Origin of the sequence: Bartonella sp. AA126HLJHH (genome assembly GCF_042197425.1) — a bacterium.
In the GTDB taxonomy this organism is placed as follows: Bacteria; Pseudomonadota; Alphaproteobacteria; order Rhizobiales; family Rhizobiaceae; genus Bartonella.
Genome location: NZ_JBHIRU010000007.1, coordinates 1 through 57671, shown reverse-complemented (window position 1 = coordinate 57671; position 57671 = coordinate 1). Strand labels below are relative to the sequence as shown.

Sequence of the window (57671 nt, the reverse complement as noted above, 5' to 3'; positions counted from 1 at the left end):
GCTTGCAACTATTTGAGTATAAACTCTGCTTTTTATATGCATTTTTAGCCATCAGTGTCCGTCTTTTCACGCTATCTTGAATCTCAACTTCACTCCCAGCTTAAAAAACGAAATTTTCTATCAGATCCGATCTGTAAATAATTTGTCTCCTTATTGAGTAAGTTCCCCCCTTCAGGGCATATCACAACTCTAAAGAATAATATTTCATGAAGCTTATGATAAATCTATTGAACACCATCTTTACCCTTATGAAAGAATAAACCAGCAGCATCACACACTTTTTCAGCCCCAAATGTTGCCAACAAACCTTTAGCACTTGAGATAATTCATAAGAGGCATTTTTACGTCTTTCTTCAACAGTTTTTATCCACACGGCTCTCCCCGCTTGTACCATGCAAGAAGATGGTTTTAATTAATTCAACCGAGAACAGATTTGGAATAAGAGAAGCTTACGTTATTCGAGATCCTTATTCAACATAAAATAATTAAATTATTTTTATAAATCAAAATGTTATTCAGAAAAACATTCATCACACACTCGAGAACAAAAAACACCTCATACGTAAAGTTTTATATGCGCTCCACCGCTCAACATGATAATATCACAACACAATTAAGATAAAAAAATAACAAGGAAAACCCTTGTAAACTCAGAAAAGAGAGGAGAAAAATAAAAAGGTGTGGAAGGCGCTCAATTCCTCACAAATCCGGCAAAACCGTCCTAGCAAAACTGCCTCACAACTTAACTAATGTTATAATATTCTCAAATCAAAAGCAATTTTTTAAAATAGTTTGAGAAAAACATTTGAGTATGAAACGATAATAATTACATTCAGAATGTTTTTCTCTTTATTAAAACAGAGAAAAGTAATTTCCAAACAAATGTTTCCTCCCAATTTTTCCGAAATTAGCCGCAACACTTAAAGACGATCTTAGTGTGATGAAACATTTATTTGTGATAAAGGCAAAAAAACACCCCAAAGATAGATTTAATCTCATATTTTAAATACATGTAACCAAAACATTAAAAAATTAGCAGTAACACGTAACAACTCATTGGGAGGCAATACTATCTACAATTAAAAGCACTTTTGGGCTGAACAAATGACAGTATAGCATACGTTTACACAAAGAGTACTGATCGTAAACAACTAATTCTTGAAGCCATAAAAAGACTCTCTAAAAGTTAGAGAGAGCCTAAAAACGCAATAGAATCAAGAACTAAACAATTCCTTATTTATTGAACTGTATGTTTTTAATTAATGCCAAACATAAGTTCCATATATGCTTGTCTGGCATGTTGGCAATTTTTAGATTTCTCCATAGAAGATTGATCCAGCTTTTCACATTTTTTTGCCCACTCTTCAAGTAATATTTTATCTTTCTTAAATTCCGCTACGCTGTAGTTTTTTTCGCAACCAGCAACGACAAGTCCAGTACAAACCAGCAATGCTGTAATAATGGCTTTATTCATCAATAAATTCCCCTTTTTCAAATTTACAAAGTTTAGGACACAATTTAGGGCCTTAAAAAAAGTTCTACATATGCTTGTCGAAGGTTTTTACAATTTTGAGAGGATTTGAGCGGTGAATCATCGTTCTCACATTTCTTTGCCCATTCCTCGTATAATTTTTCATTTGTTTTAAATTCTTTTACACTATAAGTTTTTTTCACAACCAGTAACAGCAAGTCCAGTACAAAGCAGCAATGCTGTAATAATGACTTTATTCATAATTTAATTCCCTTCCTTTTTATCTTCAGTTTTTTCTTGGTCGTCCTTTCCAGAGCCAAAAATTCCCCATTTTTTACGAGTTTCTAATTCAGCTTGTTCTGCGTTTTTACAATTTTTTGAATCAAAACTTCCTGCAATAAAACATTTCTCTAACCACTGATTGAGTAATTTGGGATCTTTCTTAAATTCCGCTACGCTGTAAGTTTTTTCGCAACCAGCAACGAAAAGTCCAGTACAAACCAGCAATGCTATAATAATGGCTTTATTCATCAATAAATTCCCCTTTTTCAAATTTACAAAGTTTAGGACACAATTTAGCACCCGATTAAAATTGTACATTCGGTTCATTGTGCATTTTCAAAAATTTTAAAATCCACTTCTGTACGCGAATATTTTATTAACAATATCTTTGGGTTCACATCCCCTCCTATATTGTGACCTTGCGTCTACTTTCCTTTGCAAATACGTACACTTCCAACGCAAACATGTTAAATCATGAAAACTGCCTTTCATTTATCAGACTTGCATTTGTAACATTATCTGCACGGCAGCTCTTTGTATTTGAAGTGTTAAAACTTCAGCAAAAATTCTGATATCTTGACATTCTCAAAAAGCTTTTTAATCATTTCTTTTCCTTCAAGAACCTCTTGGTAACGAGAAGCAGCACGATATCTTACCCCAAATTCGTCATGCCTATACCCATTGCAAATTCTCTGCAAACGAAAGAATACAGCTTTTAGTCAACTAATTGCGCTCTTATCATTTCTAAACCACCGGAAAAGAAAGAAAGCTTTAAGTCCCCCTGCACTTTTTAAAAGCCAATAGAAATGCTAAAAAAGCAATCTTATACATTCCAATTGAAGAAAAAAGCCTATTGCCTTGCGTACCATTACAGCTGGCATTAACTATTTAAGACTATAAAATCATATAAATGTAAGAAATATTGTCTATAATATGCTCAATGACTTCTTTTGTTTATTAGGAAAAATTATAGCGCGTCAATATCAGTAAATTTTACTTATTTTTATCCCCCCCTTTATAAACATGAATATAATTTAATAAAACGGATTGCTGAATAACAGAAAAAAATAATCAACGCTACTCTTAATTACATTATTGACGCATGTATTAAGTACAATAAACAAAAATAACCTGATGTTAAAATCATTATCAAGATAATTTTTATGGAAGAATAAACTTATCTACTCATCTAGCGGATAAGATCACAAGTAGTATGATGATTATCACATTTATAGGGAAAAGTTTGAAACGGAGAATTTTTCGCAAACTCATAGCTCTTTCATGCGATGATACAGAACCTTATGAAAAACAACTTGAATGAAGCAACCATCGTGAAAAAAGAAGAGCACTTTTATTATTAACTTCGTATAAAAACAATCGATGTCATCTCTAGAAAAAGCACTCAAACCAATGAAATTATCGTATCATTTTTTACACTTTTCCGTATTTTTGTGAAAGCAATTCGCGGACCTCATCAGCTATTTTAGTTCCACGACTTGCACAACTGACCTTAATCAACCGATGCAAACTTTCTGGTATATCAATCGTGAGGCGCTTCATACCTCCACTCATGCTCCCTTTGTGGCTTCCTATCCATGCATCCGCTGTTAAAGGAATTGATTTATTGGTTGGTTTTGTGCCAATTTTAATTTTTTTACTCATCGTGCTAACTCCTTGATTTCCGCTGCAACCGCTTCAATCTCTGCCGCTGCGGGTCCTTGCTTATCAACTTCATAAACGGCCTTCCCCTGTGCTGCTGCTTCTGCAAAAATCACGCGCTGCGCAACACTAGAAGAAAGAACATGCACAGGGTATATGCCAAGAGCTTCGTTCACATCGCGCCCTATCGCTGTATTGACGATTTTACGATTAATAACAAAAGCAGATTTGAGATTCTCTTTATAAACGCGTGCTTCATCAATCAGCTTTACAATTCCATCCGCTGCCCAAATATCATAGGGACTAGGCAAAACAGGGATAAGCACCAAATCCGAAGCCATAAGAGCACTACGAGCAAGATCCGTCACACGCGGAGGACCATCGATAATAATATGATCATAACCATGACCAATCTGTGTAATCTCTTTGTGAACCGTTGCACGCGGTAAACCAATAACTGAAAACAAAGGAGCATCTTCACGTACAGCAGCCCAATCCAATGCGCTTCCCTGTGGGTCAACATCAATAAGCAATACCCGTGTACCAGTACGTGCAAAACTGGCAGCAAGATTAACACTCAACGTCGTTTTTCCGACACCTCCCTTTTGATTCAAAAGTCCAATGATCATCCATTACGCCTTTCAGTATTATCGTTTTTACGATTATACTGAAAGTAATAAAAGAAACAAGCATCCAATACGTGCAAAATAACCATTTCTCCCATTTTCAGGATAAATAACAATAGCCCGCAATTTTTTATAATATTCTTTAACATGAGCAAAACATTATGAAGATGATATTCTTGAAAATAACAAAATAAATTTAAAAGAGGCATGCTCTTCTTCCCCCCCCACCCTAAAACGAAGATTCTTAAATCCATGTCGATCTGTAAACAATGCGCTGTAAATGATCCAGCTTCTTATTTTGCACCGGCCTTTTGGGATTCTCCCTTCATGCAATCCACTTAATGCAACTCTACAAACAAGCTCCACTCTGAATATACAACAAACTATAAGGAGAATTCATTGTTTTGCACGTTGAATGAGAGAGCCGAAATCAGGAAGATTCTCTCATTTCATGCCTCTTATATTAAATTAATCAAAATCATATCTCTTGTACGTACAAGCAGGGCTGGCGTGTGGGTAAAAACTGTACAAGAAAGGATTTAAAATGCTTCTTATGCAGAATCTCAAGTACCAAGAACTATTACAATATTGGAGGTTGGCAAATATAACAATGGTACCGACTTCCTTCTTCATAAGCGTAAAAAGGGTGGTGATCCATGAATTTTATACTCTTTGACGCTCGACAGAGTAAAATGGGCTTAAGAGAAATAAGGGTACCTCTAGCAAACGCGTAAACAAACAACACAATGAAATGTCTATGCTGAGTAAACACTATAGATTATCCATAAAGACCAAACATCCGTCTTTCATAAGATCGCATAACGAACATGTTGCGGAGTGAGATATTTTGCATCTTACAGCTCATTTTTCCCAAATAGATCTTCTCGACAAAAAGAATATTTTTGTTAAGATGCCACTGAAAAACTTACCTTCATTATGTTCTTTCTATATACCAGACCAGAGGGTATCGTGAAGATCGTGCAATTGGGAATAAACAAAAATGAATTTACAACAAATTGAACCTGATATTTTTATCAGCGCCCAAATTAGCATAGAAAATATCAAAACATTGGCACAAGCTGGTTTTAAAACAATTATCTGTAACCGCCCCGATCACGAAGAGCTCCATCAACCTGACTTTTCTAGCATTAAAACGGTCGCAAATGAATATGGCATAAAAGCCTATCACATTCCCATTTCTCCTCCAACTATAGAAAAGTCAGCTGTTGAAGCCATGCAAACAATTTTAAAAACAGCCTCTCTGCCTCTTCTTGCCTATTGTCATCACGGATCACGCTCGCTGCATCTTTATCGTTTAGCGCGTCTTTAAACAGAGGGTTCGCACATTTCCTCCGCACCTTAAAAGACGAAAATTCTTAAATACGCATCGATTTGTAAAAAACAATCTGTCAATAATCTTTGTCTTGCGCCTTTCCCTTGGCTTGCCACTTCATAAAACTCTACAAGCAAGCTTTGCTCCTCAATATACAACAAGCATGCACACCCGAAGCCATAAAAATGCATGAAAATTCATATGATGATCAAAGAAAATTATTTTCACCTCACTTTTTATCACTGCTCCACCTTCTTTTTCTCTTCCTTTACCAATACGAACTCATTCGTACGCCACAGACACCTAAAATGACAGTAAAACCACTAAGAAAACCCCATATTCCGAATAAAAGGCATGCAGAGTATTTTATAAAAAAAGCCGTAAGCCATAATCTATGGTTAACTACAACATATTGATTTATAACAATTAATTATTTTGCACGTTGAATGATAAATCCTAATACCGTAAGATTCTCTCAAGCCTATTTATAGTGAAGCAATCAAAAGCGTGTTTCTTGCATGTCACAAGCAGGAAGTGTTCGTGTGAAATAAAACGAGTTAAGAAAAAACTCTCATAAGCGCTCTCAAATAGCCTAGACTGTACAACACTAAAGGCTTGTCAATATAACGGATGGTGTCGGATTGCTCTTTTATTAGGCATAAAGATGATAGCCCTCAACGAAGCTTTCAAGATACCATTCATGAATGTCATCATGAAAATGAATATGGGAAGCGTTGAAAGATATTTCTTTAAAAGAAGTGCATAAATTAGCAACACAAGGATATTCCAGCATTTTATTTTACCTGTAGGGCGTGATATCCTATTCAAAGAACAAGAACAACCTGAAACTGTTATTTTCATGATTTAAGAGATATTGCTCTGGACCCTTTTGAAAGTGGCAAACCCGAATGTAAAAAAGACTGTCATCTGGACTGATTTTCTCCTTTATAACTTCATATTTTTCCCCAATAAGGCTGTAAACCGGTTTCAGAGATTACGCAAATGGATAATGCAATAGGGCTCTCCTCATCTAGCATACAAAAGCTGTAACAGCAGAGAGAGCATTAAAGCGCTTTAATCTTCGTCTCAAACATACTGCTCGCGTTGAGGAACACTAAAGCAAAAGTTTTATGAGAAAAACAATACGATACAGTCACGAATAGAGCGAACATAGATTGGAAAAATGTCCCAACTTTTATCCAATATTTCTATCAAAAAACAACAAAACATTATTGGCTTTGTGTTTTCATATCCTTACAAGACTGTCTTTCCTTTTCATTATAGGCTTTACATTTGTGAAGGACAAAAGAGATATATGGATAGTTCTTAGCTTGAGAATCTAAAAGATTGAAGTGTTACGACAACAAAATTGTGCCTTTATCCATCAAAAGCATTAGAAATTTTGAAACAATACACCTGCTTTCTTGCAATGATTTCTTTTTATCTGCAATCAATCGCACAGTCTCCTTAATATGCATTCCCCATCACAATATACAAGAGAAAGGAGACTTAAAGCATCTTCCAGCAGCTTCATTCTCTTTTACGTGATTGGTTAGCACAAAAACTGCTGCTAACCACTGATCTTCTTCACGAGACTTGACAAATAAACCTTTTTTAAAAATATTCATTACATAATACAAAATATCACATGCGTAAGGTTACACGAACCAACTCTCATCATAAACGATGATACGGCATAAATGACATAATAAAAAAAATTAGAAAGAAGAAACAATAAACTTTTAAAATAAAAAAAGTCATCAATTAAATTTTATCAAACTATAAGCTTAAAATCGCAAGAAATTTTAAAAACAGCCTTTCTCCCTCTTCACGTCTATTATTGCTAAATAGGCTGGTTGCTTATTCTTTACTGCATCTTTTATGACGAGTTTTAACGGATCAGAAAGAAACAAGCAGTAAAGTTTTGAATGACAACAAAAACCATAAAGTTAACTTTGAAAAAAATGATGCCAAAATCAGATCTTCAGATATTCGATTCTCCCTCTCAACAACGGAAAAAACATATATTCCACGATGTTTTGGAATATATCTTTGTGATTATAATCACTTTAAGTGCTATTTTTACGGCTCTTCTCTCTTTTTCAGATCAGTTTAGGACATATTTTTAAAAGTAAGCAGCCTATCCAACGTTGATAATGGTTGTACTGTCTTTAAAATTTCTTTTGCTTTCTTTTCATCACGATGCATTTGCGCAATCAAAGGTTCAAGTCCATCAAATTTTTCTTGTCCTCGCAAAAACTGGAAAAAAGAAACGGTACAGCTTTCCCCATAAAGGTCGTCGTTAAAGTCAAACAAATAGGTTTCCAAAAGGGGCGCCCCATCCTTAACAACCGTTGGACGACAACCAAAGCTTGCAACACCATCATACAAAACACCGTTCGCACGACGCAAACGTACCGCATAAACACCATGAGCCAAACGAACTTGGGGAGGCAACATTTGATTAGCGGTAGGAAATCCCAAAAGACGTCCAAGTTTTTCACCTTGAATAATATTGGAGCGTATCCGATAGTGATACCCTAACAAATGGGCTGCTTTGTCCACTTCCCCTTGTGAGAGAAGTTGCCGAATAAAACTCGAGGAAATGATCAAAGATTGTGACTCTTGAGGACGAGAAACGCAAGAAACTTGCACAACCTCAAATCCATATTTCTCTCCCCTTTGGCAAAGAAGATGTACATTTCCGCTTTTCTGATGACCAAATTGAAAATTTTCGCCTGTCACCACAACTGAAACATCAAAAACTTCCTTTAAAAACGACTTAATAAATTCGTCCGCTGAAAGAGCGGCAAACTGTGCATCAAAGGGCTGTTCAATCACGCCGTCAAAACCAAGGGTTTTAAAAATTTCAGCTTTTTCAGCTGCCTCTGTCAAACGATAGACAGGAGCTGAATGTTGAAAAAAACTTCTTGGATGGGGTTCAAAAGTTAAAACAACAGATGATTTCTTTTTTATACGCGCGAAATCAAGTGCTTTTTGCAACACCACCTGATGCCCACAATGAACACCATCAAAATTTCCAAGTGCCAACACTGCTCCCCGCCAAGCCGAGGGAAACATATGAATTCCCTGAAGACGCAAAAAATTAGTCATTACTGAAGTGCCCACATGATTGCTTGTGGTTTATAACCATGATGTTCAAGAAAAGAATGCAAAGCTTGCTTATCAACCACACCCTTTTGCGTATAATCATAATGATGAATCCCCCCCATAATATAAAGGGCATCAAGACCAAAGTGAGCCGCCCCCTTAATATCCGTTAAAAGACCATCACCAATAGCTAAAACTTGACTTTTTTCTACTGTTCCCCGTAGTTTTTGAAGTTTTTCAAAGGCACATTCATAAATAGGCGCGTGAGGTTTTCCAGCAATGCGCACTTCCCCCCCTAATTGTTGATAAAGACGAGCCAATGCACCAGCGCACCAAAATTCTTTATTTCCATAATGGACAATCACATCTGGGTTCGCACAAATAAAAGGTAAATTCCGCGACCGTATACGACGAAACATCTCCTCATAAGCAGAGGGTTCTTCGTCAAAATCTTCAAGAAAACCGCTACAGACGACAACAGAAGCCTCCCATTCTTCAACAAATTCACACTCTAACCCTTCAAACAGCACCAAATCACGTTGTGAACCAATGAAAAAAACTTTACGTGGAGCAGTCTGAATGAGATCGCGCGTTACATCCCCTGAAGTGATAATGGCATCATAATAGTCGCTATGAACATTCATGCTTTGTAATTGAGCAGCAACATCTTCCCGTAGCCGAGGAGAATTGGTTAATAAAATGACAGTTTTTCCCATTTGTCGGATTTTATACAACGCCTTCAACGCTGGTTCAAATGCATGTACACCGTTATGCACAACACCCCACACATCACAAAAAACAGCATCATAATGCGCTATAATAGTCTCAATATGGGTAAGTTCATTCATGGTGCACCTATCTCTATTTGTCATTTAAAGCTGTCTTTTACTTCAAAAATACTTACCGAAAGATAATACTTGTGTCATCTGCTTTCTCAAACCATATCCCAACTTTTTATCGTCTATAGAGATCATAAGAAATGATAAAATAACTAAGTTATCATTAAGTTGTGCAAAATTCTAAAATGCTTGATAGCAAAAGCTTATCATTCCCCAATGCTATTTTTCTCATAAAAATTTTAATTCTAACAACAACGACGTTGATAGAGTTTTTTATCTAAAATACTCAAATTCTTCACTGAGAAAATAAACGTATCCCCCTCTTAAAAACATGCATCATGAGAAAGCCCAATATATTTTCTCATTTCAAATCCGTTTATATTGAATCAATCAAAACCTATTGACTTACACATTATAAACGGAGAGCGTACAGATAAAAACACGTGAAGAAAGAAAAAATAGCTCTTATGCTCCCTTTCAAAAGCAAAAACTGTCGTAATATTTTGAACTGGCCGAGAGTATATGTCGTCCGAGCATCTTTTTTTCAGTAAAGATAGCAATATAGCTTTTATCCCATTCATAGAGGCTTTTACGCTATATACTTTACGAAGCGCCATTGTAAAATAGGCGCTAATATTGAGAAATATCTTCCAAAACAAACATGTGAATATACAACAATCAGATCTATAATGTTTTGAGTTTATTTTGCATGAGGGCTCTTTACTCATAAAAGCTTTCCCCTATCATCATGATATCTCAGACGCATCAAAACAAGTCATTTTGATTATTGGTTAAGGACAGCACCGTAAGCGGTGACTTGAGCTTAAAAACCAAGCTTTACCTTCGTAAAATGCATATCTGATGTCATGAGTTGAGTAAGCAAACCTTAAAACTTTGAAAGGCAAACAACCTCCTATTTAAAAAAATCTATCCGTCTCAAGAAAAACTATTTTTATTGCCAATCTCCTAAAATTACTTTATGAATCGAAAAATGTTTTGATCGCATACGCAACGATCAAAAGGGGTCTTGAAAACCCGAAACCCTAGCGTAAAAATAAACCCACTATGTGGGTATCCCGGAATTCCGGGAGATTTTGCTATGTCCAGGTGCTCCAAGCACTAAAAGCAAAATGCTGACTAGGGTTCAGTGTTTTCAAGCTCCCGGAATACCAATGCGAGGGCGCTCGCACCTGGAGGGGGAAAATGCAAGCTCAAAATCTTAATATTGATCTTTTTGTAGACAAAAAAGTTCGCTTTAGGCGAAAAGTGCTAAAAATGTCTCAAAAAACATTAGGGCATCATTTAGGTGTCACTTTTCAACAAATCCAGAAATATGAAAAAGGCTTAAATCGCGTGAGCGCAGAACGTTTAAAGGAAATTTCCGATATTTTGAATGTTCCACTTGCCTTTTTTTACACTGATATCATCAAAAAAGACAACGCCCCGTACCATTATGATGAAATCGCCTCGAGCAAAGAGGAATATTTGCTTTTAAAAAGTTTTAGAGTCCTCACATCTGTCAAGCAGAAAGCGATTTTAAACTTAATTTGTGATCAAAATTAAAACGCTTTAAAAGCATAGCTATAAAGTGCTACACACCCTATTCTTGTCTTTCTCCCCACACCCCAAAAGGATGCCCCCCTCCTCAAACCGGTTGATAAACGATCCGCCTTTTCAAAAATAGCTCCTTCTCAGCTTCCCATTTCATATGGTTCCTTTCACAAAATTATATAAACAAGCCCTCCCTTGAATATTCATCACACTCTCTTATCAAAACACCCCATGTATAAAGTTTTATGTCTTATATCACCACACCCGCAAACAATAGCGTTTTACAGCACAACAGAATAAGTATTTATCTGTATTTAAAGAGTGGCCCCCTTTTCGCTATGGACGCTCTATTTATTTTAAATGATGTACATTTAATATACCTGCTATTAAAGACTTAGTATCTGTTATAGAGTCTTAAAGGCATATTTTCCCTCTAAAATCTCAATGCTACACCAACTCTATCATAAGGCAAAACATTGATTTATAAAGACAATTTATTATTTTACATGTTGAATGAGAATCCAGAATATCGTAAGATTCTTTCATTTCAGACTTGTTCCATGTTGAATCAACCAAAACTATATCTCTTGCAGGTTACAAGTGGGAAGAGGCGTATGGATAAAAACTATTAAGTAAGAATTAAAAATGCCTCAAACGAACCGTCTCAATTACCAAGAGCTGTAAGCAACACCCACAAGCTGACAAACTGTGTGATGGTGCAAGGCTTGCTCCGTTATGAAGCGTAAAGATGGGGGGCTCAATGGATTTACCCTTATACCCTTTACGAACAGCGTCGCAAAATAAGCTTGGATACCTTGAGAGATATTTCTATAAGACAATGCTATCCAGTTCTCTCATGATTATAATCCTCAATCTGATAAAGTTGAAACAAACAATAGGATTGCGAATATGATTTGGGGAGCTCATCTGAAAGATGAAAAATGATAAAAAAATTCCGCTATAACAATTGAAGAAGCGAGCATTCGTTGAGCCGTAACTTCTTTATTTTAGAATTTTTATATCACACTTTACTGTTGAGATGCATGACCACGGTCTGTAACATCAAGCTTTACGAGAAAACCATTTCAGTATCTGCTTGTAAGACATTTTGACAGTTTTTAGATTCCTTAACAAATTGTCCTGAAAGAAAACACTTCGTTCCCCATTCTTCTCTTAATTTTGCATCTTTTTTTAAATCTTCTACGCTATAGTTTTTTTTCACACCCCAAAACGAATAATAGAGTCATGCATAATAAAATAATTTTTTTTCATTTTATCCCTCTTTAAATACCTTATCTGTTAATATCATCTCCCCAAATGAGGGTTGAATTTCTGTATGAGAATACAGCCTCACTATCACTTGCTTACTTTCAAAGTGAATACTCTGAGTAAAATAACGCAAAGAAGAGCTCACAATAGCTATCGTATGAGTTTGACATTAAAACGCAATAAGAAGGGAAAGGGCAAAAACTGAACACAAATGACGAAATCAGAAGACGCATTAATGCTTTTGTCCAACTGATTTCAAATAGTTACATTGCAATAGGCATCGCCCCTAGCCCTATAGAAAGCCTATGAGCATTATAATACTTAAATCTCACGATCAATGGACTATGCAGCCATAACAAAAAAGTATGAGCTCTTTTTACCTATTTGTATGTTGATTATTGTTCCTCCATCGAGGCCTAAATAGAAACGTTTTGTGATATATAGAAAACAATCAGCAATGCAAATCATTTTACGAAGATTTCTTCGTGTAGAGTCTATTTGAAATCCATCCATCATTTGGAAGTCTGAATTTAAAAGCAGATAATTATGAAAGCTTTTCAAGGAATGCAACAGATTGATCACTTTTAAAGAAGTAAAAAACGTGATCCAATCCTGAAGACAAAATTCTGATGAAAAAACTTTTGTTATGAATTCTTTTAAGGCATTGTGAAAGATTTTATCCATTATATCAAACGTTACACCATTTTTGGGTCTGTTTATTTTTTACTTTTATCAACACCGCTCTAGAAATCCGTTTCTTGAGCGTTTTTTATCGCCTCACTTCTCCTTCAAACACAAATACTCAAAAATGCTTTGCCACCAACAATGACATTTTCCTGCTTTTATAAAACACATAAGTAAAAATAGAGAAGCGATTTTGAAAGCAACCCTACCTTGAAAAGGGAATTACCATCCATTTACTTCCTAAACGAAAATAATCTCACCGTTTATTCAAATTTGCTCTACGATTTGGTACAATTTTATTGATAAAGTTTTCTCTATAAAAATTTAAGTAAATATGTTCGTTAAAACCAATCATGGACTAGCAAAGGGGTTATAGGATCCATTATCTCGCCGCCATTTTAAAGGTTCAGTGAAATCACTCGACCAAAGACCAATCTTGTTGCCACGTGCTTTTTCTTCCGCATGATGATACTGGGATGGAATAGGATTTTTCCCCTCTTTTGAGAGTACCAACATACCTTCTTTAAGACCTTCCTCAGCTAAATCAACCCCTTGAACAAAACATTGCGCATAATAAACACCATTGTGCATCAAAGCCTGTTTACAGGATAAATCCTGCCCAAGTGTTTTGGTGACAAGCCAAGCCGTTGTAACCGCACCACAGGGCCATTCTTGATCATTTAATCTTGCTTTTTGACGGGGTGCACATGTGTCCACACCATAAAGATGAATATCACGGGAGATATGTGAGCGCCAAGATTGTGCAGCAGGCGTCAGTAATTTAAATGTAGCCCCACTTGTAACAGAAGCCTTACCATGAAAAACAACAGCATTATTTGCAACATCATTTAATGAAACACTCTTCTGCAAATCGAGAGCTGGTTCATTTTTTTCTAATTGCTGTTTGGTGATAGATCTACCCAACTTTTTTTCTTCTCGATAGAGATCGACAATATCTTGGATATCTTGCGTCTCAAATGTTTTAAGAATGCTGAAATCCATTTTATCTTTATATTGGCTTAATCCCCACACCGTAGCCCCCATAATGTAAATAATAACAATCAATTTAAATAGCATCTCTTAACACGCTCGCTCAAAAAATTCGTTTTTTTCCTATCATGTCAGATTATTGATCAGCAATCCCCTTGTTTTTAAAGAAAAAATCCAAATATAAGTGTTGCAGATTAACTACATTTTGTAAAGAATGATATTCTTTCTTTCATTATTTTAATATTGTTATTTTTACCAATATACACAACTTAAAATTGCCATTTTCATGTAACACAATCTCAATTTGAAAAGACTTCTGTCTCTTTACGAAGAAGAGCTTGAGAGTGAACAGATCCACGATCAAGGCTTTTAAAACAAACAAACGAGAAGAATTAAACTGTCATCAAATGACAGCACTTTCCAGTTTGTTAGAGGCAATGGAATGTCGACATATGAACAAATATTATTTGTTAAAGAGAGGTAAAATGACAGATAATAGATTCCAAAACATCATTTTTATCGTGACCATGCTGCTTTTTACCGCATTGCTTGTATCAGATCCTTCTTATGCTGCTTCTACTGCTGGTGGAGGTGGTTTCGGGAAGCTCGATGGTGTTTTAGGCAACATTGTCGCAATGATGACGGGTCCAACGGCAAGACTCATTGCTATTATATGTGTTGCTGCTGTGGGGATTGGTTGGATGTACGGCTTTATTGATTTACGCAAAGCAGCTTACTGTGTTCTGGGGATTGCTATTGTTTTTGGTGCTCCCACTCTCGTCGGTAAATTAGCGGGCACAACATAAATGAATGAAGATACTCTTTTCCTTGCCTGTACGCGCCCGGCCATGTTTGCTGGTGTTACAATGGAAGCGATGGCGCTCAATGTCATGGCGACATCCATTCTTTTCATTTTGACCAGTGATTTTACCATGTTTGGTCTTGGGATTGGGATGCACTTTATTTTGCGAGAAGTGACAAAGTACGATCACAATCAATTTCGCGTATTGTTTGCATGGCTCAATACCCGAGGAAAACAAAAAAACCTCAACCGATGGGGAGGAGGTTCTACCTCCCCTTTACGCCTTATCCGCACCTATAAGGAACTAAGCTGAAGGAACGAAATTGGTGAAACAGATGTCAATAATGAAACGGGAAACTTTGCCTGAAGAATATATCCCCTATATACGCTACATCAACCAACATGTCGTTGCTTTAAATTCACGATGTTTAATGGTTGTGATGGCTGTTGAGGGTATAAATTTTGACACTGCGGATATTGATCAATTAAATTCTTTACACAACCAATTAAACACCCTTTTAAAAAATATCGCAGACGAACGGCTTGCTTTATATTCTCACATCATCCGCCGCCGTGAAACGATATACCCAGAAGGTCATTTTCTTTCATCTTTTGCAACAACATTAGATGAAAAATATAAAAAGAAAATGGTTTCGCAAGAACTGTATAGAAATGATCTATTTATTTCACTGCTTTGGAATCCGGCCGCGGATAAAACAGAAAAGCTGGTTTCATTTTTTCAGCGCTTGAGCAAAGCCAAGAAAACACAATCTGAGCCCGATGAGGAAGCTATTCGTAAACTCGAAGAGTTAAGTCAAGATCTTATGCAAGGTTTGGAAGAATATGAAGTTCGTCTGCTATCCATCTATGAACATGAAGGACTTTTATTTGCCGAACAAAGTGAATTTCTCCACCAGCTAGTGGGGGGAAGACGTGAGCGTATTCCTCTCACATTTGGAACTATTGCTTCAACAATTTACTCGGATCGTGTTATTTTTGGGAAAGAAATTATCGAAATTCGCCATGAAAGCAATGAACGCTTTGTGGGCATGTTTGGATGGAAAGAGTATCCTTCTAAAACACGCCCAGGTATGACTGATGGTCTGCTTACGGTGCCATTTGAATTCATCTTAACACAATCCTTTGTCTTTAAAAGTAAGGCAGCCGCCAGTGCGATTATGAGCCGCAAACAAAATCAAATGATCAATGCAGCTGACCGTGCTAGCTCACAAATCGATGCACTGGATGAAGCGCTAGATGATTTAGAATCAAACCGTTTTGTTTTGGGAGAACACCACATTTCTTTAGCTGTTTTTGCTGATCATCCTAAAATATTGTCTGAAAACTTATCAAAAGCACGTTCCCATTTAACCAATGGAGGAGCCGTGATTGCCAGAGAAGATTTAGGATTGGAAGCAGCATGGTGGGCACAGCTTCCTGGAAACTTTAGCTATCGTGCACGTTCAGGCGCCATTACCAGCAGAAATTTTGCCGCTTTATCGCCCTTCCATTCTTTCCCTGTTGGAAAACTGAACGATAATGTTTGGGGAGCTGCTGTCGCATTGCTAAAAACACAGGCTGGTTCACCTTACTATTTTAATTTTCATTATGGCGATCTTGGAAACACATTTGTTTGTGGTCCATCAGGATCTGGTAAAACAGTGATTGTTAATTTTCTTCTTGCACAATTACAAAAACACAATCCAACAATGGTTTTTTTTGATAAAGATCAAGGAGCAGAGATTTTTGTACGGGCTGGAGGAGGGAAATACAAACCTTTAAAAAATGGGCAGCCCACGGGTATTGCTCCCTTAAAGGGCATGGAATACACCGAAAAAAATAAAATCTTTCTTCGTAATTGGATCTTAAAGCTGGTGACTGCTGAAGGGCAAATCGTAACAGAAGAAGAGCGACAAGATATCGCCAAAGCCATTGATTCCTTAGAAAACTTACCCCCAACCCAGCGCTCTCTTGGTGCCCTTCAACTGTTTTTTGACAACACATCCAAAGAAGGAATTGCCATACGGCTGCAACGCTGGATTAGAGGCAATGATTTAGGATGGGTTTTTGATAATGACCAAGATGATCTCAATTTAAATGCGCAGTTCATTGGATATGACATGACCGATTTCTTAGATAATGAAGAAATTCGGCGCCCCTTAATGATGTATCTTTTTCACCGCATTCTTGATTTGATTGATGGGCGACGTATCATTATCGTCGTTGATGAATTCTGGAAAGCTTTAGAAGATGATTCATTCAAAGCTTTTGCGCAAGATCGGCTAAAAACAATCCGTAAACAAAATGGCATGATGCTCTTTGCAACACAAAGCCCTAAAGATGCTTTGAACTCAACAATCGCACACACAATTATTGAGCAATGCCCCACCCAAATATTTTTTCCAAATCAAAAAGCAAATTACAATGATTATGTCGAAGCTTTCAAACTTACTGAGCGTGAATTTGAACTGATACAGTCAGAGTTAAGCAGAGAATCCCGTCGTTTTCTCATCAAACAAGGACAAAGTTCCGTCGTTGCAGAACTTAACTTACGTGGAATGAATGATGAGATCGCCGTTTTAAGCGGCACAACAAAAAACATTGAACTCATGAATGAAATTATCAACGAATATGGAGCTGCCCCTGACAAATGGCTGCCCATATTTTATCAAAGGAGAAAAAATCAATGAAAAAATATGGCTTAGTTACACTGTTATCTTTTTCTTTTATTTCTCATGCAATAGCGCAAACAACACCCGATGTAGATGAATATTATAAACAAGCACTCGAGAACACACAAAAATTAGATGCTGCAAAATCAGAAACAGCTGAAAACATTTATAAAAGCGCAACTGAAACTGCAAATAAAATCAAAGAAATAAATCATCAATTTGAAAATATTCAATCAAAAAAAGACACTAAGCCTGAAGAATTGCAAGCCCTTCAACAAGAGCTTCAAATAAAACTTTCTCTTCTTCAAGCCGATCTTCAAGTGAATTCTTTAAAACTTCAGTCTCTTGATATGATTCAAGCAAGAGATACGAAGACAAAAGATGAGCTACGTGAAGAAAAGGAACAAAAAAAGCATAAATATCTTGAGGCACAATTAAAAGAAAAAGAAAAACAATTAAAAGAAAAACTTGAAAGTACAAGTACAAATGTCAGACTTTAGTTTTTCTCCCTTTGAAAGCGTTTCTGGGTATATTTTAAAACCCCTTGATAATGTGATGGACACGACGGTGAGTGGGCTGTCTTCTGCTATTTCAGCGCCCTTAAATCTCGCCGCAATCATTTTTATCTTTCTTTATGGCTATAATGTTATGACAGGTCGCGTTGCGCTTTCCATGCATAGTCTTCTCAATAATGTTGTTAAAATCGTTGTTGTTACAACAATGGCAACGAATGCGGATACATTTAATACTTATGTCAAGGATATTTTCTTCAATGATTTATCCAATGCTATTGGGAATGCGCTTAACAGTAATCCTGCAAGCTCCAATGTTTTTGATTATATTTTGTTAAAAGCAAGTTCGCGTTATCAAGAAGTCTTATATAATGCTTGGTTTTTTGAAAAGATCATTGTGGGTCTTCTTGGTTCTATCATGCTTCTCGCGGTTATTCTTTTTTGTATAGGTGGTTTTATTGTGCAAATGTTTGCACAAGTTGCACTCGTCATGATTATAGGTCTTGGGCCTCTATTCATTAGTTTGTATTTGTTCAATGCAACGCGAAAATACTCCGATGCATGGATTACAACTTTGATCAATTTTACCATTTTACAAGTTCTCGTAATCATGCTTGGAACTATTATATGTCAAGTTATCCTACAGGTTCTCAAAGTTTCATATGAATCAATTTATGTTCTTTTTCCCCCTGTCATCGTCATTTCGATCATAGGAGTTATTATCTTCCGTGCGCTTCCTGGTATTGCAACAGCGCTGGCCTCTGGCGGACCATACTTTAACGCTGGTGTCTCTTCAGGAGGACAGATTTTTACAATGCTTTCCAATGGTGCAAGAGCGAGTGGCAATGCAGTAAAAAGTGCCACTTCACAAATCTCAGGAGCTGCCGGTAACGCTGTTAGAAGTGCGGCAGGGGCGGCAGCAAAAGCAGGTAAATCCGGAGGCGGTCGTGGTCGATTTTAAGATAAAGCACCTTTTTAAAAGAATAAGCATTTTTGTTTTTGCCTTGTGTGCGCCCTTTGGCGTACACGCCATGATCCTGTTTCAGATAAGATCTAACATCTTGGGTCTAACAACAAAACCAATCAAAATCTTGCATCACATAAACTTGTAAAAATGTTCAGAACAAAGGCTCTCATGCATTGTATTCCAAGATATTTGTGAGTTCAAAAAATGAAACGAAAAATAACTTTTGTTATGGTCCTAACAATCGCTCTTACTGGTTGTGCCTCTTTGAGTGGCCCTAAAAAACCACCACGCTGTAATGGCAAACATACACGCGCTTTAAATAAAGATAAGTGGAATTGGGACAATAAAAACATTGTCTACCCAGAAAAGAGCGTAAAGCCTGTTACCACTCCCATCATTCTCAATACTTTGGAAAGTGAAAAAGTAACAGCCAATTCAGCTTTATTAAAGCCGGTTATTCATGAAGCACGATCTGATAAAACTGTGGAGGTTATGCGTGAAAAGTGATGCCCTTGAAGAATATATAAAAGAAGCGCGCTCATTTGACATTGATCGCATGCATAGCATGCGTGTGCGGATGAAAATCTCCATGGCTTTAACAGTGCTTTTTGGATTGATGACAATTGCGCTGGCTTTAGCTGTCGCAGCTTTGACGCCTTTGAAAACAGTAGAGCCTTTTGTTATCCGCGTTGATAACTCAACAGGCATTATTGACACTGTAAGCGCCCTAAAAGAATCCCCTAACGACTATGATGAAGCGATAACGCGTTATTTTGCCAGCCAATACGTTCGCGCTCGTGAAGGTTTTCAAGCATCAGAAGCAGAAAACAATTTTCGCTTAGTCTCTCTTTTATCTTCTCCAAAAGAACAAAACCGTTTTGCAAAATGGTACGCGGGCAATAATCCAGAAAGTCCGCAAAACATTTATCATAACATGATTGCTACGATCACAATCAAATCAATCTCTTTTATAAGTAAAGATCTTATCCAAGTTCGTTACTATAAAACGATCAGAGACTTGAATGAAAAAGAAAATATTTCCCATTGGATTTCAATCTTAAATTTTTCCTACGTGAACGCACACATTTCAACGTCTGATCGTCTTATCAACCCTCTTGGTTTTCAAGTATCGGAATATAGATCTGATCCAGAGGTGATAAAATGATCAGACTTTTACAAACAATCTCTTTAATTTTTACGATCACTGTCAGCTTGCACACAGTTCTCTCACTTGCGGAAACAGCGCCTGTCAGTGCACGTAAAGATAACCGCATCAGATTTGTCAATTATGACCCCTACAACGTCGTACAAATCATTGGCTCCATTCGCTCTTCGGTTCAACTAGAATTTGCCGTTGATGAAGAAGTAACCTATGTAGGAATTGGAAATTCGGTTGCTTGGCAAGTTGCACCGGCTGGACACTTTGTTTTTCTCAAACCACGTGAAGTTCAGCCTGTGACAAATTTACAAATTGTCACAAGCCGCCAAGATGGAACACAACGCTCTTATCAATTCGAGCTACAAGTCCGTGAAGGCGATGTTTCAGCCGGCAATGAGACGTATTTCTTGGTAAAGTTTCGTTATCCAGAAGATGAAGCCTTACGTAAGAAATTAGCCGAAGCAGAAAAAGAAAAACAACGTGAAGAAAACTTTGTCAATGATATTTTAAATATCCATGAAGATTTTGGACCACGCAATTGGGCTTATGAAGCTCAAGGCTCATCTCTTATTGAACCTGCTTCTGTCTATGATAATGGGAAAACAACAACCTTTACCTTTTTAGGCAACATTGAAATCCCTGCCATTTACATTGTATCGCCTGATGGGCAAGAAGCGCTTATTCCCAAATCGATTAAAGGCAACAAGGTTATTGTTCATGCAACAGCTGCACAATTCACGCTACGACGTGGGAATGAAGTATTGTGCATCTTTAACAAAAGGTTCGTACCAAAAGGAATTAATCCTGAAACAGGTACGACATCACCATCTGTACAACGTAAAGTGAACCTAGGAAGCAGCCATGAATAACACCGTGGATGAAAAAAGCATTAATGATCGCGATACAATAAAAAATGCTCAAGGGAAAAGTCAACAAAACAATGTGGGGAAAGCTATTGCTCTTATTATTCTTTTCAGTGTCTGTCTTTATTTAGCCTATTCAACACTTGTTACAGACAAAAAGCAACCAATTGAATCTTCAAAAGAAGGAAAAGTTATAAAACAAACAGAGCTTTTTCATCCTGCAAAGCCTACCCCTCCCCCCTTTGAACAGCCTCAACGAAATAACGCTCTATTACCAAAAGTCGAGCTACCAACACCAAACATCAATCAATTAAATTCTGATGACTCACTGCTGGAGGCAGCACAACGTGCTCCTGTATTAGCTTATGCAAGTACACAACAAGGCAAAATAGATTCACAAACAAATAATGCTGCTTTGCCTCACCAACTTGAAAGCAAACCTGATGAAACGACACAACGTTTTAATCATCTTCTCAAACCCACAGTGCTTGAAGGTATTCGTGCTTCAACCCTTGGCAATCGAAACTACATCATCGCGATGGGAACTTCTATTCCTTGTATTTTAGAAACAGCCATCAACAGTGATCAACAAGGTTTTGCCAGTTGTATCATCTCCAGAGATATCTTATCAGACAATGGTCGTGTTGTGCTTCTTGATAAAGGCACCCAAATTGTTGGTGAATATCGCGCCGGATTGAAAAAAGGCCAAACACGTCTCTTTGTACTATGGAATAGAGCAAAAACCCCCAATGGTATCATTATATCTTTAGCTTCACCGGCAACGGATGCTTTAGGGCGTTCTGGTATGGATGGAGATATTGATAACCATTGGCTCGAGAGGATTGGGTCTGCGCTTCTTGTCTCACTAATAAAAGATGCAACACACTATGCCAATAAACGTTTATCAAAAAAACAGGAAAAAGAAGAAACTGAAACAATCTCTTCAGGACAAAACATCGCAAACATTCTCGTAGAAAATTACGCCAATATTCCTCCAACATTATCCAAAAACCAAGGGGAAATGGTGAATATCTTTGTTGCCCGCGATTTAGATTTTTCCAGCGTTTATAAATTGAAAGTCATCGAAAACAAAAAACAGATTATCAATCGAGCTGTTTCAAGAAACTTTTACAAAAATTCGGCGGTAACTTTAGAATGAACTCAAACTTACATACCATGAGCGATGAAACCGTTGCGATTGTTCTCACAAAACTTGAACCCATCAGTGCTTTTTTGAAAGATGATAGACTCTTTGAAATTGTTATCAATCGTCCCTATCAAGTCATGACTGAAGGATTTGATGGATGGAAAACAATAGAAGCACCGAGGCTCTCTTTTAATGAGCTTATGGGGATTGCGAAAGTTGTCGCCTCCTATTCCAAGCAAAACATATCGGACAAAAACCCAATATTATCTGCAACGCTACCAGGCAATGAGCGCATTCAAATTGTCATTCCGCCGGCTGTCGAAAAAGACACGATTAGTATGACAATTCGTAAACCATCATCGCAGAGTTTTTCTCTCGAAGAACTCGCCAAGAAAGGCCTCTTCTCGCTCTGTGAACAGGTCTCTTTCACACCTTTGAATGACTATCATTCTCGTTTTAATGAACTCAAAATCATCGAGCATAAATTAGCCAATGCCTACTGTAATAAAGACTTTGTCTCTTTTTTAAATCAAGCTGTAGAATGCCAGAAAAATATTTTAATTGCGGGAAAAACCGGTTCGGGTAAAACAACATTATCAAAAGCATTAATCGCCAAAATCCCTCAAGAAGAGCGTATTATCACCATTGAAGACACGCAAGAATTGGTGATACCACACCCTAACCATGTCTCAATGTTCTATTCAAAAGATGGACAAGGCTTAGCCTCCGTTGGGCCCAAAGAGTTACTTGAATCATCTTTACGGATGCGTCCTGATCGTATTCTTTTGCAAGAACTTCGAGATGGTACAGCCTTTTATTATATCCGCAATGTCAATTCAGGCCATCCAGGTTCCATTACGACGGTTCACGCATCAACAGCACTTGCAGCCTTTGAGCAGATGACCCTTTTGGTCAAAGAAAGTGAAGGCGGTGGTGATTTAGAGCGTGATGATATTCGAGGCCTGTTGATTTCAATGATTGATATCATCATCCAATGCAAACGGATTGAAGGAAAATTTAAGGTCACAGAAATTTATTACGATCCCTTCAAACAACGAAACATCTTTGGAGGTGACTAAAAGAAGATCACACCGGCTGCCAAAGGCTCTTTTAAAGCAACAATTGCAAATAAGAGAAAAAATGCATGAAAACCAACGAAACAGAAATAGAGAAAATCTTTTATCGATGACAGAGGAAGAATTAAAAAAACGCCGTGAAGCCGTTGAAGCAGCCATCAGCACCCATACGATAGAGGGAATAGCGCTTCATCCTACAACACTCAAAATTTTAGAAGAATACGCAAAGGGGAATATTTCACTCGAGGAATTTAACACTCTTATGGACAACGTAAAATTATAAGGAAGCTGCGATGCCAAAAGCAAAAGCAAAGACAAAAAATATACAGACAGTTTCTCCCCATCATTATGTCTACCCAAACACCACAACACTCAAAAATAAATATGGAATAAAAGACTTAAAATCCTTTCTGGAGAAATGCTCACATGATACAGCAGAAGCAATGGTTAATCTGCGTGAATCCCCCGTACCAGAAAAGTTTGATAGCTCCTATCTATGCTCTATACATCACCACTTATTTAAAAATACCTTTGAATGGGCTGGATATCTGCGCCATCTCCCCTTTACATTTGAAGATGGCACCATAGCCGCTATGCCCGAAATGAAAAGAACAGGATGGGAAAATCCTTTTGCACTCGGCGATGAAATCCAAGACGGTTTACAAAAATTAGATCAAACGCTTGCCGAAAAAGATAATTTGCAAGGCTTAACGCGTGAGAAATTTAACGCTGAAGCAATAAGCTTATTTAACGCCCTTAACCAACTTCATCCTTTTAGAGAAGGCAATGGACGTACACAACGAGTCTTTTTTGAAAATCTTGCCAAAGCCGCAGGGCATCAGCTTGATTTTTCACTTGTTACAAAAGAACGCATGATGCTCGCCAGTGTTGCTGTAGCAGAAAATGGTGATCTAGAACCAATGCAACATCTGTTTGAAGATATCTCTAATCCCAATAAAATACTTCTTTTAAAGGAATTCATGAGCAACATGAAAGAACTTGGGCGCAATGTTAATGATCGTCCTGTTATGGTTGCAAAAGAAGGTGAAACCTACACAGGTACCTATAGGGGTGCTGGTTATGATAGCTTTGCTTTCAATGTGAAAGGCGCTTACATCATCGGCAATAAAGAACAGCTCACGCCAGAACAACTCAAAACATTAAAACCTGGTGATAGATTTACCTTTACCGTTCCCAAAACAAAAAAGCTTGAAAGCATTCTCATTCCAGAAGAAAGATTAGCCCCTTTGACAGAAAATGAAACGGCCCAAATGGTTGCAGAAGATTCTTGTGTCCACGCAAGCCTAAAACAGGTTCAGCAATTGTCAAAAATTGTTTATGGTAACGAAAAAACATTAAACAAACAGATGGTAGAAATCATCAAAAATCCAAGCTTAGGCCAACAGCTCGCTAACCAGATTGAAAGAGCACCGCACTCTATTTCTCATCTTGCCGGTTTCAGTTTATGTGGACTACAAAACCAGACACGTGCAAACGCTAAAAATCATCTTGAGATGCTCTGTACTGCCGTTGCAAATTTCGCGTATGCTGTAAAACATGCTGAAAAGGAAATTACGCAAGAACATGCAACAGAACAAAGTCGTCGTGCAAAAACGGTAGAAATGCCAAGTCAAAGCTTGCAAGACCTCTTCGCCTTGCCAAAAGAATTACAACAAGAAGCTTTAACAAAAAATCCTTTATGTCAAAAAGAGCTCAGCAACTTTGTAAAAAAGATCAACACCCGTCTCTCACCAAATGAACATAAAGCAGTTCAAAATAATGATTATGAAACATTGGCTCAAAGCATTGGTGTATCAGAAAATAAAGCCAAACAAATTACACAAATTATTAAGCAAACCAAAGAAGTACACCAGCAAGCACAAGTATGCACAATGCACCGTTCCAAAGCATTCGCTATGGCCTGCTAAGAATAGACAAAACCTTCCTCCTTAATGAGAAAGGCTCATAAGCGAAAACTGTTTGGCGTTATCTGCACCTTTGCAAAAAGAGATGAGAGTTCATATCACACAACGGGAAAAGAGCACTTCGCAACATATTCTGACAGAATTGAAAGTAAAATACAATGAAATATACCAAAACACAAATGGTACTCATTTTAACACCGATCGCTTTAGGTGCTTTAACGATATTCCTTGTCCCTCATTTTTTATTGTTTATAACAAATGGACTAAAAAGCGATCAAATTTATTGGACACTTCGTTCTGAGCCTTTATTAGTCTTAGCACTAACGGCTGCTGTTTCATTGTTGTATAGTCTCTCGCAAAAACTGCACCTGCGTAAAATGATCACTTTTGTCTCCGTTGTCTTTTTTGGAACAACCGCTCTTTACTATATTAGTGGTGAAATAAAACGTTTAAGTCCCTATGTTGGCCAACAAGGAATAACATGGGGCTATGCTCTTCAATTCATGGACCCCATGGTTGTTTTTGGCATCATCATTGGTGTTTTTTTTTCCATCATTCAATTCGTAACAACCCTTCCCCCTAAAAGTAAGGTCAAGCGTGCAAAAAAAGGTATTTTTGGTGAGGCCGCTTGGATGAATTTAAGAGAGGCAGCAAAAATCTTTCCTGCCAATGGGCAAATTGTTGTGGGTGAAAGATACCGTGTCGATCAAGATAATGTGTGCAACATTCCCTTTGCACCTGGCAATAAAACAACATGGGGAAAGGGTGGAACAGCCCCTTTGCTAACCTTTAATCTTGATTTTGGTTCAACTCATATGATCTTTTTTGCTGGTTCTGGTGGCTATAAAACAACAAGTACAGTAGTTCCCACGTGTTTAACCTATCCAGGGTCTATTATTTGTCTTGATCCTTCAACAGAAGTTGCCCCAATGGTCAAATTTGCGCGTCAAAAAATGGGAAATAGAAATGTCATTGTTCTCGATCCCAACTCATTGTTAACAAAAAACTTTAATGTCATCGATTGGCTTTTAGACGACAGCGTACCACGCACACAACGCGAAGCAAATATTGTAAGCTTTTCAAAGTTGCTTCTTACAGATAAAAAATCAGATAATTCTTCAGCGGAATATTTCTCAACACAAGCCCATAATCTATTAACAGCTCTTCTTGCTCATGTTGTATTTTCTGATGAATATGAAGACAGCGAGCGCAATTTAAAAACATTGCGTGGTATTCTCTCTCAATCAGAAACAGCTGTTGTTAATCAATTACGCATGATTCAAGAAACAACACCTTCTCCTTTTATTCGTGAAATGGTTGGTATTTTTACAGAAATGGCAGAGCAAACCTTTTCAGGGGTTTATACCACCGCCTCAAAAGACACCCAATGGCTTTCTTTATCCAATTATGCAGATCTTGTCTGCGGAGATGATTTTTTTTCCTCAGATATTACCAATGGCAATACAGATGTTTTTCTCAATCTCCCCGCAAGCATTTTAAACAGTTATCCAGCTATTGGACGTGTGATTATTGGCGCCTTTCTCAATGCCATGGTTACAGCAGACGGTAACTATAAAAAGCGTGTTTTATTTGTCTTAGATGAAGTTGATCTTCTAGGCTATATGAATATTTTAGAAGAAGCCCGCGATCGTGGACGTAAATACGGTACATCCTTGATGCTCTTCTATCAATCCTCTGGCCAGTTGGTCAACCACTTTGGAGAAGCAGGAGCACGTTCATGGTTTGAAAGTTGTTCCTTTGTCAGCTATGCTGCCATTAAAGATCTCCAAACTGCCAAAGACATTTCAGAACGCTGTGGCCAAATGACCGTTGAAGTAACCGGAACAAACAAATCAAGAGGTTTATCTTTAGGAAAGAGTTCATACAACGTCAATTACCAACAAAGAGCCCTGATTTTACCCCACGAAGTTATTCAAGAAATGCGTCAAGATGAACAAATTATTCTGATGCAAGGACAACCCCCTTTACGTTGTGGTCGAGCGATCTATTTTAGAAGAAAAGAAATGTTAGCCGCAGCTGCAAAAAACCGCTTTGCTCCACAAAAGAAAAACTAAAAAACACCCTCTAATGGAGGCAATGCATCAAAACAAAAACATCAAAGGATAAAAGCAGAGATTCTATCTCATAAAAGCCTATAAAGAAGGAATTCCCGCTTGATACAACAAGAAAAATATGGGGAAAAGTCTTTAAATGATGGTATTATGCCTGTGCTTACCAATGCCAATTTTCTTTATAAAGCACTCTCCTCATCTCCAAATAATAAATACCAATCATATCTATGCCTTGAGAATCCTATCAGGAAACTTTTGAAGGCACCGCTTTTATAGGGAAATTTTTCTACAAAAAAATTAAAAGACAATATGCATGAAAACAACCCAAATGAACCATTCTCTCTCAGTAAAAGAAAAAAATGCCAAGATAAAGATTGATACACTCAAAAACACCTACGAATTTGAGGGATTTTTTCCTCACCCAAGTCTCAACATCTCAAAACAATATGCGTGGGGGATTTTCAAACAAAAAGTTTAACACACTCTCATAGACAATGTAACATTATAAGGAATGTAACAATGCCCAAAGCAAAAGAAAAAACAAAAGGAATTCCCTCACCCCATAATTATATCTATCTTGGTACCCAAATTCTCAAAAATAGATATGGAGAAACAGATTTAAAACGTTTTCTGGAAAAATGCTCACATGATAGGCAAAAAGCCATGATCAATCTGCGTGCAGAACCCCTGCCAGAATATTTTAATTCAACTTATCTATGCCATATCCACCAACAATTGTTTAAAAATACCTTTGTATGGGCTGGACATCTGCGCCATATCCCCTTCGCATTTACAGACGATAGCATTGCCGCCATGCCAGAAATGAAAAGAATGGAATGGGGCAATAATTTTGCAACCGGTGAAGAAATCCCTGAACTCTTACAAAAATTAGATCAAACGCTTGCCGAAAAAGACAATTTGCAAGGCTTAACACGCGAAGAATTTGTCAAGGAAGCAACGAGTCTATTTTATTCTCTTCACAAAATCCACCCATTCATAGATGGCAATGAGCACACAGAACAAGTCTTTTTTGAAAATCTTGCCAAAGCTGCAGGACATCAGCTTGACTTTTCGCTTGTCACACAAAAACGTATGATGGCTGCCTGTAGCGAAGCAATGCAATATAGCAATACACAACTGTTGAAAGATCTTTTTGAGGATATCTCCAATCCCCCCAAAATACGTCTTTTAAAAGAATTTATGGACCACGTAAACAATACGGGACGCAACGTGGATGATCGCCTTGTTATGGCAACAAAGGCAGGAGAAACCTATATAGGAACTTATAAAGGTTGTTATTCAGAAAGTTTTATACTCGATATGCAAGGAACTTACATCATTGGTAGCAAAGATGATCTCACACCAGAACGATTAAAAACACTAAAACCTGGTGATATCATTACCTTTACCGCCCCCAACAGCAAAGAGCTTGAAAACACGCTTATTCCAAAAGAAACATTAGCGCCTCTCACAAAAAGTGAATGTGCCAAAACAGTTGCGCTAGATAGTTACGTTCTCAAAGCTCAAAAGCAAGTCCGAGCTTACGCAAAAACTGTTTATGGTGACGCAAACGTATTAAACGAACAGATAGAAGAGATTATTAAAAATCCAGAATTAGGCAGACAGTTTGCTAATCAGATTAAACAGGCACCGCACTCTGTTTCTCCTCTTGCAGGTTTTAGTATATGCGGTCTACAAAATCCGGCACGTGTACACGCTCGAAATTATCTTGATGTGCTCTCTCTTGCAATTGAGAATTATGTGTATACTGTAGAAGCTACCTATAATATAGTCACTCGAGACCATAAAATTAAACAAGAACGCCTTGGAAAAGCGGTAGAGAATCCCAGTCAAAACTTGCAAAATATTTTTGCTTTATCACCGGAAAAACAAAGAGAAATCTTGTCTCAATCTCCTCAATTATACCAAGAGCTCCGTACTTTTATAAACAGTTTAGAACATCGTCTCTCATCAAACGAATGTAGTGCGATCACAAACAAAGATTATGAAACACTTGCACAAAGTATTGGTATATCAGAACAGAAAGCACGAGAAATTACCGACATTGTTCAAAAAGCAAGGAACGCTCATAGCCAATTCTACACACGCACACAAAATCGTTCAAATACACTTGCTATGGCCAACTAAAAAATATGAAACTTTGTTTTTTTGATTTAAACACCTATGTGGAAGAGATATTTTAATATTCTTATCATACATGCAAAAAACAGACTACTTAAGCGCCCTACCACCAATTTTGCACATAGCATATACACCATATCCAAAGCAATTGGACAGGATAATTGTTAATTCCTTTTAAACGTCATGATTACTACCGACGAAAGCTACAAAAGCCTATTTTATTTGTCTTAGATGGAGTCGATTTTCGTGGTTATATGAATATTTTAAAAAGAGCACTCATTTTACCCCACGAAGTTATCCGAGAAATGCGTCAAGATGAACAAATTATTCTGATGCAAGGCTCCCCTTCGCGATGTGGTTGCGCCATCTATTTCAGAAGGAAAGAAATGTTAGCCGCAGCTGCAAAAAACCGCTTTGCTCCACAAAAGAAAAACTAACTTCCTATTATGAGATCTTGACTATGAAAAGACCAACCACAAAAACAACATACATTTCTATTTTTTAAAAACCCGTTAACAAAAAGTTTTTGACCGCTTCTTCACACATAAGGAAAACATGATAAAAAATCCGTGTGTTTTCCTTTTTGTATTTTGTGTATCGTTTTACCAGTACCATCGTCTTTACAAGAAAGTCCCCCCCCCTCAAATCACCTATAACCAAACCAACATTTCCACTTGAGAACGTCCTGCAAATACATTCCTACAAAGCTTTTTGTTTATAATTTATCCCCTACAAACAAGCAAAAACATTTCACAACGCTAATCACCAATATCAAGACTTAAAAAAAAACGGTTGATCTTTGAGACAACAACTCTCAAAACACCTACACTCAAGAACATCGATTTTTTCCCAAAAAATATTTAAGATATACATCAAAATGAATAAATCATTCTTATACAAGCTTTTCCCCCTTTACGATATCATAAAGTGTTCTATTTTAATGATAAAGCGCTGAAAAAGGCTTTTCTCCCCAACCAAAGAAAGGGTTTCCTCTCTTATGGATCTTAAAGCAGCGCAATATAATAAGAGCAACAATACAAAAATAAAAAACATTTTGTTGCAAAAATACACAAAAAAGATGTTCGTATGGCAAGATATTCATATGGAGCAATAAGAAAAACATAATGGAGAAAAATTTTTGATGACTGCTTTTGCCCATAGATTCACCAATCTGAGAGCTGTGTATGAAAAGTACCAGCACCATCCACTAACCAAGAGCGATTACACCCGCGATATCCACGCCCCTCATCAAAGCGCTCTTGCAAACAACTTTGTTAAAGGAAAAAACAACAATTTTAAGCAACATTTTTCTTTTTGACCTCTTCCTTACACCTCAAAGAACGAAGATTTTACCCAGAGTCAATTTATAGAAAATCCATTTTCTGACTACTTATGGGATTCATATCAGCGTCCTAAATACCAGCATTTTACAGCACAAGATAATAAACAAAGGAAACATCAGAAAAGCTTTTCAAAAGCATCACAAAACGATTGATACACCCCATACACTGGAGGGAAAAGTGCTCCCTCTCATAACAACCAAAATCTCAAAAGAATACGCGAAGGGGAATTTTTCACATGCAGCGTTTAAGACGCTCATCAACCACCACCCTACCTACTTAGGAGAGATTACATGTTAGAGCAAAATTATCTATATAAAGGAACCAAAACACTCAAAAATAAATATGGCATCAAAAACCCTAAAAAACTGTATCAACGCTGTGCTCATGATACAGCCAGAGAAGCGGTCAATTTTCGCCATGAACCACCCCCACAAAAATTTGATGCTTCCTATCTAAAACTAATCCATTGGAGCCTCTTCCACGAAACTTTTGAATGGGCAGGCCACACCCGTGATACATCCTTTACATTTGAAGACGGCACCTCTGCCCATATGCCAGCGATGCGTCCCAAAGGTTATGAAATTCCTTTTGCTATCGGTCCACAGATTAAAAAAGAACTCACACAACTCGAAAAAACACTGAATCAGAAGAACAATTTAAAAGGTTTATCGCGCCAAGAATTTGCTGAAAGTGCCGCTGAAGTTTTTATGGCGCTCGAGCACGCACATCCTTTTAGAAAAGGCAATGGGCGTGTCAATCGAATGTTTATGGAAAAACTTGGACAAGCAGCAGGATATACCATTGACTTTTCTTTCATCACAAAAGGACGCATGACAGCAGCCTGTATTGAAGCCATGCAATATGGTAATCCCCAACCGATGAAAGATCTTTTTGAAGATATCACCCATCCGCAAAAATCCCTTGTTTTAAAAGAATTTGTCTCCCAAATGAGAAACGCTGGACTGGATGAAATTAACGATCGTGTTGTTGTTGCAGCAAAGGAAGATGTAACCTATGAAGGCGTCTTTAGAGGTTTTTCAGCAGAAGGTTTTGTCATGGAAATAGAAGGGGCTTTCGTCGTCGGACACAAAGATGATCTCACCCCAGAACAAGTCAAAACATTACAAAACGGTGCCCGCCTCTGCTTTCAAAAAACCAACGTTCAAAGCTTAAAAGAAACACTGATCCCAAAAGAAACATTAGCCCCTCTTACCGATGAAGAGTTATTTGAAAGGATTTCAAATGACGCTTATGTTGAAGGGAGTCGAAAAGAAATCGAAAATTTATCAAAGACTGTTTATGGTAAAACCCACACCTTAAAGACAACATTAGATATCATAACGGTAGCTCCAAACTTAGGAAATCAGTTTGCCGATGAAATTTTACAAAACCCTCAATCAATTTCTAAATTTGCAGGGAGTAAAATACTTGGCATGAAAAGTTCAAATCGCAGACAAGCCGAACAGGCTGTTCCACAACTCAGCCAAGCCTTTAAAAATTATGCCACAATAACACAACAAACAAAAGAAGAAATTTTAGAGCAACACCAAAGAGAACAAAATCGCCTGAACCACACTGTCGAAAAACCTGGAAAAAATTTACAAAACCTTTTTTCCTTACCAGAAGAACAACAAAGGGAAGCTTTATTGCATTCTCGTTCACTGCGACAAGAACTCCATACCTTTTCACGACAACTACACAATCGTCTATCCTCAGAAGATCGTAAAGCCATACAAGAAAAAGATTATACCAGACTAGCTTGCCTCCTTGGGACATCGAAAAGCAAAGCAAAAGAAATTGCGAATACTGTAAATAACACCCAAGAAGCACAATGCCAAGCTCGCAGCTTGAAAGTTAGTCGTTCCTCATCGCTAGCTCTTACCGGCTAAAAACGCGTGAACTTTTGCCTTCCAACAGAACTCTTTGTGCCAATCATTTTATCTCCATTGCGCCCACCAATTGTTTTAAAATGTTACAAAAGATAGTCCTAAAAATGAATCCTATAATTTACTATAACTTATTGATAATATTTCATAAAAAAACTGTATAAAAAACATAAATGTCCATTACATATCAATATGAATAGCGCGAAGTCTTTGGATACCATTCAGTTTGATATTCTTCTTTTGTCTTAAAAAATATCAAAAAGTGGGAAATGCGCCAAAGAGGTTTTCTAAAAATATTGAAAGGAAACAGCCATGAAAAAAAGTCACCCACAACCAGCCCCCCAGAACCCACAACCCCAGAGCCAAGCCCCCCTTTACGCAAAAGTTAATAAACCACCCAAAGAACAGCGCAACCCACAACAATATACACTTCAACAACCACCAGAAACGGTCTTTGCTCCCCAAAAGCCACTTGACCAACAAAAACTAGGAGCTTCTAATGTAGAAGACCTCTACGCAAAAGTTAATAAGCCACCCAAAGAACAGCGCACCTCACCTCAATATACACTTCAACAACCACCAGAAACGGTTTATGCTCCCAAAAAGCCACTTGACCAACAAAAACTAGGAGCTTCTAATGTAGAAGACCTCTACGCAAAAGTTAATAAGCCACCCAAAGAACAGCGCACCTCACCTCAATATACACTTCAACAACCATCAGAAACGGCCTATGCTCCCCAAAAGCCACTAGGAAATCCCTATGACAGACTTGGTGGGAGACCGAGTGATGGGCGACGCACCGACGGACTCGTAAACCCCTATTCAATAACGGATCTGGCGGCGCAAGGTTGGCAAACACCCTACGACACAGTTGGTGGAGGTGCGCAGGGTGGACGACATCCCCATGAACCAGAACATCTCTATGCAGAGCTTGACTTTAGTGAACGTGGTGAGCACTCTCCCCAAAGACCTCTCGAATCTGTCTATACAACGGTTGGCATGGGAGCTGAAGGTGGGCAAGAATCCCAACAACTAGAAAATCCCATCTATCAAGGCGTTGGAGGAAGAAAAATCTCCCCTCCCAGAACCCCAAAAGATGTGGTTACAACAAAGCTTTTAAAAAACGTAGACTTTCAATATGGTGTAAGAGAAATCCAAGAGCGATGCAGAGTTGTTTATAAAAACGAGCATGCTTTGAATGGACCACTTGCGAAGATCCTTGATGATCCTCAGGGTGCAGAAAAAGTCTTATTGGAGCTTGCAGAAAATCCTGAAAGCGCTGGTAAGCTTGCAGGTCACAAAATACTTGGTGTAAAATCTCCAAGCCGCAGAGAAGCTGAAGAGAGTTTTGCTCCCCTTTGCTCAGCTCTTGAAAGACATATACATAATACACAAAAGCTCCATAAACAGTTTACACGGGAGCAGGAAAGAGAAAGAAGTCAAAGACACGAAAGTCCAGAAAGAGACCCAGAACACAGACATCACCACCATCATCATCACGCAAGAGGACGAGAACACAATAGTCCAGAGCACAGCCCACAACGACAAAGACATGGAGAAAAAGGAATGGCTTTTGCCATGTAAGTGGACATAAACGTAAAAACAGATCAATTTTTGTTTTTCGTTTAATCACTTTTTCAGTGAGTTTCTTGGCGCAAATCGTTTCATCGGGATTGCGCCAAGAGTTGTTTTAGAATGTTACAAAAAATAGTTCTAAAAGTGGATCCTGTAATTTATTGTAACTTATTGATAAAATTTCATAAAAAAACTGTATAAAAGACATAAATGTTCATTACATATCAATATTGAATAGCGCAAAATCTTTGGCGGTCATTCGGTTGGATATCTTCCTTTATATAAAAGTTATCAAAACTAAAAGTGGGGAATGCACCAAAGAGGTTTTCTAAAAATATTGAAAGGAAATATGTATGAAAAAACATCATCCACATCCTTCTGCAAATCCAGAAGCCCTCTATGCAAAAATTAATAAACCAACTAGAGGAAACCAGCGCGGACCAACCCCAGAAGAGGAAGTTCTATACGCATCAGTTAGCACCTCTTCCCCTCTTTCAAGAGACAGACATCATGCTCAAAGGAGTGAAGATCCTGAAACCGACTATACAACGGTTGCTTCTCCAAGACATGAAACTGATGTTCTATACGCATCAGTTAGCAGCGTTACCCCTTCTTCAAGAGGTAAACATCAAAGGACAGAAGATCCTGAAACCGACTATACAACGGTTGCTCCGCACCAAAGAGGAAAGCCTTCATCTTCCCTCACAGCTGATCAAATAAGTGTCATGCTTTTAAAAAATCCACACGTCCAAGCACATGCAGAAGAAGTCATACACTGGAGTAAAATTGTTTATGGCGATGATACGATTTTCCAGCAGCACTTGCAAGGAATACTTACAGATCCCACTAAAGGAAAAGACCTTTCAAATCAACTTGCTGAAAATCCTGAATCTATACATAAACTTGCTGGCCGCTCCACACTTGGCTTAAAAAATCAAACACGCAAAGCAGCTGAAGATGGTTTTAGATCGCTCGTTGATGCCGTTGATGGTTATACAAAGGCTGTACAAGACGCAGCAACAAGACTATCGCAAACCCCTCTAGCGGAACAAAGACGCCATCAAGAAAATTCTCAGCAAGTTGAGAGACACCATCATCATCATCGTCATCATCACACAAGAGGACAAGAACACAATAGTCCAGAGCACAGCCCTCAACGACAAAGACACGGAGAAAAAGGAATAGCTTATGCCATGTAAGGGGGCATAAACATAAAAACAGATAGTTTTTGTTTTTCATGTAATCTTTTTTTCAGTGAGTTTCTTGGCGCAAATCATTTTATCGCGATTGCGCCAAGAATTGTTTTAGAATGTTACAAAAAATAGCCCTAAAAATGGCGCCTGTAATTCATGCCGACTATTGATAACTTATTGATAATATTTCACAAAAAAACTGTATAAAAGACACAAATGTCCATTAAGCTGATTGCAAATAGCGCAGATCTTTGGAAGCTCATTCAGCTCGATATTTCTTTTGTCTCAAAGCGATCCAAGCATAAAAGGCAAGAATGCACCAAAGAGGTTTTCTAAAACAATTTTTGAAAGGAAACATGCATGAAAAAAAAACACCCTCATCCTTTTCCATCCTCTTCAATACAAGAACTTATAAAGCTCTATGAACAAGCGGCGGCAGAGGTCTCAGGCGCAGCAGCCCCCCTTCCTAAAGAAACGCCTTCAAAAAGCAAAAGACTGTCATCCATACCGGAAGAAGATGAGGAAAGACAATCTTTTTTAAGCGAAGAAACTGTATATGCATCAACAAATCCAACAGCTTCGTTAACAAGAGGCGGCTCTACCAAAAGACCGCAAGAAGCTGAAACGACACACGCAACAATTCCTTCACAAGTTACCCAGAGGGCAACAAGAGTTATCTCAGAGGAAGAGATCATTCTATTGCTTCCACACCATTCATTGGTTCGAACCTATCAAGAAGAAATCCAACGTTTATCCGCAAGTGCCTATGGTAACCCAAACATTTTGCAAGAACAAATGCAGGAAATTCAAAGAGATCCCGCTGCAGGAGAAGAGCTCTCATGGCGCATGGCAGCCTATCCTGAAAGTATCGCTAAACTTTCCGGTACCAGCGCGCTGGGCTTCAAAAGTCGAGCACGTAGACAAGCGGAAGAGAGTTATTCCGCTCTCAGTGTCACTGTTGATTGTTATACAGAAGCTGTAAAACAGGCAAGAGAGAGCCTCTTACAATCTCCAGAGCAAGAACTCAAAAACTATGAACGCTTCATGGGGAAGGAAGCCGTCGCTAAACTTCTGCAAAAACCAGATCATCGCGAAAAAGAAACGCTTTCAGAGACAGAAATTTCTACCAAAATTCACCAACATTCAAAAGTCAGAAGACACCATGCCCAAATCAAATATTGGTGCACTGTTGTTTTTGGGAACGCAAACATTTTGCAATCACAAACAGAAGAGCTTTTCCAAAACCCTGAAACAATAGAACAGCTGGCACAGCAACTTGCCGGAAATCCTCAGTCTTTTAACAAATACACTGGTCGTAACTTTTGTGGCTTTAAAAATAAAGCACGCAGACATGCTGAAGCGGGTCTTTCTCACCTCATTGACGCCGCTGACAATTATGCAACAGCTGTAACACAAGTAAGAGAGAGCCTTTCAAAAACTCAGCAGGCAAAACAAGAACACAATGAAGCATCTTCTGACAGAACGCAAAATTTGCATCAACAACAAAGCGTCTCACAGACTGCTCAACGCCCTGAGCCTTCAATAGTAACGCATGAAGGAGCAACACCCTCTACGCAACAAAGAGAAACAGATATTCGTCCTCGCAAAACTGCCGCCCCAAAAGCGATGGCTTTTGCCAGCTAAACAGACATAAGTTTTCACGTTGAATCTAACGTCTTGGCGCAACACAGGAAAGAGGTGTTTGCGCCAAGAAAGAGAGAAAAATTGAAACAAAATTTATTTTTCCGTCCCTTAACCCAAACACTGGAGAAAACAATCTTTAGAGAATGATTATGATCTGAACCATAAGAGTCAAATCGTGCGAGACCATTCAGTCTCATATCCTCTCTCATAAAAGCAAATGAAAAAGCATAAAACAGAATAAAAACCAACGTACATTTTTAAATAGTATTTAAAAACAATATTGGAAGAGTTTGAAAGGAACATGCATGAAAAAAAGAAATCCCTCCCCTTTTATCACCGAAATGATGGAAAAATTTCAACAACCGGCTGAACAATCCCCCACCAGAACCCCTCCTTCCCAAGTTTCTCAAAGTTTGCCAAAACCAACTGTACAAAAACGCCCAGAAAATTTATCACACCACCCAAAAGTTGCTCCACCACCACCCCCTCGTATGAAAAGCCCAATGCAAACCAGCACAATGCCTCCTAACGCCAAAAACCAAGAGACGCCTCCCCCACAAAAAAAAGCAGCTCCACCAAAACCTCCGCGCGTAAAAGAGAGACAACAACATAAACAAACAGTTCAAGAGTCCCCCTCCCTACAGACAAAAGTGGCTCCACCCCCTCCTCCACGCATGAGAGAAAAAACACAAGCCGACGCAAAAATCCAAAAGTATGAAACCCAAGAAAGCCCCTCCACGCGCATAAAAATGGCCCCACAAAGACCACCGCGTGCAAAAGATAGAGAACAAAACAAACCAACTGCTCAAGAATCCCCTTCTCTACAGACAAAAGTGGCTCCGCCCCTTCCCCCACGCATGAGAGAAAGAGCACAAATCGGCACAAAAATCACCAGCTCACAAATCCAAGAACATTCCTCTCCGCACACAAAAGCAGCTCCACAAAGACCTCCACGCGCAAAAGATAAGCAACAAAACAAAACAACAGCTCAAGAGGGAGAACATCTCTATGCAACGCCTGCTCCGCAAACACCCCCACGCATGAGAGACAGAGTGCAAAACGGCACAAAAATTCAAAATCCTGAAACACACGAACCAAGTGTTAGACCCAAAACATCATCACATATGAAAGTCAGGCAGCAAAGCAGTTCATCATCACAAGACAGTGGAACATATGCCGTCCCGCCTTCAAGAAAATCGCACCGTATGGAAAACAGAAAACAAAGCGATACTGTCGTCCAAAAGCCTGCCTCTCCACACACAGCAATTGAACAACCAAAACCGTCTCACGAACAAAAACCATCTATTAATACAATGGAAAGAGAGCTATTGCTCGTAGCATATCAAGAAGAGATACGATTTTTGTGCAAAAAGGTTTATGGCAACCGACTTATTTTAGAAGAAAAAATTGCAGAAATTAAAGAAAACCCTGATATGGGAGAACAACTCTTATGGGATGTTACAGAACAGCCTAAGTCTATTTCTAAGCTTGCTGGTAGAAAAGTTCTTGGCATAAAAAATCATGCGCGCAAACAAGCTGAAGAAGCCCTTCCCACCCTATGTGCTGCCATTAACGGTTATGTGTATACTTCAAAATATACAAAAAGTGAAAATATTTTACAAGGTTCTCACACGGAACAACAACATCAGCGACAAGCACAAGAGGAAGAGCTAACAAATCAACATTTACAAAATCCGCTCAATTCAGAAAAGAAAATAAAGCCTCTCTCAAATGAGGAAATTGCCCGCAGAGTTCAAAAAGATCCATCGGTTCAATATGGTCAAAGAGAGATCCAATATTGGTGCCAAATTGTTTATAAGGATCCATTTATTTTGCAATATAGACTAGAAGATATGCACAAAATTCCAGAGATGGGAGAAGAGCTTGTATTTCAAATTGAAAAGGATTCTACATCTTTTGCTCCACTTGCTGGTAGAAAAAACCTTGGCGTAAAAAACGGAGCACGCAAAGCTGCTGAAGAAAATCTTCCTACCCTTTGTACCGCCATTAAGGATTATGCTGATACGATAAAACAGTTAAGAGAAACCATTGTGCAAAACCATCAGGAAGAACAACAAAAACGTCATCAACCACTTACCGATCTCGATAAAAAATTACAAAAGCAGCAAAGCTTATCGCAGCCCCCGAAGCTGCCTGAACGCTCAACAGCAAAGCGGCATCAAGAAGTTGCAGCAACTTCTAGACAAGAAGACCAGCCGCATGTTCGACCGCGCAGAGCCGAAACATCAAAAGCAATGGCTTTGTCGTAATAAATCTCCTAATTGTTGGCTTTTTATCCAAAACTTTGGTGCAATTATCTTGCCAAGATTGCACCAAAGACGGTGTATGAAATACAGAAATTTTTGAATAAGACACCCCATTATTTTACAGAATTCATTGATAAAATTTCACGATAATACTTCAAAATTATAAACTTTAACTTTGTTCCATGCGAATAAGATCAATTTTTTCAATCATTCAAATAGGCATTCTTCTTTGAAGAAAACGCTATGAAAATAATATAAGGCAAAAAATGTAAACAAAGAAGATTTCAAAAATAATGTTACCATTTGAAAGGAAATATGCATGAAAGAAAACACAGAACATTGTGCCTCCTCTACACAGGAAGAATTGCAAGAACAACACTCTGTAATTAATGCAGCCATTTCAAAGCAAATCAATGAAGAAGCGCAAAATTTTTTCTACCCCAATAGCAAAGTGCTTAAAAATAAATACCGCATCAAAGATAAAGAAATATTAAAAGAATACTGTTCTAATGATGTAAAAAAAGAAATGATAAAACTGCACCAAGAACCTCTACCAGAGCAGTTTAATGCCTCTTATCTAAAATATCTTCATCAACGCCTCTTTTCCCATGCATTTGAATGGGCCGGACAAACACGCGAAAAGCCTTTTACATTTGAAGATGGCACTGTTGCTTCTATGCCCATTTTGAAAAGAAAAGAATTTACAAAAACTTTTGCGATTGGCAGAAAAATACAGGAGGGACTAGAAAAGTTAGATAAAACGCTTGCTGAAAAGAATAATTTACAAGGCTTAACGCGCGAAGAATTCGTTGAACAAGCAGCTAGTATAATGATAGATTTGCACCACTTGCATCCTTTCAGAGAGGGCAATAGGCGCACAAAGAGACTGTTTGTTGAAAAACTCTCTCAAGCAGCAGGACATGAGCTAGACTTTTCTCTTGTGAGCAAAAAACGTAAAGACTTTGTCCGCGCCGCTGCCATGGAACATGGCAACCCAGAGCCTATGAAGCATCTGCTTGAAGATATCTCAAATCCAGAAAAATTGCTCCTCTTACGAGAATTCACCAACTCTATGAGAGAGCTTGGATTGGATGAAAAAAATTATCATCTCGCTGTCGTTGCAAAAGAAGGAGAAACCTATCATGGTACCTATAGAGGCAGTGGACCCAATGGCTTCATGCTTGATGCCAACGGGATTTTCATCTTGGGAAATAAAAAAGATCTCACCCCAGAGCAAATACAGACATTAAAAATCGGTGATGCCCTCTCCTTTACAGCACAAAAAGTTCAAAACCCAGAAAAAACCCAGCAAAAAACATTGCTTCCAGAAGAAAAAGAAGAAAAAAGAGCCACTCTTAAAAACGATGAAATAACTGAAAAGAGCAAAGACAACGCATCCATTCAAACAAAGAAAAAAGAACAAGCCCATTTTTCACCGTGTATTGCCCCTCATGCTTTACATGACAGCGTTGAAGTTATGCCCCAAAGTTTGCAAGAACAAGAAAAAGAACAAATGGCACAACCAATTGCTCAATCGGCTTCCGCTATGAGGCAAATGCAAAAAGATTTTCAAAAAAACATTTTACAGAGCAGTAATACAGCGACAAATAATCCAATATCTGTCAAAATGACAAAGGAAACACGCTCTGATCATCAAGAAAGAACAAAACAGCCCCCAAAAAAAGCAATGGCATACTGGGATACTGGTACAAGAAAAACGGACACCGTCCCTCTCACCTTACAGGAGAAATTATCATCACCGCCTGAAACCGAAGAAAATAAGACAATACATCGTAATTTCTTTTATCCCAATAGTATCACCTTAAAGAATAAATATGGAATAAAAGACTATGGAAAATTAAAAGTGCAATGTGCCCATGATACAACAAAAGCAATCATTCATCTGCGCCAAGAAGCGCCACCACAAAAACTAACCTCCACATATCTCCAATATATTCATCACACCCTATTTAAAAATACTTTTGAATGGGCCGGACAAACACGCGAAAAACCATTTACATTTGAAGATGGTACCGTTGCTTATATGCCAATGATGAAAAAAGCTGGTATTTCTTTTGCCTCAGCAAAACAGATACAGGAGGGTCTAGACAATTTAGATAAAACACTTGCTGAAACGAATAGTTTAAAAGGCTTAACCCGCGAAACATTTATTGAACATGTCACTGAAATGTTGATACAACTCAACTATACGCATCCTTTCAGAGAAGGTAATGGACGCACACAACGAATGTTTTTTGAAAAACTTGGGCAAGTTGCTGGCCACACACTCGACTTTTCTCTTGTAACAGAAAAACGCATGAATCTTGCCAGCATTGCATCGCTAAAACATAAAGATAAAGAAGAAATGAAACATCTGCTTGAGGATATCTCAAATCCAGAAAAAATACTTATTTTAAAAGAATTCATGGACAGTATGAAACATATCGGGCTTGAGAGTATTCATCATCATCTTATTATAACAGCAAAAGAAGGTCATACCTATAAAGGCTTTTACAGAGGCAGTGGACCCAATGGCTTTATGCTTGATGCTAACGGAACTTTCATCTTGGGAAATAAAAAAGATCTCACCCCAGAGCAAATACAGACATTAAAAATCGGTGACGCCCTCTCCTTTACAGCACCAAAAATTCAAAACCAGCAAGAAGTGCTTATCCCCGCACAAACAATAGCCCCCCTTACCAACAATGAAATTGCCACAAGGATAAAAAACAACGTTTCCATTCAAGCAAGAAGAAAAGAAATAGAAACTTTGTGCCAAATCATTTATGGCAATCGTCATATTTTGCGGGAAAGAATTGAGAGGATCCATGAAAATCATACTGAAGGAGAACAACTCACCTATCAAATTACCACCTCTCCCCAATCGATTTCTAAGCTTTCTGGTAGCAATGTATTTGGCATAAAAAACAACGCGCGCGCCCATGCTGAAGAAAATATTTTGCCCCTCTGTAGAGCCATTGATCGTTATATCAATATTTCTAAACAAACAGAAAGAGACATTCTCCATACCCATCATGTAAAACAAAGGCGGTGTGAACAGTCGGTAGAAATGCCTAAGGCTTGGATGAAAAATCTCCTTTCCTTGTCAAAAGCACAACAGCAAGAAATGTTATCAAACTCTCCTGAATTAAGGGGGGAGATAAGGACTTATATCAAAAAAATCAATGAGCGCTTATCTTCAAACGAGCATGAAGTTATAAAAGAAAATAATCCTGAAAGACTTGCGAAGAGTCTTGGCACATCAACCATTAAAGCAAAAGAGATTATGGAAATAATCAAGCAGATAAAAGAGATAGAACCGCATATACAACCCATGTATTTTTATAACCATAAATTCGATGAGCGCTTCGCACCAAACCAGTATCAATCTATCCAGCATCAATCTATAAAGAAAAACAATGAAAAAAAATGTTCCAACACCCTTGATAAAGAAGCAATTAAAGTGCAAAAAATGACAGAAAACGTCAATCAGAGTCCCAAAAGACAAGAAAATATTCAACCTCACAAAACGGCGCACGCAAAAGCAATGACAATGAATGTCTAAAAGGTTCATAAACTTTAACTTTTTCTCCCCCTCTGGTAAAAATGATAGCCTTTATCCCCTTGCCTTCATCGGCAAATCAATTGCACCTCAACGAGAATGGAAACCATGAGAGAGTAATTTTATCTTATTTCCTCAGATTTTATCCTCATCAACTGTGAAAAGAAACCTGAACAGCAAAAATGCTGTTGAAAGATCATATCTTCCTATCCTCTTGTTTATGTAATCTCTAAAACGGGAGGGCAGACAAATTTTGGGAGAACATAAAGCCGTAAAAGTGAAAAGTAATCACCAGTTTTACCATCACCTTTTAGCTTAGCCTTACGACTTTTTAAAACATCTAAAGCGCTGTTTTTTTTAAATAATGGAAATTACGTATTGCTCCACGCTTTTATTTTATTTGCATTCTTTTAATAGGGGCACACCCCTCACATAAAACAGAACGGCATTGGGTTGCACTATTCACGACATCACACCATAAAGAGAAATTATCATTATATATCCCTACATGTCTCTTCAAACTGTTATGATATCACTCCCATATTTCAGTTTGAAAAAGAAATTTTAATTATTTTATGGCAACAATAAAAATTTTAATGCAACAGTAAACAAGGAGCATAAAAAAGTCTTCAAGCACCATTGTTGACAGAAAGATAAACACCGTCGTAAAACGCTTTCAAAAAGTATCCTTGATTAGGATAGAGATCAGATTTTTACGATTTAAAACGCTTTATTTCTCCTGTCATCGCTTCTCTTTTACAACAAAGTTGATATATCTTTATGACATTGATTAAAAAAATTGCAACAGTTGCTTCCGGAACCCTCATGAGCCGTATTTTTGGCTTCGTACGCGAAATGCTTATGGCAGCAGCACTAGGAACTGGTCCTGTTTCTGATGCGTTTAATGCTGCTTTCCGTTTTCCCAACACATTCCGCCGTTTTTTTGCTGAAGGTGCCTTTAATGCTGCTTTCATTCCTCTTTTTGCCAAAAAAATCACTGAAGATGGTCACGAAACGGCATGCAAGTTTGCAGAAGAGGTGTTTGGCGTTCTCTTTTCACTGCTCTTACTGTTAACGATTGCGATGGAACTCAGTATGCCTTTTTTGGTACGAACCATTATTGCTCCAGGTTTTACCGAAGATGCAACAAAGCTTAACGCCACAATTCATTTTACGGCGATCATGTTTCCCTATTTAACCTGCATGTCGCTTGCTGCCATGATGGGGGGCATGCTTAATGCACTGCGACGCTATTTTATTGCCGCCATTGCCCCACTCTTTTTAAACATTATTCTGATTGGTGTGCTTGCCTATGCTTGGATCTATAAACTTGACGCTTGGCATATCGGTTTAAATCTCTCTTGGGGTGTATTGGCAGCAGGTCTTATTCAACTCACCTTAATTGCCCTTGCTTTGCGTCAAAGTGGCATGAAAATTTCCTTCCGCCAGCCCCATTTAAGTCCTAATGTTCGTAAGCTATTAACTTTAGCATTCCCCGCAGCCATTACGGGTGGCATCACGCAAATTAATTTGCTTATTAATACCAATATTGCTTCTAGTCAATCTGGTGCTGTCTCTTCTTTGATGTATGCTGATCGTCTTTATCAATTGCCTTTAGGCGTAATCGCCATTGCCGTTGCAACCGTTCTTTTACCAGAATTAACACGCGCTTTGCGAAGTAAAAAGCATGAAGAAACCCACCATTTACAAAACCGCTCTATTGAATTAACGCTATTTTTAACACTTCCAGCATCCATCGCTTTTTTGCTGCTCTCCACTCCCATAGTCAGTTTGCTCTTTGAGCGAGGACAATTTACCAGTCAATCAACACACCATGTTGCACAATTACTAGAGCTTTATGGACTAGGACTTCCAGCTTTTGTTCTTATTAAGGTCTTTATTCCTAATTTTTTTGCCCATGAAGATACCAAAACACCGATGATTTTTACAGGTATTTGCGTTTTTATCAATATCGGTCTCGCCTTAACATTATTTCCTATTCTATCTGCACGAGGCATTGTTATTGCTGAAATTACCTCTGGATGGGTCAACACACTGTTGCTTTGGGGGGTCCTTATCAAACGCGGTTATTGGAAATACGACTTCCAACTGATAAAGCGAATATTATGTCTCATGATGGCAACTCTTTTGAGTGCACTAGCCCTCTATTACGGATTGAATGTGCTTGGTTTTTTGTCTTTTCCTTTATCCTCACAAGCATCCTTTTTCTTGCGCGCGATCACCTTAGTAGGGATTATGCTCGGCATATTCTTGATCTATTTTAGTGCCTATTTTTTATTCAACACCCGTTCCTTTTTTCACACGCTTAAAAATTTGAAAAAACGCTCATAATATCTATACTTTGTCAAAAACAATAAAATGAATAACCTTAATTGAAGAAAGAGCACTCCTATGGATACCTTCACACCACTTGTCTTTTCCGGCGTACAACCGAGTGGTCACTTACATCTTGGCAATTATCTTGGAGCCATTCAGCATTGGGTTGAACTACAAAACTTTCATCACTGTCTCTATTGTGTTGTGGATATGCATGCGCTCACCGTCAACCCAGATCCCCTTACTTTACGCGAATCCACCAGAACAGTGACAGCAGCCTTTTTAGCCGCCGGTATCGATCCTCAAAAACATATTATTTTTAATCAATCACGTGTTTTTCAACATGCTGAACTCGCCTGGATTTTAAATTGTGTTGCCCGCATTGGCTGGCTTCAACGCATGACACAATTTAAAGATAAAGCGGGAAAAGATCGTGAAAAAGCATCCCTCGGGCTTTTTGCCTATCCCACTTTGATGGCTGCTGATATTTTAGTCTATCGTGCAACGCATGTTCCAGTGGGTGAAGATCAAAAACAGCATGTTGAACTCACACGCGATATTGCACAAAAATTTAACAACGACTATGCACAGCGTATTGCCGAATTAAATTTTGGCGTCTCTATGCAAACGGATGAAGAAAAAAGACAAGGCTTTTTTCCCCTCCCAGAGGCGCTTATTGGAACAACAGCCACACGCGTTATGTCTTTGCGCGATGGGACGAAAAAAATGTCAAAATCAGATCCTTCAGATTTTTCACGCATTAATTTGACCGATGACGCTGATCTTATCGCAAAAAAAATACGCAAAGCCAAAACGGATTCGGCTCCACTTCCCGATACCCTTGCCGCTTTAAAAGAACGACCAGAAGTAGATAACCTGCTTGGTATTTATGCCGCCTTTGCCAAAGTTAGCAAAGAAAAGATTCTTTTAGAATTTTCTGGTCAACAATTTTCGCATTTTAAAACAGCTCTAGCCGACCTTGCCGTCCATAAGCTTGCCCCTATAACAGAGGAGTTACGTCGCCTTCATCAAGAAAATGATTATATCGACTCTGTTTTGCATGATGGCGCTAAACGTGCTAGTATGCTCGCAGAAGAAAATATGAAAAAAATTCGTGAAATTATTGGATTTTTGCACGATACATAAAAATAATAAAACTAAAAACTGTAGAGAGCAAAAAAATCGTTTGTACAAAATAGAGAAAGTGCATGATTTCCAAACCCCAAAATCCGAAAAAAAAACCAAAGAAAAAAAACTTAGTTATTATCGATGAAACACCAGAGTGTCGGCGTGCCGTTGCGTTTGCCGCACAGCATGCCCAAAATACCAGTAGAACATTGGTATTACTTTGTGTCGTTGATAGTGTAGAATTTCAACATTTTCTGGGTGTAAACAACGTTATGCGTACAGAATCAAAGCAAAGTGCTCATAAAATATTAGGAGACATTGCCAGTGAAGTCCGCACCACCCATGCGCTTGAAACAGAAATAGTAGTGCGTGAAGGAAAAAAAATTGATGAGATTTCTAAACTGATCGACGAAGATAAAAGGATTGCACTGATTGTTTTAGCAGCCAGTGGACATACAGAAGGGCCAGGACCCCTTGTTCAATTAATCGGGAATAAAGGAACAGCTTTTTCAATCCCTGTCATTGTTATTCCTAGCAATCTTGCCGATGAAGATATTAGATCTATTGCCTAAAAAATATAATATTCTACAATGTAAGATCTTCCCAATCCTTCATTATAAAAGGAGAATTTATGTTTATTCAAACTGAAACCACCCCAAACCCTGCAACACTTAAATTCTTGCCAGGACGCGTGGTTCTTTCTGAGGGAGTATTAGAATTTCGTGACCGTGAAGAAGCAGCTAAAAACTCACCTTTAGCGGCTAAACTATTTAATATTCCCAATATCAATGGTGTTTTTTTAGGCTATGATTTTATCACCGTAAGCAAAAAAGAAGGAGAATGGCAACATCTCAAGCCCGTCATTTTAGGCACAATCATGGAACATTTTCTATCCAATGAGCCAGTGATCACCACCAACGCTACAACACAAGCACAAACCCATGCCCTTAACGAAGAATTTTATGACGAAAAAGATGCTGATATTGTCTTAACCATTAAAGAGCTCCTTGAAACACGTATCCGCCCCGCAGTTGCCAACGATGGTGGAGACATTACTTTTCGCGGATTTGAAAATGGTATTGTTTATCTCAATATGCGCGGCTCCTGCGCTGGATGTCCCTCTTCAACAGCAACACTCAAACATGGTATTGAAAATCTTTTACGTCATTTTATCCCTGAAGTTTTAGGCGTTGAAGCCATGCCACAATAAATATTGACCTCAATAGGTAAAATAACCACACCGATTGCCCCTCTTCAACAGCGCTCAAACATGGAGTGCAAAAATCTTACGTCATTTTATTCCTGAAATTTTCGAAGTAAGCCATGCAGTCATAAAAATAGAGTACTGTTACAAAAATCTGTCCAATAATGATACCTTCACTCACCTTTCACCTCCACATATGCCTTAAAAAGATTTCAAAGCCCCCTTTAAGAAGCATAAGTTATTTCAACAAACCAATCGTACACAGAAGTACAATGTATGGGTGTGCACTTTAAATTTATTTTATCTCATAATCTTGTCATGCAATTTTAACGAGGAAAACACGACCTCGTTACAAAAAAAGAAAACCCAAAAAAGAAAACATTGTACGATAGAGTGCTCATTTGCTCTATCTTTCTCAGTGCTTCCAACGACAAATCACGCAAAATACTTCTTGTAGCAAGCCGGCACCATCATCATATCTGCCAGCCCCTAATGATGCGACAGCTCTTTCATTAAGACGATTCATAAGAGTCATTTTTAATCCTTTCTTTCCTCATTTTTACCCACACGCCAGCCCCGCGTGTGGTGTGCAAGCAAGTGATTTTAATTGATTCAACATGGAACAGATTTGAAATGAGAGAATCCCACGTTATTCGGGGTTCTAATTCAATATGAATAACGCTAATTTATTATTATAAATCAATATGTTTTTTCAGCCACTCGACAAAGATCACATTTTGCAACTTGCAATGAGAATTCTGACATTCTTCTTATTTCAATTATGTTTTTATTGCATCAATCAAAATCGTCCGCTTACACAGCACAAACTGGATAATAACAAAAACTATTTTTAATAGCTCTTATGTACACTTTTATAAGAGACTGTTGCAGTACTAAGAGCTGGAAAATGCATGGCAATAAGACCTTATCAAGATCATAGCGTCCTTTTTCCATTCTTAAAATCAAGAATTTCCTCTATCATTTTCAATCTCATTTCCATAAATATGACGCAAAAGGTGTAACTACCCATAAAAAATAAATACATTGAAGCCAGATCTATTATGGTTGTTTGAGAAATTATCTGATAAAAAAAATGAGAATATTTTTTCAATTCAGCAGGAATAAGTTTGTCTACTTTACGGTATTGTTCTTCTCATAAAGCGCATACTTTTATTGTTGCTTATGAGTCAATATCCAGTCCCCTCATAACCGCATATTAAAAGAAAAGACAGAGTCGCTATTTCTCTGCTATACATGGCCTTACAATAAAGGAAAACATATTGCTTTTATCTGATTGGTGTAATCTATGAAACAAGAAAAGAAGCCACTGGAGAAAAATATGCCCAATTAGAGAAGAATGTAAAAATAGAAAACCAACGAAATCCAAAAACAATTGCAAGAGGACAAATGCTTAAACTTTTTTCACAAACTCCGACTTTAAACTCATCTGACCAATCCCTGGAATTTTGCAATCAATATTATGATCTCCATCCACCAAGCGAATATTCTTTACCTTCGTCCCCGCTTTTAAAACAGATGAAGCGCCTTTTACTTTCAGATCTTTTATCACTATAACGGTATCTCCGTTTGTTAAAATCTGACTATTGGCATCATAAACAGTATTGGCAAGAACCGTATCATCGTTTTTTTGTGGCCATTCATGTGCGCATTCAGGACACACAAAATTTTCACCATCTTCATAAGTATAAAGACAATCACAACGAGGACATTTGGGATATTGGGTCATAAATTCCCCTTTTTTAGAAAAAACATTCATTATGACTGGTCATAAAGCAAGAAGTGCTTATTGTCCATTATTTTAGAAAAATGTTTCCCTTTGTTTCAATCCTCATCTGCCAACTGTGTTCATGAATACTATCATCACATACTATACACAAGTTTATAAAAATGATTGATCATTATACAACTCAAATAAGCCCCCCGCATATCATAAAATTTACACACTTCATTCTCTCTAATAAATTAATCAAAATCATTTTCTTATACATCACCAATGCAATTAACGAATGGATAACAAAACAATTAGAAAAGGAACATCTCTGAATAAAACGTTCTCAGAGAGCTAAAAACTATTGCAGCATTGAGAAACAAGAAAATGATGTCCCCAACTTAACCTTTTATTTAAGTAAAGATAACAGTCATAATGTTAGAGAACAGACTGATTTATGATCATAGTTAATGGTTTTGTATATTGAATGAGAGCCGATAAATAAGCTGAGATTCTCTCAACCCCTTTTACATTGAAACAACCAAAGCCTTTTGTTTGCATGTTACAAGTAGGAAAATCCGTGTAACACGATTATCCAAAATACTAAACACTCTCAAATATAAGAGCCAACATTGAAAGCGGGCAAAGTGAATGATGGTGCCGTCTTACTCTCTCATAAGCGTAAAAATGATGCTGCTCAATGGATGGCCGGTTATACCTTTCAAAGCAACACGCATAAGATGCGTTTTTAGCGTCTTGAGAGAGAAGCTTCTTTAAAACAAACATATGAAATGTGCAACAATGATCGTATTTTGTTTTGCATGAGAAACATTCCCCTATTAAACAAAAATTTCTATCAAGCCATTGAGCAAACCCATTGGACATAAATGCTCCGATTATGCTCGATTATAATTTCCTACAGCATTTAGTTTTAAGAATCCGGCAGTTTGAGGAATCCGATTGATATGTAAGGGAGGAAAAAACAAAGAGAGCTTGAAAATGAAAGATCTCCCTTATGCACATAAAATCACACCCCTAAAATCACACCCATGTGATCAATCATCATACCTTTACAAAAAAACATTCCAATGATCTTAGGTGATAATATCAGGGTGATCTCTCCCCAATGCTTGTTGTATGTTTAACAGTTTTAATGCCACCTGTTGCAAAGGTTTAAGAACGTCTTGCGGATTAAAATTGTGTTTGCGCGGATCACTTTCATATTGTTCAAAATAAAGTCGTAAAGTAGCACCTAGCGTCCCTGTTCCCGACAAACGAACCACCAACCGTGCGCCATTCTCGAAAAAAATACGGATACCTTGCTGCGTACTAACGCTCTGATCAACGGGATCACGATACGTAAAATCATCTGCTTTTTTGACGAAAAATCCAGCAATCTCGGTTCCTTCTTGTGGTAAATGCCCACGCAAATGCTCTATAAGTGCCAAGGCTTTGTCTGCTTCGACTTCTTCATAATCATGCCGTAACGTGTAAAAACGCCCATAGGTGAACCAATGCTGTTGAACAATTTGTGCGACAGTTTTTTCTGTTACCGCTAAAAGATTTAACCAAAATAGGACAGCCCATAAACCATCTTTTTCACGGATGTGAAGAGAGCCCGTTCCAAAGCTTTCTTCACCACAAAAGGTTACTTTTCCTGCATCCAAAAGGGTTCCAAAAAACTTCCATCCCGTTGGAGTTTCAAAAAAGTTTAGTCCTTTTTTTTCCGCAACCAGATCAGCAGCACGCCCCGTCGGCATAGAGCGCGCTATCCCCACAACACCTTTTCGATATCCTTTAATAAGATGTGCATGTTCAGCCATAATAGCCAAAGAATCCGAAGGCGAGACAAATTGTTGACGACCAATAATGAGGTTACGGTCTCCATCACCATCAGAGGCGGCGCCAAGATCTGGTCCTTGCTCTGACATCAATAAATCATAAAGATCCTTAGCATAAACCAAATTGGGATCTGGATGACCGCCTCCAAAATCTGGCAAAGGAATACCATTAACCACCGTCCCTTCAGAAAATCCTAAGCATTTTTCAAAAATTTCATGGGCATAAGGCCCTGTTACTGCATGCATGGCATCAAACCGTAAAGTAAGACCTCGAGCAACAGCCTTGGCAATACAGTCAAAATCAAAAAGCTCCTGCATCAAAGCAACATAATCAGTGACAGGATCAATAATATCAATCCGCATGGCTCCTATAAAGGTTGTACCTTGCCTATCTAAATCAACATCTGGTGCTTCAAAAATTTTATAACAGGAAAGACGTTGCGATGTTGCAAAAATAGCATCACATAAAGAATTAGGAGCGGGGCCCCCATTAGAAATATTATATTTAATACCACAATCTCCCCCTGGACCACCAGGATTATGGCTTGCAGAAAGAATAAGTCCACCATGAGCATGAGTTTTACGAATAAGATGCGAAACAGCAGGTGTAGAAAGAATACCGCCCCTTCCCATTTTAACACAAAAAACACCATGCGCCGCCGCCATCTTCAACACAATCTGAAGAAGAGTACGATTAAAAGTGCGCCCATCCCCCCCAAGAATCAACAGTTTTCCTTCAAGAGGCCCAATGTTATCAAAAAGAGACTGTATAAAGTTTTCTACATAATGGGGTTGTTGAAAAACAGACACTTTTTTGCGCAAACCAGACGTTCCCGGTTTTTGCCCCTCAAAAGCCGTGGTTAAAACTGTCTTTATGGTCATATCAATACCTTTATATTCTTTCCTATAATTTTAAGGTGAAGAGTATCCAAAGTCGACCATTAATTCTACTTGACGGAAGTGTGAAATATTTGCACACTCGTTAGAAGTAAGAATTTTTAAAGAAGCCCTTTTGTTTAAAACGCTTTTTGCCATATGTTTTTAAATACGAAGGCTGTTTTAAAACAAAATTTTCGTAAAAGAAGACAGGAGCATCATGATGATGAAAAAAACAGTTCCCAATGTAACATTCCACACACGCGTACGCGATGAATCAATGGCTGGAGACAATCCTTATCGGTGGCAAGAAGTTAACAGCGATGCTTACTTTAAAGGAAAGCGTGTTATTCTTTTTTCTCTTCCTGGAGCTTTTACCCCTACTTGCTCAACCTTTCAGCTGCCTGATTTTGAAAAACTCTATGATGAATTTAAACAAGCGGGTATTGATGAAATTTATTGTCTTTCCGTCAATGATGCTTTTGTCATGAATGCTTGGGGAAAAGCACAAAATATCAAAAATGTGAAATTAATTCCCGATGGCTCTGGTGAATTCACGCGCAAAATGGGTATGCTGGTTGCAAAAGACAATGTTGGTTTTGGCATGCGATCATGGCGCTATGCAGCTGTTATTAATGATGGTGTGGTTGAACAATGGTTCGAAGAAGCAGGTTTTTCAGATAATTGTGCAACAGATCCTTATGAAGTTTCTTCACCACAACATGTTTTAAAAGCCTTGAAAAGCTAATTCCCCCAATCGTCTATTTAAACAAAATTTTACGACACAAATCTCCCTCCTCAGGGAATTTGTGTCGTTTACTTTTTGCAACCTCTATTCGTGAAAACAGACACGATAAGTTGATTGTGCGCCTTCTGTGAGAAAATATTCCAACAATAATTTTTCAATAAATCTTTCATGTTTTAACGGCTTTGCAAAAGCTTGGAAAATTGCCGATGAAAAATCCCGTTGTAGCGCTAAAAAATCAAAGAGTTAAAAGCTGTTGCACGCTATCAAAAAATGGGGATGCAATTGCCAAATGCGCAAATTCATGCAAAAACTCTCTCGGAAACATCAAGGACTAACGTATTGATGAAATATGCAAGATCAATGCTAAATTTCTCATACTGAGAAAAACTTTGTGTCGAATAATAATTTGATTTATAAAGATAATTTATAATTTTGCATATTGAATGAGAGGAGCCGAATATCATAAGATTGTTTTATTTTATCCCTTCTTATATTGAATCCCTTAAAACTATTTTCTTGCTCATTAGCAAGTGGGATTGGCATATGAATAAACGATTAAAAAGAGTAAAAATACCTCTCGTAAACGCTCTAAAATACAAGAGGTATGAACATCAAGACTGCAAAGTTCACAAAAGTATCAAGAAAGAAAATACAGATCAAAGATTTGTTTGAAGAGGTGCACACTTCAAATTGACTTATGTCTCATAAAAAGAAGAAAATATGGCATAAAAACTGCTCTGCATAAAGAACCATTCATGGAGAATATTAAATCAAAACAAATCCCGAAAACATTCCAATTCACATACCATAAACAGACTCATTGCTGTTCTCATAGCCATTTATTCTAAGCTTTTATTTTTCTCTAAGAGAAAAACGGTTAAAGGAGTTGTTTATTCGGGTATTCTACCGTAAAGTGTGTTTCTATCTCTTCCTCTTCATCGAACTCAAAATCTTCATCACATTCAGGAAGACCAAAAATATCTGGATTGATGAAATAACAATCTTTTTTTGTTCCCTTCGCTACAATTTTATTTGTTTCTAATTCTTTGATACCTTCTTTAAAACTTTCAAAATTAAGATATTCTGGTTCTTGAATTAAAAGATCGCAAGTCAAAAATTCTTCAAGAATATCATGATCCAATGTTATCTGATCAAACCATAAATCCACATCATCCCCCTCATCTAACATTTTCCCTACCTGCCACAACATCACAAAAAATGCTTTCATACCACTAAATGATAACCCAAAAATCATACGCCGACACGACGAGGCGCCTGAAAAGGTAATTTGCGGAAGATCTTCAAATCCGAAATTTGAAGGAGGAAGTTTAAATGATTTTCCAATATTCTCAGGTCTTTCAAGAATAAAGGGATTTCGTTCATAGAGCAGAGTAAAATCATATTGGACCATTTTCATTTCTCCGTTAAAGAATTGACTTTATGAAAAATGCATATTATCAGTATGTTACCATTATGGCAGCTTACAATTCATCCAAACATGCTCCTGTAAAAAATTGTTCGATTTAAGTCATTCCATTGTTATTTGAAGCTTAAAAAGTCTTTTAGGATAAAACGCTCTAGTTCTCCCTCCTTTTGCAATAAGGCTAAATTTTGTAATGTCCAAGAAGAGAACATCAAAGGATTTTATACTCATAGATGAGAATTCAAAGATGAAGCCAATATGAACTTGTCAATATTTTTATAAACTTTTGGGAAAGCGTTGCGTGAAACCTTTTAATTTTCTCAGAGTTTTTGTTCGTTACAATTTTTTTGCTCATTTTAACGCATTATCATCGCATCCTCAGAAGGGCACGTTTTATAGCAAATAGCGCTTATTTATCTCTTAAAAAATCTCTCTTTTATGCCGCACACACTTCAAAACCGCGCTTTTGAACGCGTGCACCAACACGTATAAACGAGCAAAGCACAAATTTTAAAAATTGAATTTCAAATTTCCAAAATATTTCGAACAATCACTTTGATAAAGACTTTTACCATTATCATTTTTGGGTGGCTAAAATATCCTGTACTGTTTTGACCAATTGATCTTCATCAACCGTCACTTGTGCTGGTCGACTTTCACGCCATGTTTGATTATCCTTAATTTCATAAGACAAACGCGCCCCTTCAATCAAATCTTTAATCTGTATTTTTCCGCTCTCACGTTCTTGTGAGCCTTGGATAACCACACAAGGCGCTTGGCGTCGATCTGCATATTTCATCTGCGCTTTTATCCCCGATGCCCCCAAATAGAGCTCAGCACGAATTCCCGCACCACGCAACTGCATCACCATTTTTTGATAACCAGCAACCGCCTCTGGCTCTTTATCCATCATCAGCACCACAACCGGCCCTGTTGTCTCCTTCATAGGCAACTTTTCAAGATTTTGCAAAGCAGCGATCAAACGCGAGACCCCGATTGAAAAACCTGTTGCTGGAATATTTTCACCACGAAAGCGTGCCACCAATCCATCATAGCGCCCACCACCACCAACGGAGCCAAAAACAACTTTCTGCCCATCATCATTGAAAACATCAAAAAGCAACGTAGCCTCAAAAACAGGACCTGTATAATAATCCAGTCCACGCACCACCGATGGATCAATCTTGATACGATTCTGAAAGCCATTTGCGGCAAAAATTGCTTGCATTTCCTCAAGCTCACGAATTCCCTCACGCCCTTGAACATGATCACCAACCACTTCTTTAAGAGCCTCAAGCGTTTCTTCTGCTGTTTCAGCTCCAGCAGCAGTTAAGGTAAGAATACACTCAATCTCTTTATCCTTAAGCTCCGCCCCTTTTGTAAAGTCACCACTTTCATCCAAACGCCCTTTTCCCAAAAGCAAACGCACCCCTTCAGAACCAAATTTATCCAGTTTATCAATTGCTCTTAAGACAGTTAAGCGCTTTTCAACCTGCTCATTTCCCCCCAAACCAATTTTCTCTAAAACGCAATCGAGAATTTTTCTGTTGTTCAGACGAATGGCATATTCATGATGCTGAAACCCTAGTTTTTCCAAACTATCGGCTGCCATCATACAAATTTCGGCATCAGCTGCTACCGTTGGTGTTCCAACAATATCCGCATCAAACTGCATAAATTGCCGAAACCGCCCTGGACCTGGTTTTTCATTGCGAAAAACAAAGCCAAGACGATAACTGCGATAAGGCTTTGGCAAAACTTCAAAATTCTCGGCAAAATAACGAGCAAGAGGCGCGGTAAGATCATAGCGCAAAGACATCCATTGCTCATCATCATCTTGTAGCGAAAAAACGCCCGCATTTGGACGATCTGAATCCGGTAAAAACTTACCCAGCACATCTGTATATTCAAAAATTGGAGTTTCTAGCGCTTCAAAACCGTAAAGTTCATAAACTTCACGAATTTGCGCAATCATTGTTTCAGTTGCATACAACTGTGCACTTGTACGATCAACAAACCCACGGGGTAAACGGGCTTTGGTTTTTTCTTGTTTTGATGACATGTTTTTCTCTAACAACAATATATATTCACCGATAACGTGTGTCTATCTTATAGAAACAAACGCTGCAATAACTTTATCAACTGGAAACTGGTAACAATATGCATAAGCTTTTGCTTTTAAAAGATGCAAACCTTTACCCTTAAGGCAATCTACTGAAAATATTTGCATTTTCAATAGGAACATAGCCCCCCGCTCAACATGAAATGCCCGCTTAACATTCAATGAAAAGACATCTGTGCTTGTTGAAAGAAACCTCAAAGCGACAGTTGATTCTTGATAAATCGGAAGCATCCCCCTCAAAACCCCTCCCTCTCAGAATTCTTCGGATTTATTACAGATGCAAAAATCCTCAAGACATCAGTGTGCTTTGCGCTTGTTCTGCAAAATGATTGATAACATTTTTTAAATCAACAATATTTCGTCCAGCATCTGTAATAGAGCGTGATACAGAGGGAATAACATTCTGCAAAAGTCTTTGTGGAAATTGATTTGCTAGTTGTGTCATTGTTCCACCTTGAGCGCCAATACCCGGAACGAGAAACAGACTATTGTTTAACTGCTCAATTGTATCTTTTGATTCAGATCCTAATGTCGCTCCTATAACCGCACCTATGGGGCCAATATTATGATGGAGAACCGAAGACTGACTATTATAATCACAAATACACTGTGCAAGATGAAGAGAGAGTGTCTGATCACCAATAAGCGCATTTCGTATTTGTTTTCCCTCTGGATTAGAAGACTGAACAACCACAAAAACCCCTGCTCCAGTTTCTTCTGCAACCTTTATCAGAGGAATAAGAGCATCAAAACCCAAAAAAGGATTAACTGTCATGGCATCCACCTTGAACGCACTGCTTGAACCAAGCCAAGCCTTACCATAGGCTTCAGCAGTAGAGCCAATATCCCCCCTTTTTGCATCCGCCAGAACCAATATGCCTTGTTCGTGTGCATTTTCAATCAGTTCTTTGAGAGCTTGAAGACCTTCCACACCATATAATTCAAAAAATGCGACTTGCGGCTTTATAATCCCTACTTTACCAACAACTGCTGTTAAGAGAATATCACAAAAATCTTTTAGACCTTTATAATCAAAGCTTAGTTTCCACGATTGCAAAACTTTATGGCTCGGATCAAAGCCAATACAAAGAGGTCCATAGATTTCACGATTTTTAAAAAAAGTTGAACGAAACATTTTATATCCTAACAAGGTCTCTCTTTAAACTTTTTGATACAATCAAAAAGAAAAGCATTTGTCAAAAGAATACAATAGCGAAAACACAAAGAAAGAGCTCTCTATACAAAATGTGCTTTTATTTATGAAACATAAATATATTCCCATTCGTAACGCTTATCATATGTTTATCAACCAAAACATTGTCATGAAATAAAAATTCAACTTTATGAAAGAATATAAACAAAACAGCATCTATATTATAATGACCTCATAAAGCCCTATAGACATGCCTTGTCGTTTTCACCCCCTTTTTTTATGATCAACAAAAACTCTCTATGAACGCGCTTTAAACAAAGTTTCAAAAGAAAATGCCCCACCATGATGATCTCGATCTTAACTTTAGATCTTTCCTATTCCTTTTTAGCTGCTCTATATCCCTTTTGGAACATAATTAGCAAAAAGGCATTGTATCTCCAGCATATTCAAGGAGATAAAACATGGAAACTCGCATTCCTGAAAACACA

General features: G+C 38.0%; 43 protein-coding genes and 2 pseudogenes. 29 read left to right on the top strand and 16 right to left on the bottom strand.

Annotated elements, in window-relative coordinates:
* Positions 1-1255: 1255 nt before the first annotated feature.
* The 5 genes from ACFIQC_RS04965 to parA all read right to left on the bottom strand — a co-directional run bounded on the left by ACFIQC_RS04965 (position 1256) and on the right by parA (position 4041).
* Positions 1256-1474, bottom strand: a complete 219-nt coding sequence (locus ACFIQC_RS04965; protein WP_375706816.1) for an EexN family lipoprotein — start codon at positions 1472-1474, stop codon at positions 1256-1258.
* A gap of 44 nt (positions 1475-1518) precedes the next feature.
* Positions 1519-1674, bottom strand: coding sequence for an EexN family lipoprotein (locus ACFIQC_RS04960; protein WP_375706815.1), 156 nt, complete (start codon positions 1672-1674; stop codon positions 1519-1521).
* A gap of 61 nt (positions 1675-1735) precedes the next feature.
* Complete coding sequence (locus tag ACFIQC_RS04955) at positions 1736-2002, bottom strand: EexN family lipoprotein (protein ID WP_375678462.1); 267 nt, start codon at positions 2000-2002, stop codon at positions 1736-1738.
* A gap of 1182 nt (positions 2003-3184) precedes the next feature.
* Entirely contained in the window at positions 3185-3415 is a 231-nt protein-coding gene (locus ACFIQC_RS04950) for a plasmid partition protein ParG (RefSeq protein ID WP_375613561.1), read from the bottom strand.
* On the bottom strand, positions 3412-4041 hold the full coding sequence (parA, locus tag ACFIQC_RS04945; protein ID WP_375613562.1) for a ParA family partition ATPase: 630 nt from the start codon (positions 4039-4041) through the stop codon (positions 3412-3414). The genes ACFIQC_RS04950 and parA overlap by 4 nt, the downstream gene beginning before the upstream one ends.
* A 997-nt stretch (positions 4042-5038) precedes the next feature.
* On the opposite strand from parA, the gene ACFIQC_RS04940 reads away from it, so the two are divergent.
* Positions 5039-5368: a TIGR01244 family sulfur transferase gene (locus ACFIQC_RS04940; protein ID WP_375613563.1), complete on the top strand. Its 330-nt coding sequence runs from the start codon at positions 5039-5041 to the stop codon at positions 5366-5368.
* A 2115-nt stretch (positions 5369-7483) separates the two neighbouring features.
* On the opposite strand, the gene ACFIQC_RS04935 is transcribed toward ACFIQC_RS04940, so the two are convergent.
* Together ACFIQC_RS04935 and ACFIQC_RS04930 are read right to left on the bottom strand one after the other, a co-directional pair.
* Complete coding sequence (locus ACFIQC_RS04935; RefSeq protein ID WP_375621540.1) at positions 7484-8485, bottom strand: bifunctional riboflavin kinase/FAD synthetase; 1002 nt, start codon at positions 8483-8485, stop codon at positions 7484-7486.
* Positions 8485-9330 (bottom strand): TIGR01459 family HAD-type hydrolase, encoded by an 846-nt coding sequence (locus ACFIQC_RS04930; RefSeq protein ID WP_375630157.1) that lies wholly within the window; start codon positions 9328-9330, stop codon positions 8485-8487. Before ACFIQC_RS04930 ends, ACFIQC_RS04935 begins: the two co-directional genes overlap by 1 nt.
* 1194 nt (positions 9331-10524) lie before the next feature.
* Between ACFIQC_RS04930 and ACFIQC_RS04925 the strand changes: the two genes are divergently transcribed.
* On the top strand, positions 10525-10884 hold the full coding sequence (locus ACFIQC_RS04925) for a helix-turn-helix domain-containing protein (protein WP_375630156.1): 360 nt from the start codon (positions 10525-10527) through the stop codon (positions 10882-10884).
* A 1057-nt stretch (positions 10885-11941) separates the two neighbouring features.
* On the opposite strand, the gene ACFIQC_RS04920 is transcribed toward ACFIQC_RS04925, so the two are convergent.
* Both ACFIQC_RS04920 and ACFIQC_RS04915 read right to left on the bottom strand, forming a co-directional pair.
* Positions 11942-12094, bottom strand: a complete 153-nt coding sequence (locus tag ACFIQC_RS04920) for an EexN family lipoprotein (RefSeq protein ID WP_375621537.1) — start codon at positions 12092-12094, stop codon at positions 11942-11944.
* A gap of 1082 nt (positions 12095-13176) precedes the next feature.
* Complete coding sequence (locus ACFIQC_RS04915; protein ID WP_375706814.1) at positions 13177-13902, bottom strand: hypothetical protein; 726 nt, start codon at positions 13900-13902, stop codon at positions 13177-13179.
* A gap of 398 nt (positions 13903-14300) precedes the next feature.
* Between ACFIQC_RS04915 and ACFIQC_RS04910 the strand changes: the two genes are divergently transcribed.
* From ACFIQC_RS04910 to ACFIQC_RS04785, 26 genes and pseudogenes are all read left to right on the top strand, one after another.
* The gene (locus ACFIQC_RS04910) at positions 14301-14621 is read left to right on the top strand and encodes a TrbC/VirB2 family protein (protein ID WP_375610628.1); all 321 of its coding nucleotides are present in this window, start codon (positions 14301-14303) and stop codon (positions 14619-14621) included.
* On the top strand, positions 14622-14930 hold the full coding sequence (locus ACFIQC_RS04905; RefSeq protein WP_212112790.1) for a type IV secretion system protein VirB3: 309 nt from the start codon (positions 14622-14624) through the stop codon (positions 14928-14930). It begins immediately after the preceding gene.
* A gap of 22 nt (positions 14931-14952) precedes the next feature.
* Positions 14953-17307 carry a VirB4 family type IV secretion/conjugal transfer ATPase gene (locus ACFIQC_RS04900; protein ID WP_375612194.1) on the top strand — a complete coding sequence of 785 codons (2355 nt, stop codon included), beginning with the start codon at positions 14953-14955 and terminating at the stop codon, positions 17305-17307.
* Positions 17304-17789: a type IV secretion system protein VirB5 gene (locus ACFIQC_RS04895; protein ID WP_375630154.1), complete on the top strand. Its 486-nt coding sequence runs from the start codon at positions 17304-17306 to the stop codon at positions 17787-17789. The genes ACFIQC_RS04900 and ACFIQC_RS04895 overlap by 4 nt, the downstream gene beginning before the upstream one ends.
* Positions 17776-18762, top strand: a complete 987-nt coding sequence (locus ACFIQC_RS04890) for a type IV secretion system protein (RefSeq protein ID WP_375610597.1) — start codon at positions 17776-17778, stop codon at positions 18760-18762. Before ACFIQC_RS04895 ends, ACFIQC_RS04890 begins: the two co-directional genes overlap by 14 nt.
* 210 nt (positions 18763-18972) lie before the next feature.
* Positions 18973-19275, top strand: coding sequence for a type IV secretion system protein VirB7 (locus tag ACFIQC_RS04885; RefSeq protein ID WP_375610598.1), 303 nt, complete (start codon positions 18973-18975; stop codon positions 19273-19275).
* Positions 19229-19933 carry a virB8 family protein gene (locus tag ACFIQC_RS04880; RefSeq protein ID WP_375610599.1) on the top strand — a complete coding sequence of 235 codons (705 nt, stop codon included), beginning with the start codon at positions 19229-19231 and terminating at the stop codon, positions 19931-19933. Before ACFIQC_RS04885 ends, ACFIQC_RS04880 begins: the two co-directional genes overlap by 47 nt.
* A complete protein-coding gene (virB9, locus tag ACFIQC_RS04875; protein WP_375621532.1) occupies positions 19930-20796 on the top strand; it encodes a P-type conjugative transfer protein VirB9 in 867 nt (288 codons plus the stop codon). The genes ACFIQC_RS04880 and virB9 overlap by 4 nt, the downstream gene beginning before the upstream one ends.
* On the top strand, positions 20789-21949 hold the full coding sequence (virB10, locus tag ACFIQC_RS04870; protein ID WP_375706813.1) for a type IV secretion system protein VirB10: 1161 nt from the start codon (positions 20789-20791) through the stop codon (positions 21947-21949). Before virB9 ends, virB10 begins: the two co-directional genes overlap by 8 nt.
* On the top strand, positions 21946-23016 hold the full coding sequence (gene virB11, locus ACFIQC_RS04865) for a P-type DNA transfer ATPase VirB11 (protein WP_375630153.1): 1071 nt from the start codon (positions 21946-21948) through the stop codon (positions 23014-23016). The genes virB10 and virB11 overlap by 4 nt, the downstream gene beginning before the upstream one ends.
* A 61-nt stretch (positions 23017-23077) precedes the next feature.
* A complete protein-coding gene (locus tag ACFIQC_RS04860; RefSeq protein WP_375621556.1) occupies positions 23078-23296 on the top strand; it encodes an antitoxin VbhA family protein in 219 nt (72 codons plus the stop codon).
* A 10-nt stretch (positions 23297-23306) separates the two neighbouring features.
* Positions 23307-24941, top strand: a complete 1635-nt coding sequence (locus ACFIQC_RS04855; RefSeq protein ID WP_375630152.1) for a BID domain-containing T4SS effector — start codon at positions 23307-23309, stop codon at positions 24939-24941.
* A gap of 155 nt (positions 24942-25096) precedes the next feature.
* Positions 25097-27013 (top strand): Ti-type conjugative transfer system protein TraG, encoded by a 1917-nt coding sequence (traG, locus tag ACFIQC_RS04850; protein ID WP_375630151.1) that lies wholly within the window; start codon positions 25097-25099, stop codon positions 27011-27013.
* A 516-nt stretch (positions 27014-27529) separates the two neighbouring features.
* A complete protein-coding gene (locus ACFIQC_RS04845; protein WP_375630150.1) occupies positions 27530-29158 on the top strand; it encodes a BID domain-containing T4SS effector in 1629 nt (542 codons plus the stop codon).
* Positions 29159-29406: 248 nt separating this feature from the next.
* A pseudogene (locus ACFIQC_RS04840) lies at positions 29407-29589 on the top strand (type IV secretory system conjugative DNA transfer family protein); the annotation flags it as partial.
* A 704-nt stretch (positions 29590-30293) separates the two neighbouring features.
* The gene (locus tag ACFIQC_RS04835; protein WP_375627897.1) at positions 30294-30470 is read left to right on the top strand and encodes a hypothetical protein; all 177 of its coding nucleotides are present in this window, start codon (positions 30294-30296) and stop codon (positions 30468-30470) included.
* Between the two features lie 315 nt (positions 30471-30785).
* Positions 30786-32384, top strand: a complete 1599-nt coding sequence (locus ACFIQC_RS04830) for a BID domain-containing T4SS effector (protein WP_375706812.1) — start codon at positions 30786-30788, stop codon at positions 32382-32384.
* A gap of 309 nt (positions 32385-32693) precedes the next feature.
* The gene (locus ACFIQC_RS04825; RefSeq protein ID WP_375706811.1) at positions 32694-33965 is read left to right on the top strand and encodes a BID domain-containing T4SS effector; all 1272 of its coding nucleotides are present in this window, start codon (positions 32694-32696) and stop codon (positions 33963-33965) included.
* Positions 33966-34309: 344 nt separating this feature from the next.
* Positions 34310-35155 carry a BID domain-containing T4SS effector gene (locus ACFIQC_RS04820; RefSeq protein ID WP_375630146.1) on the top strand — a complete coding sequence of 282 codons (846 nt, stop codon included), beginning with the start codon at positions 34310-34312 and terminating at the stop codon, positions 35153-35155.
* A gap of 354 nt (positions 35156-35509) precedes the next feature.
* On the top strand, positions 35510-36793 hold the full coding sequence (locus ACFIQC_RS04815) for a BID domain-containing T4SS effector (RefSeq protein WP_375630145.1): 1284 nt from the start codon (positions 35510-35512) through the stop codon (positions 36791-36793).
* 305 nt (positions 36794-37098) lie between these two features.
* Entirely contained in the window at positions 37099-39063 is a 1965-nt protein-coding gene (locus ACFIQC_RS04810; protein WP_375646927.1) for a BID domain-containing T4SS effector, read from the top strand.
* Positions 39064-39379: 316 nt separating this feature from the next.
* Entirely contained in the window at positions 39380-42625 is a 3246-nt protein-coding gene (locus tag ACFIQC_RS04805) for a BID domain-containing T4SS effector (RefSeq protein ID WP_375706810.1), read from the top strand.
* A 777-nt stretch (positions 42626-43402) separates the two neighbouring features.
* The gene (gene murJ, locus ACFIQC_RS04800) at positions 43403-44974 is read left to right on the top strand and encodes a murein biosynthesis integral membrane protein MurJ (RefSeq protein ID WP_375621521.1); all 1572 of its coding nucleotides are present in this window, start codon (positions 43403-43405) and stop codon (positions 44972-44974) included.
* A gap of 60 nt (positions 44975-45034) precedes the next feature.
* The gene (gene trpS, locus ACFIQC_RS04795; protein WP_375706809.1) at positions 45035-46105 is read left to right on the top strand and encodes a tryptophan--tRNA ligase; all 1071 of its coding nucleotides are present in this window, start codon (positions 45035-45037) and stop codon (positions 46103-46105) included.
* A 62-nt stretch (positions 46106-46167) separates the two neighbouring features.
* Positions 46168-46659: a universal stress protein gene (locus ACFIQC_RS04790; RefSeq protein WP_375706808.1), complete on the top strand. Its 492-nt coding sequence runs from the start codon at positions 46168-46170 to the stop codon at positions 46657-46659.
* A gap of 59 nt (positions 46660-46718) precedes the next feature.
* Entirely contained in the window at positions 46719-47297 is a 579-nt protein-coding gene (locus ACFIQC_RS04785) for a NifU family protein (RefSeq protein WP_375612176.1), read from the top strand.
* Between the two features lie 448 nt (positions 47298-47745).
* On the opposite strand, the pseudogene ACFIQC_RS04780 reads toward ACFIQC_RS04785, so the two are convergent.
* The 3 genes and pseudogenes from ACFIQC_RS04780 to ACFIQC_RS04770 form a co-directional block, all read right to left on the bottom strand.
* Positions 47746-47826 (bottom strand): annotated as a pseudogene (locus ACFIQC_RS04780) (DUF4102 domain-containing protein); the annotation flags it as partial.
* An 876-nt stretch (positions 47827-48702) separates the two neighbouring features.
* Entirely contained in the window at positions 48703-49038 is a 336-nt protein-coding gene (locus ACFIQC_RS04775) for a zinc ribbon domain-containing protein YjdM (RefSeq protein WP_375706807.1), read from the bottom strand.
* Positions 49039-50114: 1076 nt separating this feature from the next.
* A complete protein-coding gene (locus ACFIQC_RS04770) occupies positions 50115-51743 on the bottom strand; it encodes an alpha-D-glucose phosphate-specific phosphoglucomutase (RefSeq protein ID WP_375706806.1) in 1629 nt (542 codons plus the stop codon).
* A gap of 217 nt (positions 51744-51960) precedes the next feature.
* On the opposite strand from ACFIQC_RS04770, the gene ACFIQC_RS04765 reads away from it, so the two are divergent.
* Complete coding sequence (locus tag ACFIQC_RS04765; protein WP_375621555.1) at positions 51961-52485, top strand: peroxiredoxin; 525 nt, start codon at positions 51961-51963, stop codon at positions 52483-52485.
* Positions 52486-53362: 877 nt separating this feature from the next.
* Here the strand turns inward: ACFIQC_RS04765 and ACFIQC_RS04760 are convergent.
* The 4 genes from ACFIQC_RS04760 to pyrF all read right to left on the bottom strand — a co-directional run bounded on the left by ACFIQC_RS04760 (position 53363) and on the right by pyrF (position 57165).
* Positions 53363-53896 (bottom strand): replication protein, encoded by a 534-nt coding sequence (locus tag ACFIQC_RS04760; RefSeq protein ID WP_375621516.1) that lies wholly within the window; start codon positions 53894-53896, stop codon positions 53363-53365.
* 589 nt (positions 53897-54485) lie between these two features.
* A complete protein-coding gene (gene hisS, locus ACFIQC_RS04755) occupies positions 54486-55970 on the bottom strand; it encodes a histidine--tRNA ligase (protein ID WP_375621515.1) in 1485 nt (494 codons plus the stop codon).
* A gap of 42 nt (positions 55971-56012) precedes the next feature.
* The gene (locus ACFIQC_RS04750) at positions 56013-56261 is read right to left on the bottom strand and encodes a hypothetical protein (protein WP_375706805.1); all 249 of its coding nucleotides are present in this window, start codon (positions 56259-56261) and stop codon (positions 56013-56015) included.
* A gap of 58 nt (positions 56262-56319) precedes the next feature.
* Positions 56320-57165, bottom strand: coding sequence for an orotidine-5'-phosphate decarboxylase (pyrF, locus tag ACFIQC_RS04745; RefSeq protein WP_375630138.1), 846 nt, complete (start codon positions 57163-57165; stop codon positions 56320-56322).
* Positions 57166-57671 lie beyond the last annotated feature (506 nt).

What these genes read in the sequence shown, in the direction of transcription:
- ACFIQC_RS04910 (WP_375610628.1), top strand. Translation starts at nt 14,301, where the DNA reads ATGACAGATAATAGATTCCAAAACATCATTTTTATCGTGACCATGCTG.
- ACFIQC_RS04935 (WP_375621540.1), bottom strand. Translation starts at nt 8,485, where the DNA reads ATGACTAATTTTTTGCGTCTTCAGGGAATTCATATGTTTCCCTCGGCT.
- ACFIQC_RS04835 (WP_375627897.1), top strand. Translation starts at nt 30,294, where the DNA reads ATGACTGCTTTTGCCCATAGATTCACCAATCTGAGAGCTGTGTATGAA.
- traG (WP_375630151.1), top strand. Translation starts at nt 25,097, where the DNA reads ATGAAATATACCAAAACACAAATGGTACTCATTTTAACACCGATCGCT.
- ACFIQC_RS04925 (WP_375630156.1), top strand. Translation starts at nt 10,525, where the DNA reads ATGCAAGCTCAAAATCTTAATATTGATCTTTTTGTAGACAAAAAAGTT.
- ACFIQC_RS04750 (WP_375706805.1), bottom strand. Translation starts at nt 56,261, where the DNA reads ATGCTTCCGATTTATCAAGAATCAACTGTCGCTTTGAGGTTTCTTTCA.
- ACFIQC_RS04790 (WP_375706808.1), top strand. Translation starts at nt 46,168, where the DNA reads ATGATTTCCAAACCCCAAAATCCGAAAAAAAAACCAAAGAAAAAAAAC.
- ACFIQC_RS04760 (WP_375621516.1), bottom strand. Translation starts at nt 53,896, where the DNA reads ATGGTCCAATATGATTTTACTCTGCTCTATGAACGAAATCCCTTTATT.
- ACFIQC_RS04770 (WP_375706806.1), bottom strand. Translation starts at nt 51,743, where the DNA reads ATGACCATAAAGACAGTTTTAACCACGGCTTTTGAGGGGCAAAAACCG.
- ACFIQC_RS04895 (WP_375630154.1), top strand. Translation starts at nt 17,304, where the DNA reads ATGAAAAAATATGGCTTAGTTACACTGTTATCTTTTTCTTTTATTTCT.
- ACFIQC_RS04965 (WP_375706816.1), bottom strand. Translation starts at nt 1,474, where the DNA reads ATGAATAAAGCCATTATTACAGCATTGCTGGTTTGTACTGGACTTGTC.
- ACFIQC_RS04955 (WP_375678462.1), bottom strand. Translation starts at nt 2,002, where the DNA reads ATGAATAAAGCCATTATTATAGCATTGCTGGTTTGTACTGGACTTTTC.
- ACFIQC_RS04905 (WP_212112790.1), top strand. Translation starts at nt 14,622, where the DNA reads ATGAATGAAGATACTCTTTTCCTTGCCTGTACGCGCCCGGCCATGTTT.
- ACFIQC_RS04805 (WP_375706810.1), top strand. Translation starts at nt 39,380, where the DNA reads ATGAAAGAAAACACAGAACATTGTGCCTCCTCTACACAGGAAGAATTG.
- virB9 (WP_375621532.1), top strand. Translation starts at nt 19,930, where the DNA reads ATGATCAGACTTTTACAAACAATCTCTTTAATTTTTACGATCACTGTC.
- ACFIQC_RS04775 (WP_375706807.1), bottom strand. Translation starts at nt 49,038, where the DNA reads ATGACCCAATATCCCAAATGTCCTCGTTGTGATTGTCTTTATACTTAT.
- ACFIQC_RS04900 (WP_375612194.1), top strand. Translation starts at nt 14,953, where the DNA reads ATGTCAATAATGAAACGGGAAACTTTGCCTGAAGAATATATCCCCTAT.
- ACFIQC_RS04815 (WP_375630145.1), top strand. Translation starts at nt 35,510, where the DNA reads ATGAAAAAAAAACACCCTCATCCTTTTCCATCCTCTTCAATACAAGAA.
- ACFIQC_RS04930 (WP_375630157.1), bottom strand. Translation starts at nt 9,330, where the DNA reads ATGAATGAACTTACCCATATTGAGACTATTATAGCGCATTATGATGCT.
- ACFIQC_RS04830 (WP_375706812.1), top strand. Translation starts at nt 30,786, where the DNA reads ATGTTAGAGCAAAATTATCTATATAAAGGAACCAAAACACTCAAAAAT.
- pyrF (WP_375630138.1), bottom strand. Translation starts at nt 57,165, where the DNA reads ATGTTTCGTTCAACTTTTTTTAAAAATCGTGAAATCTATGGACCTCTT.
- parA (WP_375613562.1), bottom strand. Translation starts at nt 4,041, where the DNA reads ATGATCATTGGACTTTTGAATCAAAAGGGAGGTGTCGGAAAAACGACG.
- trpS (WP_375706809.1), top strand. Translation starts at nt 45,035, where the DNA reads ATGGATACCTTCACACCACTTGTCTTTTCCGGCGTACAACCGAGTGGT.
- ACFIQC_RS04820 (WP_375630146.1), top strand. Translation starts at nt 34,310, where the DNA reads ATGAAAAAACATCATCCACATCCTTCTGCAAATCCAGAAGCCCTCTAT.
- virB11 (WP_375630153.1), top strand. Translation starts at nt 21,946, where the DNA reads ATGAACTCAAACTTACATACCATGAGCGATGAAACCGTTGCGATTGTT.
- virB10 (WP_375706813.1), top strand. Translation starts at nt 20,789, where the DNA reads ATGAATAACACCGTGGATGAAAAAAGCATTAATGATCGCGATACAATA.
- ACFIQC_RS04785 (WP_375612176.1), top strand. Translation starts at nt 46,719, where the DNA reads ATGTTTATTCAAACTGAAACCACCCCAAACCCTGCAACACTTAAATTC.
- ACFIQC_RS04940 (WP_375613563.1), top strand. Translation starts at nt 5,039, where the DNA reads ATGAATTTACAACAAATTGAACCTGATATTTTTATCAGCGCCCAAATT.
- ACFIQC_RS04765 (WP_375621555.1), top strand. Translation starts at nt 51,961, where the DNA reads ATGATGAAAAAAACAGTTCCCAATGTAACATTCCACACACGCGTACGC.
- ACFIQC_RS04885 (WP_375610598.1), top strand. Translation starts at nt 18,973, where the DNA reads ATGAAACGAAAAATAACTTTTGTTATGGTCCTAACAATCGCTCTTACT.
- ACFIQC_RS04825 (WP_375706811.1), top strand. Translation starts at nt 32,694, where the DNA reads ATGAAAAAAAGTCACCCACAACCAGCCCCCCAGAACCCACAACCCCAG.
- ACFIQC_RS04860 (WP_375621556.1), top strand. Translation starts at nt 23,078, where the DNA reads ATGCATGAAAACCAACGAAACAGAAATAGAGAAAATCTTTTATCGATG.
- ACFIQC_RS04855 (WP_375630152.1), top strand. Translation starts at nt 23,307, where the DNA reads ATGCCAAAAGCAAAAGCAAAGACAAAAAATATACAGACAGTTTCTCCC.
- ACFIQC_RS04890 (WP_375610597.1), top strand. Translation starts at nt 17,776, where the DNA reads ATGTCAGACTTTAGTTTTTCTCCCTTTGAAAGCGTTTCTGGGTATATT.
- hisS (WP_375621515.1), bottom strand. Translation starts at nt 55,970, where the DNA reads ATGTCATCAAAACAAGAAAAAACCAAAGCCCGTTTACCCCGTGGGTTT.
- ACFIQC_RS04880 (WP_375610599.1), top strand. Translation starts at nt 19,229, where the DNA reads ATGAAGCACGATCTGATAAAACTGTGGAGGTTATGCGTGAAAAGTGAT.
- ACFIQC_RS04845 (WP_375630150.1), top strand. Translation starts at nt 27,530, where the DNA reads ATGCCCAAAGCAAAAGAAAAAACAAAAGGAATTCCCTCACCCCATAAT.
- murJ (WP_375621521.1), top strand. Translation starts at nt 43,403, where the DNA reads ATGACATTGATTAAAAAAATTGCAACAGTTGCTTCCGGAACCCTCATG.
- ACFIQC_RS04950 (WP_375613561.1), bottom strand. Translation starts at nt 3,415, where the DNA reads ATGAGTAAAAAAATTAAAATTGGCACAAAACCAACCAATAAATCAATT.
- ACFIQC_RS04915 (WP_375706814.1), bottom strand. Translation starts at nt 13,902, where the DNA reads ATGCTATTTAAATTGATTGTTATTATTTACATTATGGGGGCTACGGTG.
- ACFIQC_RS04810 (WP_375646927.1), top strand. Translation starts at nt 37,099, where the DNA reads ATGAAAAAAAGAAATCCCTCCCCTTTTATCACCGAAATGATGGAAAAA.